Below are 57,069 nucleotides of genomic sequence, written 5' to 3'. Positions count from 1 at the left end.
CCTATGCGTTCTCAAAAGGCCAAAATGCTTCAACATAAGATTGATGTGGCGCATGAGTTGGGTACGAATCGATTGTTGTTTTGCAGTAATGTTCAGCCCTATTCGTCTGCGGATCGTGACGTTTGCGCTGCAGACTTGTTTGCCCTTGCTGAAATAGCCAAAAAAGAAGGCATTATGCTGGGTTATGAAGCCTTGGCTTGGGGTTACCATATTGCCGATTATCATGAAGCATGGGATTTGGTTAAACGAGTCGATCACCCTAATTTAGGGATTATTTTAGACACTTTCCACATGTTTTCCCGTGGGAATACCTTAGATGTGTTGCGTGATGAAATCCCACTAAACAAGATTGCCCTTGTGCAAGTGGCCGATGCGCCCAGCCTGCAAATGGATGTGTTGCAGTACAGCCGTCATTTTCGCTGTTTTCCAGGCCAAGGCGACATGCCTGTGGTCGAATTCTTACAAGTGCTAAAAGACAAAGGGTTTAATGACTATTTGTCGCATGAAATTTTCAACGACGAATTCCGTTCCTCTTCACCGCTAGAAAAAGCGGTAGATGGCATGCGTTCACTGATTTGGCTTGATGATCAAACCGTCAGCAAGCGCGAAGAAAAAATTGCACCGGTTGTTGCTCCACAAGTCCATGATGTGGAGTTTCTGGAGTTTGCGATTGAAGGGGAAAGTGGCGAAACCTTGATCAATACGTTGGCGCAATTGGGGTTCCATGAAACCCATAAACACCGCTCTAAAAACGTGAGTTTAATGCGTCAGGGCAATATTAATTTGATATTGAACCGTGAAACAAAAGCCAAGCGCATGAACACTTCAAAAACACGGAGTGTCTGTGTGCGCCATGGCGTTTGCGTCTGAGGATGTGAAAGCGACTTTGTCATTGGCAGAGCGATACAAGGTCGATCGTTTTGACAATCAAGCAGGGCCAGGTGAGTTAAATATTCCGGCACTTCGTGGCATTGGCGATAGCCTTGTTTACCTTGTTTCGGCGGACGCAGCGGTTCGATTTTTTGATGTCGATTTTGTCCCTGTGCAAGGTGTTCAAGGGGAAATCTGGCGTTGGTCTGACCCGCTTTGATCACATTGGTCAGACCGTGTCCAACACGGATTTTCTGTCGGCTTCGTTCTTTTATAAATCTTTGTTTGGTTTTGACATCGATGCCAGCCAAGACTTGCCAGATATTCACGGATTAGTTGTAAGTCGGACGGCGTTAAGCAAAGACAAACGCGTGCGTATTCCTTTGAATATGACCAATGCGCGCAGTGCATCTGCGCAACGATTTATACAAAAGTCGAAAGGGTCTGGGGTTCATCAGATTGCGTTTGCTTGTGATGATATTTTTGCTGCAGCTAAGAATATCGACAGTGAAAAACAACTGCCGATTCCACAGAACTATTATCGAGACATTGAAGCGCGCTTCGGTTTGTCTTCAGAGATGATTCGAAAATTGCAATCACACAACATTATGTATGACCAAAACGATGAAGGGGAATTCTTCCATTTCTATACGGAAGAAATTCATGGTGTCTTTTTTGAGGTGGTACAACGAGTGGGTGATTACAGCCGTTATGGTGAGGCAAATGCCTTTGTGCGTCTTGCTTCTCAGGCACGCCAAGAGAAAAAGTAAGCCATTTTCATTGCGGGGGATGGTTTATTCTATTGGGTGTATTTATGCCGGAGGAAGGCAACTTCCTCCGGTTTTTTTTACTCTAAATTACGCGGCTTGATTCATGATTACACGGGCGTTTTACCCGTGACTTGAAACTGTCCAACGAGAGAGTCGAGCTTCAAGGCTGACAACCCAACTCGAGATGAGCGTCGTTGAAGAGCCGCAATCGAACGCTGCATTTGTTCTGTCGCTGCGCCCATTTCTTGCGCTGTGTTGGCGTTTTCCTTGTTGCTTTCATTGAGCAATAAAATGGCATCAAACATGGTATCGACCAGCTCATACAAGGCGCTGTCTCCAGTATTGCTTTGCTCATTCGCCTGCAGGTTTTTATCGACGTTTTCAGCGCCCTTTTCCATAAAGGTGACGGCGCTGCGAGTCTCTTCTTGAATGCCTTCTAGCATCGTTTGTATTTCTCTCTGCAGCGGCGGCTGTTTTAGAAGCAAGACTGCGAACTTCATCCGCAACCACAGAAAAGCCGCGCCCGTGTTCGCCTGCTCTAGCGGCTTCAATGGCGGCGTTCAATGCCAGCAAATTAGTCTGGTTAGTGATGTCTGAGATTGTGGTGATAATACCGGCAACTTCATTGGTTTTTTGGTCTAAGGATTTGACCGATTCCGCCGTCGCCCGTACGACATCGCGGATTTCTTGCGTGCCTGATTTGGCTTCTTTTAAGCGTAACGCCGTTTCGGCCACCACTTGATCCATGGTGTGCTTGAGCGCTTCAGCGGTTTGTGATGCGCTTTGTACTTCGTTTACTTGTTGCTCGAACACCTGCAGCATGCTGCTGACAGTGGTTTCTAAATAGTGGGAGGCTTGGCGTGCTTCTTCGTTTGTATTGACCATGAAATCGTTGGATTTTTTTACGTTGGTGCTCGCCGAGATCACTTGCCCCATGGTGGTGTCTAGGTTGTCGATAAAGCTGTTCATCCAACGTCCCATGTCCCCTGTTTCGTCATGGCTTAGGTCGTCGTTCAGGCGTTGTTTTAGGTTGCCTTCACCTTCCGCAATGGTTTGAATCACTTCCGTCATTTGGCTCATGCTGTTGCTGATTTTTTTGGTGCTCAACGTGTTAAATAGCCATCCTGTGATGCCTAGGCTGACAAAAGCCGCGGTGGCTGTCATCGCGGCAGATAAGTTGGTGTAAGCTTGCAGTGCTGTGCTGACCATAATGGGCACGCTGGACGCAAACGCGTAGCTTTTCATCAGCTTTAAATTGATAGATCGACGACGGTAAACTTCCTCCGAGATCCCCCTCGCACATCATGCCCCATGTATCAGGGCTGCCTTTTAGCTGGAATGTCACGCCTTTACCTATCACCGGAATGTGGCGGTAATCGGAATAACCGGGGTAGGTGACAAATAAGTTTTGGCCGTTTTTGATGGTTTCTCTGACTCCGGGGTGAAGCGCTTTGGTTGCTGGGTCGGTAAAACGGATTTCAAATTCCGTATGTTGTTTTACTTTTACGGTTCCCCAGTCAGTTGTAATGCCACTTTTTAGGTTTTCCCCATGGCTGAATGTATTGTCTTCGAAGCGAGAGCGAGATAGAGCGGTACCAGGCAAAATGGTCTTGTCGAATTCTGGTTTCACCATGAACAAATAGTTGTCGCCTGATTCTTTGTAAATGTGCCCAGCCTCGCGTTGAATAATGTCACTAATGACGTCGTTAGGGATGCGGGCGCAAACGGCACCGATACTCGCCTCGCCTTTTTTGATCGGCAGATACAGCATCAAGGTGACCGCATCATGGAATTTAGAACTGGAAGCACCAATGCTGGCTGTATTAGAGTCAATATAAGGGCCATGAAGAAACGGCGCTTTGATGCCCGATTCAATGGCTTTGGTGTGGAGATCTATTTTATGTAGGCGAGACTTTGTGGTCGATCCCAGTACTTTTCCTTGCGTATCAATCACAAAATATTCTGATACATCTGGTACCATTTTCAAGCGTTCTTCTAATGCGTCTTGATCAATATGGGGAAAGCCGCCCGCAATATTTTCTAGTAGTACATCCAACTGTGACCATTGGTTGTTTACCCATGTGTTGAGTAATTTCACCCTTGTGTTTGCAATGCTCTCAAACGTTTTTTCAATATTTGGGTAAGTGTCTTTGTTTAAATAACATGACCAAAAAGTGAAAGGCGTCCAGTGTCGCCAAACCAAGGTAACCAACGACGTTCTGAGGGTGAAAGTGACATCTGGTTGCTTTTCAAATTCATATAGTGAGCTCCGTTGCATTAAGCACTACTTCGTTGCATTGCTTAGGGGGAGTCTTTAAAAAGCAATATATTTGCCATAGTTTTGTCTTTTGTTAACTTCAGTTTGATGTTCCGTTAACTTATAAAAATACATTATATTTCTCTAGATGCGCTCAAAAGCACAGAGGATCTACAAAAGCTAAAAATATTTCAGGTCGTATTTATGAGTGTGTTTGCCTCATTTTGAGACATTTTTGTTGTTAATGGGCAAAATGATGGCGCATTTAGAACAGTGGGACGTTCAGTCGTATGGTGTGTTCTTAAAAAGAAAGGGAGGCGGTCATGCCGTCCATGGCAAGACCGTTGCTGGACTAATGAGAAGGGCGGAAGATTTTGGCTCTTAGCCATTTCGTCCAAATTGGTGACTGAGTAAACAGAATCAGCACAATCACACTAAAGAGAACGGTGGAAAGTGGGCTGTGGAATAGGTTGATAAACAAATCACTTACGCTGCCACGTTCAGACAAAATAGCACGGCGCCAGTTTTCATCGGTTAGTGAGCTCAAAATAACCCCTAAAATCACAGGGCCAACAGGGAACGCGTAAAGGCGCATGAAATAGCCAAATACCCCAAATGCCAACATCCACCAAATGTCTGTGACAGCATTGTTGATCGCATAAGCGCCCACAATAGACAATAGGAAAATAAGCGGAATCAATACGCCTTTTGGACACTCCACAATTTTAGAAAATAGCTTGATGCCTGTTAGGCCAAAAATGAGTACGAAAATGTTGGCCAGTGTTAGGTTACCGACGGTAAACCAGAACATATGCGGTTGTTCAACCAGTAATAAAGGTCCAGGGTTTAGGCCGTGAATAAACAAAGCGCCAATGAAAACTGCGGTTACCGCGTCGCCGGGAATACCCAGCGTAAGCATTGGAATGTAAGCACCTCCCACCGCGGCGTTATTGGCCGCTTCTGGCGCAATTAAGCCTTCTTTTGCCCCTTCCCCAAAAGGCACTTTGGGTTTCTTGGTGACGCGTTTTGCGTGGTCATACGCCATCAGTGCGGCAATATCTCCACCTGTGCCCGGTAATGCCCCCACGATAACGCCAATAAAAGACGTTTGCAGGCTCAACGGCATGTATTTTTTCACGTCAGACCATTTGGGAATAATGCGAGAAATCTTTTGTTTCACCACGGCTTTATTCATGTGGTGTAACTGATGTAAGGCTTCCGAAATACCAAACATACCGATCATGACGGCAACGGGGTTGATACCATCCCACAGCTCAACAACGCCATAAGTAAAGCGCTCCTCGGCTGTCATAGGATCCAGACCCACCGTACCGATCAACAGACCTAATGCCCCAGCAAAAATGCCTCTTGCTAGACTGCTGCCAGACAAAGACCCTACCAGCATAATACCCAGCACGCCTAACATCATGTAATCACGTGGTTGAAAGGTAATGGCAAACTCGCTGACCGTTGGTGCAGCAAGTGCCAGCACAATAATACCAACAAAGCCGCCGACAACAGACATCACGGTAGACAATCCAATTGCTTCACCGGCTAAGCCTTTTTTCGCCAACGGATACCCATCCAATGCCGTGGCAATCGCAGAAGGTGCTCCCGGGATGTTGAGGAGAATGGCGGTACGAGACCCACCATATACACCGCCCATATAGACGCCGACCATCAAGCACAACGCGTAATTGACGTCCCAAGAAAAAGTAAACGAAATAAGAATAGACACGGCCATAGTGACCGATAAGCCGGGAATAGCGCCGACATAAATACCCAAAAAAGTACCAAGGGCAGTGAGTCCTAGTAGTTCAGGTGACAGCCAAGACATGGCGAAATAATTTAAAGCATCCATAAAATGACTATCTCCACAAAAGATTCTATAGCGGACAGGATTTCACGCTCGGGAACGATGCCTTCTGGCAAGACAACCTGAAACACGAGACGGAACACAATGTAAACGACAATCAGTGACAGCAGTGTAATGGTGAGTGTCGTGAGAACGCTACGTCGATACAAAAATTGGATAGAGATGAACAGAAAGGCAAAACTGGAAAGGATGAATCCTAAGCTGTCGAGCACAATGGAGTAGACCAATATTAAGGCCATGATGATAGCGACGACAGGAGGGAAACAGTGATAAACGAACCTAACGCCTTCTGCTGCTGGTGACTTCAAGGTATTCAAAAACGCCACACAAGATGCCAATACCATGACGGCTGCTGAAGCCAGTGGGAAAGCACCTGGAGAACTCAATGAGCTGAGGCCTGAAATATTATAGGCTTGCCAAAATAGATAGGTACTGCCCATCACAAGCAGAAAACAAAATAAGCGTTCGCCTGGCTTTCTGGTTTTTATTAAAGGGGACTGACTGGACATTCTAACTCCAGATAAAACAAAAATGTGACGCGCTCACCGTCAGGTAAGGCGCGTCTGGATAAAGCGAAGAACGGTATTCTTATGGTTTACGGATACCAAACTCTTCAGGGGAAAACTTACTAAAGCCTGCGTCGTGTACTAACCATGATGAGGTAGAGCGGTAAGCTTCTAGGAAGTAATCTGCTTCTTCACCTGAAATGTTCATGATAGTGAAACCGCGTTTTTGCATCAGATCGATGAAGTCTTTGTTGTAAGCGGCCTTTTGGAATGCTGCTTGCAATTTTTCAACGGCGTCTTCAGGCGTTCCTTTTTTGACGAATACGCCAAAGAAAGGCCCCCATGGTAGGTAAGATTTCATGCCTGGCAATGCGTCGGTGATTGGCGCAAGGTTTGGCAGTAACTTGTTAGATTCAACATCAACCAAACTGATGGCTTTCATTCGGCCAGCTTTGATTTGCTCGATTGTCGCGCCTAACACAGCAGGCATTACGTCAATAGCACCGCCTTGTAATGCTGTTAATGCTGGGCCATCGCCATTGTATGGGATGCTGATGTAATCCAGTTTCACCTGAGAATCCAACATGGCTGTCACAATAGACGTTAGACCGCCTGCACCAGTAGAACCAAATTTCACTTCGCCTGGGTGCGCTTTTGTGTATTCAATTAGCTCAGACATGGTGTTAAAAGGCGCGTCGTTGTTTGCCACTATGATTGGCGTACCACGTGCCAATACGTTGATGGCAATCATGTCGCTGTAATCGATGTCTGAAAGTCCCAGAATTTTGTACATCTGAGGGTTTTCAGCGCCCATTAGCAGTGTGTAACCGTCGGCTTTTTTGGCGTTTACGTATTTCGTTGCAATCGCACCAACACCGCCAGTTTTGTTTGTTAGGATGATGTCTGTGCCTAGCTCTTTCTCAACATGAGGAGAGATAGAACGCATAACCGTGTCAGTGGAACCACCTGCGCCCCATTGAATGATGCCTTGGACATCTTTATTTGGGTAAGCGGCAAAGCTTAAAGTGGAAGAAAGGGATAGTGCTGCTAGTAACGTAATTGTTGTTTTTTTCATCATAGGCCTCTGTGTTGTCCATCAGTTGATGGCGTTGGCTTGGTTAATGTTTTTATTATAAGCGATCAAAGATGATCGCTTTCTGAGCAAGTGTTTCACAACCAACATAACCTTAGCCGATGCTTCGGGGTTGATAAAGACTGAATCCATTCCATATTTTGCTCATTTTATTGCCCTTTAGTTATAGGTAACAAAGCGTAAACAGCGAGTCTTCATTTTTAATGCAGAATAAAAAAAACCGCCACAAAGGCCTATTATGGCACATCGTGACGGTTTTTAGTGTGTGGTAAAGGGGGCTTAATGTGAAAAGGCAGTGCGCGTTAAGTTTTCAGGAAGATCGTCTTTTACCACAACGTTATCTTCGATTCGTATACCGCCATAGGGCATGAAGTGCTGAATACGAGCCATATCACATCCATGATTCACCATTTCGGCCTGCATTTTCTCTATTAACATGGGAATAAAATACAAACCCGGTTCAATGGTCACCACCATGTTTTTTTCTAATGTTCTGGTGAGTCGCAAGAAAGGCGCGCTTTCGTCTGGTTTGCTCAAGGTACCTGCGGAATCGATTTGATGACCACCCACATCGTGAACCTGCAATCCTAATAAATGGCCCAAACCATGCGGAAAGAAAACCTGCGGGATGCGTTTGGTTAACTGTTCCTCAACGCTCAATGCACAAATTTTATGTTCATGAAGCAAGGTTGCGATACCGACTAACGTGTCTTGATGTAGGTCGCGGAAACTAACCCCCGACATGGCGCTGCGGCACAGTTTCTGTTCCATGGTGTCGAGGTCGTTGACCAGTGCGCTGAAGTCATCATCATGACGGACAAAGGTGCGAGTAATGTCGCTCGCATAGCCGTGTTCAGAGGCGCCTGCGTCAATCAGTAACGTGCGAGAATTCTCCATTTGTTCGATGGATTTGTGTTCATAATGCAAAACAGCGGCGTGTTCATTTAAGCCAACAATACCTGGATACGGTTCTTGCGCCGCCGTTTGTTGGCTGGCTTTTAGGAAAGCCAAATGAATCTCTAATTCGCTCATACCAGCCAAAAAAGCGTCTTTTGCGGCTACGTGTCCTGCTACAGCGCGTTCACTGGCACGGCGCATGGCTTGAATTTCGAAATCTGTTTTTACCGCTTTCGCAAAGTCCACATAGGCTTTTAAGCCGTCACATGCCACCGCGGCCGTTATCGGCTGTGGTCCAAGCCACGCGGTGTGTTTTGGGAGGTTGCTGAACCATGCGTCGTTTTTTTTGGCGGGAATGATAGACCAATTTTTTTGCCAGTCACCACCCGGTACCGGATTGGGGGCATGCCAAAAATCATCACGAACCGGCCATACCAAGGTGGGTTGTTTGCCCGTTTGAAGCACGACATAGGTTTCGGCGCCAAGCGTAAAAGGCAGCCACTGCTGAGCGCCAGAGTATGCGTGAAAAGGGTGTGTGTGATCGTCTTGAAAATAGTAGCTTTTTTCCCCTGAGGCCAGAACGATGGCATCGAGACCAAAATGCGCCATGGCGTCTTCGTATCGATGAATAAGAACGTCTACATGTTGTTGATAAAGTGTTGTCATAAAAAGACTCGTTTTATATCGGCAAGTGTTAGCTCGAACGCAGGCTTATGTCCTTTAAAGCTACGTTATGTATTCAGGGGGAGTGACAGTCATTAGGATACGCTAAAAATGGCGTGCTCTGGCATTACTTTTTTGCAGTGAGTTTGTTGAAGGCCAGTATCAATCCTTTGAATGTGATGAAGGCACAAAGCACAGAAAAGAAGGCCAACAATAAGTCATTCTCTACTTCAAATGCCGCTTTAAAAGCATAGAAAAAAACAATGGTTAAAATAATACGCAAGAGGCTTTCTATCAGCGACATCAGTTTGGGTGAAGCGACCATGTCATGTTTCCTTGTTGTGGTGAGGGCACAAACTGTCCCATAAAACCGACGCTATGCCAATTATTTCACGGGCAAATAGACGCTTGTCACATAGTCTTTGGTCGTGTGGGTTTGCATGGGGCCAACTTCAAAGATCTCTACGCCAAAATGACGACGATTTGGCTGTATCTGATGCAAACGCATAAAGCTGTAAAGCACATGCCACGCCAGCGATAGGTTCTGATAGCAGCCAACATAGCGCAAATGCAGGTAGTTACCCCGCAGGACAACACGTTCTGGGGTAATTGCACATGGCTCTAGGTTTTGTATTGGAATCCCCAGTTTTCCGGAAAAATAATGGTGAATCACATCGGCTTTTTTATAGAGCGCAAAGCAAGGGCCCGCAGGGGGATTGTTTGGCCCCAGCGTGGTGAGCAAATCGTGGAAGCCTTGATCCATTTTTTGTGACATGGGCTGATGATTCACCACAAAGGGACGCGTCACGGCATCCACATTGTCCAAAGTGGTTGTGTTTAGCCATTCAAAGCTTGGGGCGTTGTATTCATGGTCTGAGGTTGTGTTGTATTTATTAAGATACGCCAATAAATTGAGCAGAGACAACTCGACGTCTTTTTCCGCCCGAATGGCAAAGAGTCTTTGCTTCCAGCGCTGCAATAATGGGAGTTTTCCCGTTATTTGGATGGTGATTAAGGTGCGACCCTTTTGCTTGGTTAAGTCAACGTTGAAATGCACATCAGTGGGGTAAAACGCTGGCGCTTCTAGAAGAGTATGAAAATAATGCGCGCTGGAACGGACTGGCTCTAATGACATATAGCCATCTTTAATGAGCTTCCCCTGCCAGACCAAACAAGAAGGTGAAACAGAGTGAATGCCTGAGTGTAAGTACTCATAGTCAATGTGGGCATTGGGCTCGTAAATAAGCCAAGGCAACCAGCTTTGCCAGTGGGTTAAATCACTTAGATCCTCCGAGATCATATCAATGGGTGCATCGATAACAGCGCTTTGTCGGCTAAAAAAGCGACCTTTGCAAAAAAGCAGGTAGGCAGTCAGTGCGACCATAGATAATGTGATCAGGAATAGCGTGACAACCATGTTGGTCTCATCCTTCAAATGCGTAGACGGTGTTTGGCTAGGCTTTTATTGGCTTGTTTCCCTATTTAAATCAAGAGAATCTTGCTTTTCACAGCATAGTGTTTAATGTCACTCCTTGGCAAGGGGCGTTTTTTGAACAATGAAAGATCGATAAGAGAGATGGAAAGATGAAGTCGACATTAGTGTGGGATTGGCCTGTACGGATTAGCCATTGGCTGATTGTGTTGTTGTTTACGGGGCTGATCGTGACCGGTAAATCTGACAACGATTATATTCAATACCATTTTTACATGGGCTATGGTTTGTCTGCTGTAATTGTGGCTCGCGTACTTTATGGTTTTTATGGTTCTTACTACGCGCGATTCACGCAGTTTATTCGAGGCCCCAAAGCCGCGTTGCGCTTTGCAAAATCTTTATGGAGTGGAAAGCCAAAACAGTACTTAGGCCATAACCCCATTGGTGCTGCTATGGTGGTTGTTTTACTGTTGGCTCTTTCTGTGCAGTGGGGCACGGGATTATTCAGCAGCGATGAGGTGTTTTGGTTCGGACCCTTTTATGGGCTCGTGTCAGAGGACGTTGCCAGCCAGTTGGCCTCCATTCATCATCTGTTGCCTAATATCTTGCTCGGCTTAGTGGCGTTGCATGTGCTTGCGGTACTTTATCATGAGTTGTGCTTGAAAGAACGCTTGGTGGCCGCGATGATTCATGGCCATAAAAAGCATCACAGTGTGTCTTCTGCTGACGTGGCTTCTATTGAGGTAAGGACGCCCCGCTGGGGCGTGATTTTTTCTTTGTTAATGGGACTTTCGTGGCTGGCGGTGTTGTGGATGGCGCCTATTTAGGGATGTATAGACATCTTGCCTGTTTGTTGTGAGCTAATCACGGTATACTTTTTTCTTAAATTAATGAACCTATGGAACTCTCAGTGTCTGACTTAACGCCCCCAAATCTTGCCAATTTGTTTGATGGATTACCTGATGCCCCCATGCCGATATACGCCAAATTAAAGCAGGCTATTTCGTTGAAAATTTCCTCTGGTGAGTGGCAAACCAATCAAAGAGTGCCGTCAGAGTCGGAAGTGGTAAAAGCATTAGGGGTGAGTCGCATGACGGTAAACCGCGCACTGCGTGAGCTGACCGCGGAAGGCTTATTAGTTCGACATCAAGGATTAGGGACATTTGTGGCTGAGAAAAAAGCCCATTCGGCGTTATTTGAAGTGCACAATATTGCAGAAGAAGTGGCAGCGCGCGGCCATACGCACCGTTCTGAATTACTCGTATTGGAATCGACCAAAGCCACTATGGAAGAAGCCATGACGCTAGGCGTTCGAACCAATCATGGCATCTTTCGTTCCGTGGTACTGCACTTTGAAAATGACCTGCCTATACAAATCGAAGAACGCATCGTAAACGCAACATTGGCGCCCGAATACGATAAACAAAACTTCGCGAAACACACACCTTACGAATACCTAATGAGCGTCGCACCCATGACGGAAGGCGAGCATTTGGTTGAAGCTGTCTTACCTAACGACATCGAGTGCGAGCGCTTACAAGTTAAAACATCAGAACCTTGTCTGCAGATCAAACGCCGCACATGGGCGGGTGATGACATTGTTACTGCCGCGCGCTTATTACACCCTGGCTCGCGCTTCCAACTGTTTGGGCATTTTGGGCGCTAGTTTGACGCGAATACTTGTATAAAGACACCACTTCCTTGGCTTAATAGAACCCTTGTGTCTTTCGAGAAAATGACCGTGCTGTGTGCATCGACAGACACGATTTCACCATTTACGACTTCGCCATTGTCGATTCCAAGTGTGCATTTTTCGTTGCAATAAAAACCACTGAACAAGGTGTCGTTGTTTGAAAATGAAAACGAGCAAGGCGCTGTATATGCTTCTACTCTGGCTTGAGTGTCGGTATCTCGCACCATGATGTTCAGGTCTTCAATCTTGCCATTTTTCAAAGTGGCGTGCGTTTCATCCCCGCCTGAAAAGCGCGCCATGTCCAATGGGTTCGTTAACAGATTGGTGTGGTTTGTGTGTTTCAGCGTCATTCCTTCGCCAGACAGCAACACCAAGGTACGATGCAAGCCGCTGAAATCGGAAAACATGCCATCTTCTACCACTGACGCTTGGCTGATACGAAAACGTAGGCCTATTTCATCTTCATGACGTTGAATCTCTAGGGTTTCGCCAAGGCCGTTTTTCCATGGCATTCGTAAGTATTGTGATGGCTCGATAATAATGAAATTAGGCATGGTTCATGGCCTTTTTAATGACTTGAATAAAGGCCAAACGGCTGCTGTCTTCTTGCTGGTGGCGGAAGTTTTCAATGGTGTGATTGCCAGCGACAAAAACGTCTTTAACAAGGTTTTCATTAGTGGCGAAGAGCCAGCGATTGAGCTGGTCTTTGGCTTCGCTTGCCGCGATAAAAGGATGGGATTCGTCAAGCACCATAAAGTCAGCACGGTTACCTTCAGCTAATCCTAATGACACATCGCAGGCTTGATTACCGCCCAATAAGGCTTGCTGGTAAAGGTTATCGCCCACGCTGGTTTGGTCAGGGCGATACAAGCGGTTACGCTGTTGATCCCGCAGGCGCTGCCCGTATTCATACGTTCGTAACTCTTCGACAATCGATAAGCTCACATGACTGTCTGATCCTATACCCCAACGGCCATTTTCTTGCTCGAAGGCCACACCTGGGAAAATGCCATCACCTAAATTCGCTTCCGTGGTTGGACACAGTCCAGCGACGGCTTGGCTCTTTGCAATGGCTTGGCGCTCAGTGTCGGTTAGATGAGTAGCGTGAACCAAACACCAGCGCTCATTCAAGCCGATTTCATTGTGCAGCCATTCCACAGGGCGTTGACCACTGAAGACGAGACTGTCTTGCACTTCTTTTTGTTGCTCGGCGATGTGGATATGTATCGGAACGTCTTTTTTTAACGCAGAGAGTACGGTTTCTATTTGTGATTTGGTCACTGCGCGCAGGGAGTGAAAGCAAATGCCTAGCTTGTGCCGAGGGTGATTCGCTAGCGCGTTATCGCAGGCTTGATGCAACGCCAAATAGGAATCTGTGCTGTTGATAAAACGCGCCTGTCCGGCGTTCGGTGCTTGTCCGCCAAAGCCCGAGTGTGAATACAGCACAGGTAAGAGCGTTAATCCCATTCCCGATTCGTCCGCAGCAGCGATGATCTGATTCGACATCTCACCAAGCTGAGCATAATGCTTTCCGCCCACGCCGTGGTGCAGATAGTGAAACTCTCCGACTTGTGTGTAACCGGCTTTTAGCATGTCGATATAAAGCTGTTTGGCGATGATGTGTGCGTCGTCTGGCGTGAGTTTTTGCACGATTTTGTACATCAAATCTCGCCAACTCCAGAAACTGTCATTTGGGTTCAAGCTGACTTCGGCGGCACCGGCCATCACTCGTTGGAAAGCATGGGAATGCACATTGGCAAGGGAGGGTAAGACGGGCCCAGATAAAATATGGCTCTCTGCTGTCGGTGCGCTGCCTGCTGCAAAAGAATGAAATTGCCCGTCTTTTACCGAGAAAAGTACGTTATGCGCCCAGCCTGTAGAGAGCAAAGCGCGTTCTGCAAAATAGTATTGAACCTTGTCGCAATGAGTAGTGTGTTGGCTAGTCACAAGTCATTTCCTAATGAATGTCGATCTTTTGAGTGTAATAGAAAATATAATGTATATACAAGTTTGTTTTTGATGAGTTTATTTTTCTTGTAGGTGTGTTCTTCTGTAGTGCTTGTTTAATAAGGTTTTTTTGTTTTTCGATCGGGCTTTTTTGCCTTTTATAATTTGAATTTACTGGATTTATTTTCAAAAATGCCTTGCATCTGGAAAAATTAGATTTTATCTTTAGGTTAATTGTATATACATGTTGGTTTGATTTATTGATTTTAATAAATAATTGATTAGAAGACTTTCTTTTTAAGTTTTAGGGGATTGAAAAATGACTAAGCAAACACTCGCTCAAAAACGTTATCGCGCTGGTGTCGTAAAGGCCGCAACGGGAACGACATTGACTGCTAAATCTTGGTTCACCGAAGCGCCGATGCGTATGTTGATGAACAACCTAGATCCTGATGTTGCAGAAAACCCAGAAGAATTGGTGGTTTACGGCGGTATCGGTCGTGCTGCACGCGATTGGGAAAGTTATGACAAGATCGTTGAATCCCTAAAAGAGCTAGAAGAAGATGAAACTTTGTTGGTGCAATCGGGTAAGCCAGTAGGCGTATTCAAAACCCACAGCAACGCACCGCGTGTTCTTATTGCCAACTCAAACCTAGTGCCACATTGGGCCAACTGGGAACACTTTAACGAGTTAGATGCGAAAGGCTTGGCGATGTATGGCCAAATGACCGCAGGTTCTTGGATCTACATCGGTAGCCAAGGCATTGTGCAAGGCACCTACGAAACCTTCGTCGAAGCTGGTCGTCAGCATTACGATGGCAAGTTGGCGGGTCGTTGGGTGTTAACCGCGGGTCTTGGCGGCATGGGTGGCGCTCAGCCATTAGCAGCGACGTTGGCGGGCGCGTGTTCGTTGAACATCGAATGTCAGCAAAGTCGCATCGATTTCCGTCTTCGTACTCGTTATGTGGATGAACAAGCGACAGACCTAGACGATGCTATGGCTCGCATCAAAAAATACACAGCAGAAGGCAAAGCGGTGTCCATCGCGCTTTGTGGTAACGCGGCCGAAATCCTACCTGAAATGGTAAAACGTGGTATTCGCCCAGATATGGTGACAGATCAGACCTCAGCCCACGATCCATTAAACGGCTACTTGCCATTGGGCATGAGCTGGGAAGAGTACCGCGAAAAATCTCAAACGGAACCACAGGCCGTCGTAAAAGCCGCGAAACAGTCCATGGCGAAACACGTTCAAGCCATGTTGGACTTCCAAAAAATGGGCATTCCAACGTTTGATTACGGTAACAACATTCGTCAAATGGCGATGGAAGAAGGTGTCGAAAACGCCTTTGATTTCCCAGGTTTTGTTCCTGCTTACATCCGTCCTTTGTTCTGCCGTGGTATCGGGCCTTTCCGTTGGGCGGCCTTGTCTGGTGACCCAGAAGACATTTACAAAACCGATGCGAAAGTAAAAGAAGTGATTGCGGATGACGAGCATTTGCATCATTGGTTAGACATGGCGCGCGAGCGTATTCAGTTCCAAGGTTTACCAGCGCGTATTTGTTGGGTGGGTCTTGGTCAACGCGCGAAACTTGGCTTAGCCTTTAACGAAATGGTGCGTAGCGGTGAATTGTCTGCCCCAATCGTTATCGGTCGTGACCATTTGGATTCGGGTTCTGTATCCAGCCCGAACCGCGAAACCGAAGGCATGAAAGATGGCTCTGACGCTGTCTCGGATTGGCCTCTATTGAATGCCTTGTTGAACACAGCCTCTGGCGCAACGTGGGTATCTTTGCACCACGGCGGCGGCGTCGGTATGGGCTTCTCTCAGCATTCCGGCATGGTGATTGTGTGTGATGGCAGTGATGAAGCGGCAGAGCGTATTGCACGTGTTCTTCATAACGACCCAGCGACTGGCGTGATGCGTCATGCTGACGCGGGTTATGATATTGCCATCGATTGCGCGAAAGAGCAGGGGTTGAACCTGCCGATGATCACTGGTGCTCAAGCGAAATAATCCGCTGTTGATGGAAAATTTGTAGGCCGGATGAGGGAAGTATGACCGTTATCCGGCGTTTTGATTTGAGAATAAAAAGATTGAGGAACACCATGTTTGAATTAACCATAAAACCAGGTCAGTTGACGCTAAACGAATTGCGTCAAATCAGCCGTCGTCACGTTAAATTGACTCTAGACGAAAGCGCTTTCCCTGCGATTCACGCCAGCACACAAGTGGTGAACGATGTGATTGCACAAAACCGCACGGTGTACGGTATTAACACGGGTTTTGGTTTGTTGGCGAATACACGTATCGCGCCAGAAGATTTAGACGAGTTACAACGCAGTATCGTATTGTCTCATGCGGCGGGCATCGGTGAATTGATGGAAGACAAAACCGTCAAACTGATCATGGCGTTGAAGGTAAACAGCTTGGCACGTGGTTTCTCGGGTATTCGTCTTGAAGTGATTCAAGCCTTGCTGACGTTGATCAATAAAGAAGTCTACCCATGCATTCCGAAAAAAGGTTCGGTAGGCGCGTCGGGCGATTTAGCGCCGTTGGCACACATGAGTACGATTTTGCTAGGGGAAGGCAAAGCCCGCTACCGTGGTGAAGTAATCTCTGGCCAGGCCGCTTTGTCTATCGCTGGTTTAGAGCCAATTGCTTTAGCACCAAAAGAAGGTTTGGCGTTGTTAAACGGCACGCAAGCATCGACGGCGTTTGCCTTAGAAGGTTTGTTCGAAGCAGAGGATTTGTTCGCGTCCGCGGTCGTGTGTGGCTCCTTATCTGTGGAAGCGGCGCTTGGTAGCCGTAGTCCATTCGATGCGCGAATTCATGAAGTACGTGGTCATCAAACACAAATCGACGCGGCCGCTGCATATCGTTATCTATTAGGCGAAACGTCTGAGTTAGGCGATTCTCACCAAGGCTGTGAGAAAGTCCAAGACCCTTATTCGCTACGTTGTCAGCCGCAAGTGATGGGCGCATGCCTTGAGCAAATCCGCAGCACGGCGAAAGTCTTGTGTGTGGAAGCGAACTCGGTATCGGACAATCCATTGGTGTTTGCCGCAGAAGGCGACATCATTTCTGGTGGTAACTTCCATGCAGAACCTGTTGCTATGGCGGCAGATAATCTTGCTTTGGCGATTGCTGAAATTGGTAGTTTGTCTGAACGTCGTATGGCTTTGCTGATCGACAGTAACCTAAGTAAATTGCCGCCATTCTTGGTGGACAACGGCGGTGTAAACTCTGGTTTCATGATTGCGCAAGTAACGGCGGCGGCATTGGCGAGCGAGAATAAAACCTACGCGCACCCAGCGTCTGTTGATAGTTTGCCGACCTCGGCTAACCAAGAAGATCACGTTTCTATGGCGACCTTCGCAGCGCGTCGTTTGAAAGACATGGCGGAAAATACCCGCGGTATCTTAGCGGTGGAAATTTTGTCTGCGGTACAAGGCTTGGACTTCCGCGCGCCATTGAAATCCAGTAAGCGTTTAGAAAATGCCCGTGCGACTTTGCGCGCTCGTGTACCTTTCTATGACAAAGACCGCTACTTTGCGACTGACATCGAAAAGGCCAATGAGTTGCTGTTAGAAGCGGTTCATAACGACACCATGCCTGAAGGGCTATTGCCTAGTATTAAATAGCCAAGTTTAGTGATTTAAGAAAAGGAAAAGCGATGACAAACGATACTGCAATGAAGTTAGACAGCTTATGGCGAGGTGCTCATATCGCTACCATGAAAAATGGCTTGTATAGCGTGATTGAAAACGCCGCCATTGGTGTCGTCGGCGGGCGTATCGTTTGGATTGGCGAAGCACAAGATTTGCCTGTCTATGAAACTCAGACGGAGCATGACTTGGGCGGCGGCTGGATTACGCCAGGTTTGATCGATTGCCATACGCACCTTGTGTTTGGTGGTAATCGTGCAGGGGAATTTGAACAGCGCTTAAATGGTGTGAGTTATCAAGACATCGCCAAGCAGGGCGGCGGTATTGCGTCCTCTGTGAAGGCGACTCGCGACGCCAGCGAAGCGGAATTAGTCGCCAGTGCATCGCGTCGGCTGAAAAGTCTCATGGCCGATGGCGTGACCACTGTAGAGATCAAATCCGGTTATGGTTTGTCTCTCGACAGTGAGTTAAAAATGCTGCGAGTGGCAACAGAGCTAGAAAACCAATGCCCAGTGACCATTAAACGTACTTGTTTGGCGGCGCATGCGATGCCGCCAGAGTTTGACGATAAGGACGCTTATATTGATTATCTTTGCGAGTCGGTATTACCAAAGATCGCCACATTGGGTATGGCGGATGCTGTAGACGCCTTCTGTGAAGGCATTGCCTTTAGCACAGATCAAGTAGAGCGTTACTTTAAAATCGCGCAGTCACTGGGCTTGCCGGTGAAAATCCATGCGGAGCAGCTGACGTCGCAGGGCGGTACTCGCATGGCGGCTTCGTTCAAAGCGTTATCGGCAGATCACATTGAGTTTATTGAAGAGGCTGATGTAAAAGCCATGGCCGACTCTGGCACGGTGGCTGTGCTGTTGCCGGGTGCGTTTTTCACCCTAAAAGAAACGCAACGTCCGCCGATTGATTTACTGCGTCAATACGGCGTGCCAATGGCGATTGCCACGGATGCCAACCCCGGAACGTCGCCTGCGTTATCGCTTCGATTGATGATGAACATGGCGTGTACCTTGTTCGCACTGACGCCAGAAGAGTCTTTGGCTGGCGCGACCATTCACGCTGCTAAAGCATTGGGAATGTCTGATACTCATGGTAGCTTAGAGGTCGGTAAAGTCGCGGACTTTGTTTGCTGGGACGTAGAAAGTCCAGGTGAGCTAAGCTATTGGTTAGGTGGCAACCTAGTTAAGCATCGTGTTTACCAAGGTTACTTAAGCCAAGGTAACGAGAATCAAGGGGGAAAAGCATAATGACAACGCATGACGCATTAACTGTACCGGCCTTTGATTTTGTGCAGGGCGATTCGCCTTTGCTGGTCAGTATGCCCCATTCGGGTTTGAACCTGACCGAAGCGGTGCAAGTCGGATTAACAGAGCAAGCCAAAAAATTGCCGGATACGGATTGGTTCATTCCTGAGCTTTATGCGTTTTTAGCGTCATTGGGCGTGGGTTTTATTAAAGCGAATTACTCACGTTATGTGATCGATCTTAATCGACCCTATGACGACAAACCACTCTACGCAACGAAAACCACGGGCTTGTTCCCCGATATTTTATTTGAAGACACGCCTGTTTTTGCTGAAGGCAAAGCGCCAACTAATGAGCATAAAACCTTTTGCAAAGAACATATTTGGAAACCTTACCATGGCACGATTGAACAAGAACTCGCGCGACTAAAAGCCAAGTTCGGCTACGCAATTTTATTCGACGCACACAGTATTGCTGCCGAAGTGCCTATGTTATTTGAAGGCACGCTGCCGGACTTTAACTGGGGAACTAACGAAGGCAAAGCGTGCGACGCCGCAATCGCCAATGCCGTCACGCAAATACTGCAACCGAACTACACGCAAGTGCTCAATGGGCGTTTCAAAGGCGGCTACATCACTCGTCACTTCGGCCAACCAAGTAACGGAATTCACGCCATTCAACTGGAACTTTCCCAAGCCACTTACATTAACGATGAATTAGCCAAGCAGTCTGATTACCAACTTGATGAGAGAAAACAGCCGTATATTACGCAACAACTGAAAGACGTGATTGAGGCGTTAACAGCCATCGCTTTGTAGATTGCCTACGATTAAAAGTACAGTGATTGGAATATAACGGTTCCAAGCACTATATTTCTACTTGCTTGGTCAATTTGGAGCTAAAGTGATGTATCAAGAGGTTTTGGATTTTTGGTTTACGGAAATTGAACCTGAATTATGGTTTAAAAAAGACACCAATTTTGACAACGAAATCGTAACTCGATTTGGCAAATTACATCGCCAAGCGGTTCAAGGTGAATTGTCTGCTTGGCGCCATTCTTCAAAAGGCGCCTTGGCTGAAATAATCTTATTAGACCAATTTTCCCGTAATATTTACCGCGACCACCCAGACGCTTTTGCGGCTGACTCGATGGCTTTGGCGCTGGCTCAAGTTGCTGTTTTTCATGGATTGGACTTGGAATTGTCTCCCACCGAGAGAAGCTTTTATACATGCCTTATATGCACAGTGAATCCTCCGTAATTCACGAAGAAGCCGTTAAATTATTTAGCGACTTGGGCATAGTGAATAATTTGGATTTTGAATTAAAACACAAAAAAATTGTGGATCGTTTCGGCCGTTATCCACACAGAAATGCCATTTTAGGCAGAAAATCGTCTTATGAAGAGTTGGAGTTTTTGGCTGAACCAAATTCTAGTTTTTAATAATAGTGTATTTAGCTTATTTTGCGTGCGGTATTTTTGAATATAAAAAAGAGCAAGTCACTTACGTGGCTTGCTCTTTTTGCTTTTTTAAATAGGCTTTAAAGCACAGTCACTACATCCGACATCGCTAGGCGAGATTTTGGTAACGCGGCGTTGTAGTCTTCGTCTTTGTGGTGATAGCCGATAGCCAGCGCCACATCACATTGGTAACCTTCAAGCTCTGGGAATAATTCACGAATTAGTTCGTGATCGACCCCTTCCATTGGTGTTGAATCAATGCCTAAACGTGCTGCTACGTGCATGGTGTTTCCAAGCGCTATGTAGGTTTGGGCTTTTGTCCATGCTGAATTGTTGCCGTTTTCATCCATGTTCATTTCTGCGAAAGCAAACCCACCAAAGGCTTGTTCTCTGTTTTCTGGTTTAGTGCGGCCATCTTCAATTCCTTTATCAACAACATTAGCGTAGTCATCACGGCTATAATGCGTTTTGTGAGCAAATAGGATGATGTGCGAAGCGTCTTTCGCGTGCTTTTGGTTGAACTGGAATTTGTTTGCAAAGGTATCGTGGAAGCGTTGTTTGGCTTCATCACTTTCAATCACGATAAATTTCCAAGGTTGAGAGTTGATAGAAGATGGTGATAGGCGCATGGCTTCATAGATTACCTCTAAGTCAGCTTGAGAAATGCGCTTTGATGCATCGTATTGTTTGGTAGTGTGACGACTTTCTAGATCGGTAATAATTTGGTGTGACATGTTTGTCTCCATGAAAAGTAGTGACGCTCTGGTTCGAGCAAGTTGGCGCTATGGTAACTAGGCTTTATCGAATGAAAAACAGGGTTTTTATTGAATTATTATCAAATTATATTTGATAATAATGTCTGTGTTTTTCGCTAAAAAAGGGGTTGCCATGCAGTTAGAGGATCTTCGTGTTGTGTTAAAAGTGGCGGAGTGTCGAAGTATTACCGCGGCGGCTACACATTTAGACATGCAAATGGCAACCGCCAGCGCTGCGGTTAAACGAGTGGAGGCGGCGCTTGGTGTTGAGCTGTTTGTGCGCACCACACGGCACCTTCGATTGTCGACAGCGGGTGAGCGTTATTTACCACAATGCACGGCGGCTCTGTCGATGCTGGACCAAGCGAAGCAAACCATTCATAACGATTTGGATATCATCAGCGGGGAAATTCGTTTAGCGGTATCGTCTGATTTGGGGCGAAACATCGCGATCCCTTGGGTAGATGATTTTATGGAACAGTATCCACAAGTCACGTTAAGAGCGCACATTAGTGACAGTAATATTGATTTCTATCGAGATGCGTTGGATGTCGCTCTGCGTTATGGCGCGCCTGCGGATTCAAATTTGTACGGTTTTAAAATATGTAATGTGCCTCGATTATTGGTGGCCAGTCCCATGTATTTGGAAAAACACGGTACGCCCAAACACCCTAAAGATTTGCTCAATCACCAAGGATTGTTTTATCAGCTGCAAAATATTTTGAACGACACTTGGCACTTCTCATACAAAGAGTCAGGTAACGAGTCAGGCGCAGATAAATCTTACAAAATTAAGCCCAAAGCCTATTGTGCCGCGAACGACGGCGACTTGGTAAGACGTTGGTGTGTGGCTGGAAAAGGTGTGGCAATAAAGTCCTCATTGGATATTTCGCGTGATTTACTGGCTGGTCGAGTGGTTTCTCTTATGCCTGATTATAAAATCCCCCAAGGTGAGCTTTGGTTAATTAGCCCGAGCCGCCAATCCATTACACCAACCGTGCGTCTTTTGCGGGATATGTTTCGAGAGCGCACAAGGGCGCTTTTGACCCAATTAGTCGAGCAAGGTTTTGTGTCGGAAGACGTATTCGAAAGTGGCGATTCATAGAATAGCAATGAAACTGGCGGTATAAGGATATTCACTTACTCTTGGGGGAGGAGTAGATTGTTTTTATTGGCTAATTGGAATGGTGTAGAGGTCGGGTATGGCGGAATTTCTTGTTCTGGGTGCGGGAATGGTTGGTGTGAGCAGTGCCTTAGCGCTGCAAGCTCGTGGTCATCAGGTTACCATTGTTGATCGTAAGGGCGCAGGGTTAGAAACCAGTTACGGTAACGCGGGGATGATCCAAGTTGAGGCGGCAGAACCGTATGCTTTGCCAAGAGACTTGGTGACGCTATTTAAATATGCGCTGGAAATAAGTAACGACGTGACGTGGAAAATGCGCGGTGTAGTACAAATGGCGCCGGCTCTGTGGTCGTATTTCCGCTACTCTTCCCCTGAAAAACACGCACATATCTCTCAATTCTATTCGCGGTTAGTGGCGCGCTCTACCGAAGATCATCGATCTTTAATCCGTGATGCTAAGGCTGAATCGTTAATACGCCATCGTGGTCTGGTTATGTTGCATCGCAACGAAAAGGCGTTTGAAAAAGCCGCTAAAAAGGCTGCTTTCCTTAGGCAAGAATATGGTGTCCTGTCCGATATTTTTGATGGCAAGCGTTATCTGAAAGAAGAGCCTGCTTTGAAGAAAGCCCAGCAGGCGCTGTGCATTTTACGCAAAGCTGGAGCTGTTCTTCGCCGGGAGAGTTGACCGAAGCCTATTGTGACTTATTCGTTAAACGTGGAGGCCGATTTGTCACGGGAGAGGCAAATACGTTGCAGCACACAGTATCGGGTTGGCAGATTCTCACCAGTGAAGGGGAACTGAAAGCGGAGCAAGTGGTGGTGGCGCTAGGGCCGTGGTCACCAGAGCTGTTATCGCGTTTTGGTTATCGAATTCCTATGGTATACAAGCGTGGTTATCATGGTCATTTTAATGCGCCAAAAACACTACAACGGCCATTTTTAGACGTGGAAAATGGTGTATTGGCAGCGCCGATGATAAAAGGGTTAAGAGTGACAACGGGGGCGGCTTTGGTGCCGCGAAATGCACCGATAGACACAAGGCAGCTAAAACGTGGTGCTGTGGCATTGAGTGAAATCATCGATTTAGGGGAACAAGTAAAAGAGCCGCAATGGATGGGAACTCGTCCTTGCATGCCCGATATGCTGCCTCTTGTGGGTGAAGCGCCACATCATAAAGGCCTATGGTTTCACTTTGGGCATGGACATCAAGGCTTTACCTTGGGGCCGACCACCGCGGAATTGTTGATGCAAGTTATGGAAGGCGAAAGCAGCGAGTTGCTTGATGCGCTGTCACCGGTCGGGCGTTTATCTTAATCGTTTACAAGAGTGTGGCAAAAAAGCAGGCTTTTATGACGACAGCCTGCTGTTCGTTGTGCGCATAAAAAATAGCCGTTTGAATTAACGGCTTTTTAAGTAATTCAGCATGGTGTCGGCATCAGACACTTCAAATGGGTCGCTTGGCGCGTCGTCTTGGAAACCTGCTTCAGAGAACATTTTTTTGATTTCGCCGTTTTCAACGTACATTGCGTAACGCCAGCTGCGCATACCAAAACCTAAGTTGTCTTTTTTAACCAGCATGCCCATTTTACGAGTAAAGTCGCCGTTGCCGTCAGGCAGAAGGAAAACGTTTTTCGCGTTTTGGCTTTTGCCCCATTGGAACATCACAAATGCATCGTTCACAGAAACACAAATTACCGCGTCTACGCCTTGGGCTTTGAATTCTTCGTACAGCGCTTCATAGCGTGGTAAGTGAGACGTTGAGCACGTTGGTGTAAAGGCGCCTGGCAAAGAAAAACAACAACGTTTTTGTTGTCGAATAAATCTGCGGTTGCGACATCTTTCCATTCGAATGGGTTTGGTCCACCCAGTTCTTCATTGCGTACACGTGTTTTAAAGATAACGTTTGGGACATTAGTGATCATGTGCTTTCCTCAGTTGATAAATACAATATAGAGATTAACGCTTTAAAAAACCTTGTTGTTGCAAAAAGCTTAACATGTGTTCGCGCTTTTTCTTTTGCACTGCGGCGGCGGTTTGTTCTGACCAGTTACTGGTTTTTTGATTGTCGCCACGGCTTTGGTAATAGGCTTGCATTTGTGCGTCGTAAGCTTTTACATTTTCTGCGCAACGGCGGCTGTCGTAACTGTCTTTATGAAGGATAACATCGACAGGCAAACGCGGTTTGATGTCTGGTTGTGCATCGGGATAACCAAGGCACAGGCCAAATATAGGGTAAACGTGTTTTGGCAAATTAAGTATGTCGGCAACTTGTGCGGGGTCGTTACGAATGCCGCCAATAAACACGGCACCAAGGCCAACGGATTCCGCTCCTAACATGAGGTTTTGCGCAAAAAACGTGGCGTCGGTTGTCGCTGCGATAAAATGTTCAGTGTTGCCTTCGAGTTCGCCTAATCCTTGCTCTATGCTGCAATGTTCCACTCGGGTTAAATCCGCGCAAATTACTAGAAATTCGGCAGCTGATTCGACCCATTTTTGACCACCGGCCAACGCCGCCATCTTTTGACGGTTGTCTTTGTTGGACACTTGGATCAAAGAATATGCCTGAATAAAACTGGAAGAAGCGGCACCTTGGGCGGCTTGTATCAGCTGTTTGAGTAAGGCGTCATCAATCGGTTGTTGGGTGTATTGGCGAATGGATTTATGGTTGGTTTGAGCTTGCAGAATGGGGTTCATAGTCGACATCTTTTGAAAATGAGATGCATAGATACTAGAGGCTTAGCGCCAAAGGGTCAAAGACCCATCGCGGGGGATTGTGCATAAAAAGAAGAAGACAGGCTCGATGACGCCTGTCTTCTTCTGGGATTGGAGGAAATGGGGATTAAAAACGGTATTCTGCACCGACACTGGCTTGGTTGAAGTCGGTTTTGAACTTTGAATCAGAGCTGACGTTGTCTGCGTTTAGGTCAACGTCGTACCAGGTGTATTGTGCATTTAGCAATAAGTTTTCTGTGACGTTAAAGTTGACACCAGCACCAGCGAACAAACTGCGATCGTCTGAGTGGCCGGAAACCGAGGCAATATTGTAGTCGGTTTTGTGCCAGAGCTGGCCAGCTTTAGCGAACACTTCTACTGTCTGAGTGATCGGGATGGTGCCTTTTAGAGCCGCAGTGTAACCCGTGGTTTCTGCGTTCGCGGCGCGGCCACCATATTTACCGAAATCAATGTAACTGCCTTCCAAAGCAAGAAACGAGTTCAAGCGATAGCCGACTACGCCTTGAACCATGTCGTTGTTGTCGTCAAAGTCATCATCACTGTCTACTTTGAGATACCCATAATTACCACCAACATAAAAACCGCTGTTATTTTCTGTCATGTCTTGCGCCTTTGCGGCGGTACTTAACGAGGCGATAACCATGCTGCCCGCAAGGATTGGAATGATTTTTTTCATCGTAAAACTCCTTTTCGTTACTGAGATAGAACTCCGCGAGTTGAGTTTTTACTCTGATATAGGGAGGCTAAGATGGCTAGCTTTTCGACGTGGTTTACCTATTTGCTTCAATTTCTATGCGCAAAATCGAGGGAAAAAACGTTTTGCTGATACTTAGAAAAGTGAGAGCGCACACGAAAATACGCAGGCGTGCACTCTGCTTTGCTGTTAATGGTATTTCTTGCTGGCCACTTCGCCCCAAAGGCGCTCAAGTTTATTATCTCGACCACAACTTGCTCGGTAGTAAGCATAATGAAGCGGGTTTTTAGTGTAGTAACTTTGGTGATATTCCTCTGCTGGGTAGAAGGTTGTTGCTGGTAGGATTTCTGTCACCACGTCATTCTTAAACGGCTTGGTGTTGATCACTTTGGCTAAAGACGCGTCGAAGACGGCTTTTTGTTCGGCATTTTGGTAGAACATTGCGGTTTTGTAAGGTGAGCCTTTGTCGCAGAATTGGCCTTCTGCGTCGGTTGGGTCGATGGTTTTCCAGAAATAGTCTGCTAATGCTTTTAGTGAAACCACGTCATCATCAAAGTGAATTTCAACGGCCTCAAAGTGGCCGGTTTTTCCCGACGATACTTGTTTATAGGTTGGGTTTTCCGTGTCTCCTCCGATGTACCCAGAGACAACATCGCTGACGCCTTGTACGGCTTCAAAATCCGATTCTACACACCAAAAGCAACCGCCAGCGACGATCATGGTTTGTGGTGCGGCGTGTGATAAGCCGCTAAAAGAGACCGCTCCGCCGAGCAGCAATAAACCGAAAGTGTTACTGAGTAAATGTCGAGTTTTCATGTTGAGTGTCCTTATTATCCTGTGAGCGCACCGGATCGATAACGCGGTTAGCCATAGCGTCTTTTTCATGCTGCTGACTCTTTGACGTACAGCAGAGCACTTTTCTTACAATGAATTTTACCTTCCTATTTCTTAACGTATTTGCTGCCCATTTGGATGTCATGCTGTTTAAATCGTTATTCTATATATGCTCAGCATATTAAAGTCATTTAAATTATCGATTATATAAATATAGGGTTGTCTAATAGTATTCATGGCAATCAGCGTATTTATTAGGGGAAGGTATGAGTGCTTTTGCGACCGAACGCGTGTTGAGCGTTCACCATTGGGACGACAATTTGTTCAGCTTTAAAACCACACGTAATCCAAGCTTGCGATTCGATAATGGTCAGTTTGTCATGATTGGGTTAGAAACAGAGACGCGTCCTTTGATGCGTGCTTACAGTATAGCGAGTCCGAATTACGAAGAGCATTTGGAATTTTTCAGTATCAAGGTACCCAATGGGCCGTTGACTTCACGCTTGCAGCACTTGGAAGTCGGCGACGAAGTCTTGGTCAGTCGCAAACCCACAGGCACGTTGGTAACGCGTGATTTACACCCAGGTAAGCATCTGTATTTGTTATCAACGGGCACGGGTTTAGCGCCTTTTTTAAGCGTCATTCAAGATTTTGATGCTTATGAGCAGTACGAAAAAATTGTGCTGATTCATGGTGTTCGTCATGTAAGCGAGTTGGCGTATGCGGACTTTATAGAAAAGGAATTGCCCGACAACGAATTTTTTGGTGAGCAAGTACGTGAAAAACTGATTTATTATCCGACAGTCACTCGCGAAGCCTTTCGGAACCAAGGGCGCCTGACGGACTTGATTCGCAGTGGCAAATTAGCTGAAGATATTGGCTTGCCTCAGTTAAACCCAGAGCACGACCGAGCCATGATTTGCGGCAGTCCGAGTATGCTAAAAGACACGTCCGCTTTATTGGATGAGTTGGGGTTTCATGAGTCCCCAAAAATTGGTGTACCTGGGGATTATGTGATCGAGCGAGCGTTTGTTGAACATTAAGCGTGGAAGCTTTTCTTCTACCCAGAAAGAATTTTAGGAGATGTTATGAGTTCTGATACCAAGTTGAATCAAGACTATGTGCCACCAAAAGTATGGACGTGGGATGCTGAAAGCGGTGGCAAATTTGCCAGCATCAATCGTCCTGTTTCAGGCGCCACCCATGAAAAGGTATTACCCGTTGGAAAGCATCCACTGCAGTTGCATTCGTTGGCGACACCAAACGGCCAAAAAGTCACCATTATGCTGGAAGAGCTATTGGCGCTAGGAATCAGTGCTGCTGAATACGACGCGTATTTGATTAACATTGGCGAAGGTAATCAGTTTGGTTCTGGCTTTGTCGAGATTAACCCAAACTCTAAAATCCCTGCGTTGATGGATCACAGCACAACGCCACCGACTCGTGTGTTTGAGTCGGGTTCTATTTTGCAGTATTTGGCTGAAAAATTTGATGCCTTGATACCAAAAGACCTAGCGGCAAAAACGGAATGTCGTAATTGGCTGTTCTGGCAAATGGGTTCTGCGCCGTATTTAGGGGGCGGCTTTGGTCATTTTTATGCGTATGCGCCGACTAAAATGCAATATCCGATTGATCGCTTTACCATGGAAACCAAACGTCAGTTAGATGTCTTGGATAAGCAGTTAGCTAAGAACACTTACATGGCGGGCGACGAATACTCAATCGCGGATATCGCCATTTGGCCTTGGTACGGCAATTTAGTTTTGGGTAACTTGTACGATGCCGCAGAATTTTTGGATGTAACCAGCTATAAAAACGTGTTGCGTTGGGCAAAAGCCATTGAGCAACGTCCAGCCGTGCAGCGCGGACGCATTGTGAATAAATCTTTTGGCGACGGAGCGAAACTGGAAGAGCGTCATGATGCGTCGGATATTGATGTGCTCATGAAATAAAATTAGGCTCAGTCACCGGATATTCAAAAGAGGCAAGCCATGTAGTGGTTTGTCTCTTTTTTGTGGCAAAAAAAGTATGCTCAGAAAATAAACAGTTATTTGTGTCTATTCAGCTCTTGTCACGATTTTGTAAGACGTGTCTGTGTTAGAGTAGAGATCTACGAAACCTGTTGGCCAGCATGATGCTGCAACCTACTCTTTGTTTGTGTCCATGTACTAGGCGATGTTTGCCTTTTTTGCAGCGGATAGATAAAAGAGAACAGCTCTACGTCTTATTTAGAGAGCTTTACCATGCAAAATTTAACGCAAGATGGACAAAACCTAGTAAATTCCCTTTCCCGTCGTTACAACCTAAGCTTTGATGCCGTGATGCACATGCTGATTGCCGTAAACAACGGTAGTGGTTCGATGGCGCAGTTCAACTGTCCCGAGCTAGGTGGTGGCGGTCAGTGGATGCGTGGTGGAATGACTATGGTTGGAGACATGTTCAACTATGGTTTGAAATCAACAGTGGATAACTTGTGTAATGAATTGGCTAATGGTCTTGCCAATATGCAGGTATTCATGCCGTTAGCAAAGGGCTCTAAATCTAGCAATCAATGGTGGCCTGGCGATCTGGGTCAGCCTTTTAGCAGCGGTGCACAAAACAGCACACGTTACGCTATTTTTCCGAATCGCCTAGCGGTAGAAGTGAATGGCAACGTAACGGTTTACGATACGTTAGACAACAACATTGGTGGCATAAGCCAGCAGCAGGGCGGTAACTCATCACTGACTTTTTTCAGCCAATATGGCACGATTCCGGTTAATACCTTACCTATTGTTTCTGGTGTAGATTCGTCTGACTCAAATGTGAACAATCATGCATTACAACAGTCAGCTCAACAAAACCTAGTACCACAGAATAACTTTGTGGCTCCGTCTGCGCTAATTGCGTTTACACCAGCTTCTGCAATGCAAACACCTCAGAACTTGACGGATACGGCATCAGTCGATGAAGTTATCCAGTTGATTGAAAAATTAGCGAAGTTACGTGATATGGGGGCTATTTCAGACAACGAATACAATTTGAAAAAAACGGATTTGCTTAACCGTATTTGATGTAGAGGGCTGATTTGATCCAACATAAGTATTAAACAGCGTACAAGCATACAAAAGACAAGTCACCTTAGACTTGTCTCTTGTATGTCATGTTACGAGATTGGTAAAAACACATTATTAAGCAATAATGGCTCTATTTCCTCTACTGGCATGGGTTTAGCGAAATAGTAACCTTGCCCATACAAGCAGCCCATCTCTATCAGCAAATCGGCTTGCGCTTTGTTTTCTACGCCTTCAGCAATGGCTTTGCTGTCAAAGGTTTTCGCTAATGAGATGGCCAACGCCGCCACCGCTTGTTTTTTTACGTCCTGTTCAATGTCAATAATAAAGGATCGATCAATTTTGATGTGGTTCACGTTTAGATTACTGATGTACGAGAGCGAGCTCATCCCAGTGCCAAAATCATCAATGGCGAGCTTAATTCCCGCTTGTTTGAAGTCACTAAGACGGCAGGAAATATAGTCTATGTTGATGCTGGTGGAAGACTCTATTAGCTCGATTTCTAAGTAGCTTGAGTTGATCGCGTATTTTTCCAAAAGAGTAAATGTGTAATCCAATAATTCAGGGTCGAGAAGGTTATAAGGCGATAAATTGATGGCAATAGGCGTATAAATTCCTTGTTTTTGCCACTGCGATAATTGCTCTATGGCGTTTAAAATAATATAACGTCCAAATTCTTGTACGCGTCCACTTTGCTCTATCAGGTCAATAAAATGATAGGGCGACAACAATCCGTCGGTCGGGTGATACCATCTTGCTAAGCCTTCAACACCAATGATCTGGCCATCCGCGAGTGACACTTTTGGCTGATAATGCAGTTTGATCTGGTTGTCGGTGAGCGCGTTTTCTAGGTCGGCACGTAGACGCAGCCTTTGATGACCACGTTGCGTGTTTCGTTCGCTGAATAAACTCCAGCCGCTGCGTTTCTGTTTGGCTTCGTACATGGCGACGTCGGCCAATGTGATCAGGGACTCGGCATTGTTCGTATGGCTAGGGTAGTGAGAAATGCCAATGCTGGCGCCCGTGTTGATCGACAACTTATTGATCATTACGGGTTCATTGCACACCTCTATTAAACGTTGCGCGAGGTCTTTGGCGTCCGTTATATCCATTTCGGGCGCCCAAACGATGAATTCATCGCCCCCTAATCGCACCAAAGTCTGTGTGTTGTTCAAGGCATTTTGTAGCTTTTGGGCGACGTCGATCAGTAATGAGTCTCCTGCCGCGTGGCCAAATGTGTCGTTAACTTCTTTGAATTTGTCTAAATCAATGACAAAAAGAGAACCTTGTTTGGGCGCAGGCATGTTGTGATAGTCTGATTTTTTATCGATGGAAGTAGGGCATAAATCGATACTCTGCATCAGATTTGTTAGATACAGCCGATTTGGTAATCCTGTTAAGGCATCGTGCGTAGCCAAGCGAGCCAGCGCATCATTCTTGTTTTGCACGCGCTTGTTCATCCATGACGACAAGGTGAGCGCAAGCCACGCCGCTAACCAGAACACAATGACCGAGGTGATAATAAGGCGTTGCATGACAAACTTTAGGGTGTCGTCTAGGCTTTGAGACGTTTTAACAATGGTGATTTGGTATCGGTCATCTTGTATGACTTGCCATAGCAAGGTGACGTCGTCTACTTCTGTAACGCCATTAGGCATATCCGCTATGTGTGACGTTATAATTGGATAAACGGGCAGCTTCGAGATCAAATAGTCAATTTTTTCTTTGTCAATGTTGTGGTTCATCGACCACTTCATGTCGGAATTAGATACTTTTATATAGAGCTGAGGTACTGAAAAATGCTTGCTAAAGTACACCAAGCTTACGAGTTCTGACAGGTGTTGCTGAGAGTCGTTCTTCGACAACAAGATTTCACCATGCAAAAACATGGCTTGTCGATGAAGGGAATCTAGCTCCGTTTTAAGCCCTAAGTCCGCCGCGAGTCGATACGACACCACGACATAAATAGTGGCGACAGATAACGCGACGCTGAGACACACAAGCATCAACTTTAGACGAAAGGATTTGTCTCTTTGTAACTCTAAAATGGGTGGCATAAGCTTCCAAAAAGTAAGCGTGTCGGGTTAATCATGTTTCTTTTTGTAAGTGTTTATTCCCGCAAGGTGATAAACCGGACACCAACCGAAAAACAAAGAAATTAAATTCAAGGCGCCAAACACGCCGAGCAATACTTCCAGTATTGGCTCTTGTAAATACTCACCGTTAAACAGCGCAAACCCTGTAAATACAATGCCAACGACACCGCGGATGATCCGATCGAGTGAATTCAAATTCTTTTTCATGTTCGTTTCCTGCTTAGAGAAGAAAGGACTTTGATTTATAAATAATCAAACTTACCCTTCGAATAAACAAGGTAGAGACTGTAAGTAAATGCGTCGCAATGTAATTTGGCTGCATTCTGGTTATTTTTTGAAATTGAAATGCGCATCCGCGCGCATGGTGCGGCGAGAAATATGGATCATAAAGCCCTATACTAAGCGGACTATATTCCAGACGATCCTTTGTAAACGGTGCTGTAAGTCCTGTACTTAGGCGTACTCTGAGACCCTAATTCAAGGTTAATGCAAATGCTGATATTGCTTTTCGCTCAGGTTGGTCTTTTTTCTTTGTTTCCTTTGTTTTTCTCTTTTCTTAGCCACAGCGTGAGAAGAGGCGCATTTTATATTTACATTGCTTTGGTGCTTTTGATCGGGGGCTTTTTTGGCAATGTATACAGCATCCCCATTAACGAGCATATCAATATTCTCTGGCGGCAACCTTTGCTATGGCGCATTTATGATGGCGTCGGTTTTGTTTGTTTTTCTCGAAAGGGATGTTTTCATTCTGCGTAATTTGGTGCGCCTTGTTATTTTGGTCGATACCTTTAATGTACTTTTTTCTATGCTGGTTGGCGCAATGTTAACGACGCCCGGCATGATCAATCCACACAATATCCCGTCGGCTTTTTTTGATGTGTCGGTTCCATTCATTATTTTGGGTGGAACGCTGATTATTTCAGAATTACTTCTGCTGTTTTATTGCTTCGATGCCATTAAAAAGCGCCAATGGTCTTACGGCGCGACCAGTACCCTGTACATTTTGTTGTTTATTTTTGTGCTGTGTTTGGATGGCGTGCTATTCCCCTTTATCGCCTTTGGGGTGAATCAAATGGTGATCGATATCGTCATTGGTGGATTGAGCGGCAAAGTCATCATGGCGTGTTCTTTCAGTGTTCCTTTGTTGGGCTTTGCACTATTTAGACATAAGCACCTGTCAGCGTATTTTGCGAGTGACGCCGTAAAGTGGTCATCGTTTTTTTCGTTGAACAGTCAATTAAAGCAAGAGTTGTCAGAGAAAAATTACGGCCTAAAACAAGCCTCTACCGTTTTTAATAATGTCAAAGAAGGCTTGGCCATCGTGGACGATAAGGGGGTTATTATCAAAGCGAATCCTGCGTTTTGTTCTATGGTTGGCCTTCCTTCTATCGTGGAGCCTGGTTCTACGTCTGTTAATACGCTGTTTGCCTTTGCGGCGTCCAATGAGCTTCCAGAGGAAAAAGAAGCCCATTGGCGAGGCGAAGTGAGTTTTGGGGGCACATCACATGGTTTGCTGACCATCACGCCGGTTGGGGCCGAGTCCAGCCAGAGCGAAACCTATATTTATGCGTTGGTGAATATTGATGAGCTGAAAGAAACGCAAAACAAGCTGTTTTATTTGACGCGGCATGATCCATTAACCGGATTGGAAAACAGACGGGCTTTAGACGATTTGATCCGAGACTATTCTGATAATGACATGTGTTTGATTGTGGTCGATTTGGATCACTTTAAAGACGTTAACGACAGCTATGGTCATGGTTCTGGCGACATTGTTTTGTCCGTTATTGGTCAGCGTTTGTTGGGCGCATTGAGTCATATCCCGACATTGACCGCGCACGTTTGTCGCACCGGCGGTGATGAATTTGCAATCTTGGTTATGACCTCCGATCAGGGCGCCATTGATCGACTGAATCGCGCGGTTCAAGAAGCCTGTAAAGCACTGATTACATTGCCTCAAGGAAGTGAAATTTATGTGTCTGCGACACTGGGAGTGAGCTTTCAGGGGCTAAAAGACAACGGTGATATTCTGCAAGAAGCCGACTCTGCATTGTATGCCGCAAAACACGAACGACGTGGCAGCATTGGTTTTTACGAAGAAAAACTCACCAGTGTCAGTCAGAGGAAACTGCAGTTAAGCGTGAAACTGAAACAGGCATTAGAGACGGAACAGTTGCGCGTTTTTTACCAACCACAATATGCGAGCGAAACACTCCAGATAGTCGGGGTTGAGGCTTTGGTCCGTTGGCATGATGCCGAATGGGGTTGGATTGGTCCGGATGAATTTATTCCTGTTGCAGAAGAGATGGGCTTGATCGAAAGGCTAGGAGAATGGGTGTTGTTAACGTCCTGTACACAAGGCAAATTGTGGCTGGACAATGGCATTAAGGGCATCAAAATGTCGGTCAATGTGTCGGCCCATCAGCTCCGATTTGGACAGTTTATGGGCACAGTAAAGCAGGCGTTGATAAAAAGTCGCTTTCCTGCGGAATTATTGCAACTTGAGCTGACAGAGTCGTCGTTTATCGAACGTGAGCAAGAAGTCATCCCACAGCTTATTGCGCTAAAAAGTTTGGGTGTTCAACTGGCCATAGACGATTTTGGGACAGGGTATTCCTCTTTGTCGTACGTTGCTACTTTGCCTTGGGACACATTGAAAATAGACCGCAGCTTTATCAACCGCTTGCCGGAAGACAAAGCACAACGCCAAATGACGGATACAATTCTTCAACTGGCCAAAAATATGGATTTGTCGATTGTCGTAGAAGGGGTCGAAACGCAAGCGCAGTTCGATTACCTGCGTTCGAAAAAGTGTGAAGTCATTCAAGGGTACTATTTCTCACCTGCCGTGCCTGCTGAGAAAATTACATTCTAAGTCAATAGGTTAGTAGCAGACACTGAGAATAGAATAGTGCGACAATATCGAATGACCTTTGACATCATCTAAGAGATCACCACGTGGCACAAAAACAGACAGAGACCGAAAAAACAAGCAATACAACAGCGCGCCAGCTTGAACCGATTGATGCCGTCATTACTTGGGTGGATGGAAGCACAGCGAAACACCAACAGAAACGACAAAAATACATGGCAATGGAGTCTTTGCCACTGAATGAAAATGCTTCTAACCCACATCGATGGTTATGCAACGATGAGATTTTGTACTGCATTCAGTCGATTGAAAATCATGCGCCCTGGATAGGAAAGATTTGGATTGTGGTTGACGATGAAGGCCCCGACTTATCCAGCCTCTCGGGCAACATCAGAGCCAAGGTACATCTTGCCTATCATTCGGAACTATTTGATGGCTTCACGCAGGTGTTGCCGACCTTCAACTCGTTAACCATCGAAAGTATGCTCTGGCGGATTGAGGGGCTGAGTGAGCGCTTTATCTATTTTAATGATGATGTATTCTTGGCCGCGCCGCTAAAACCAACCGATGTTTTTGACGGGCTGACGCCTGTTTTGCGTGGCAAATGGGTGGATTATAGCGGTTTGCTCAGTGATGCTGAAATGCGCCATCACCCAGCAAAATTTCATTATTTTATGCAGATCAATGCGGCCAATATCATTGGCTTTCCGTCGACTGACGTGTTTTCTTCGGCTCACGTGGTGCATCCTTTTCGACGTTCAATCATGGCCGAGCTGTTTGCTCGATATCCCGACGAGTTTCTCCAGAACATCAAATACAGGTTTCGTAATCTGGCGCAATTTTTCCCTCAAGGTCTCCATAATCACGCCTGCCTCCGCGACCAAAAAGCCAAGGTTAGCACGACAGCCGATCATCTTCATATCATAAGCGGGCAGGGAAAAGGCCAGCCGCCAGCTGACACTCTTGCCTTGCTGAGCAAAGCGACAGAACCTGACATTAAGTTTTTGTGTGTGAACGATCTTCCGCAATTGGTCGAAATTATCCCCGATGCACGAGACTGGATTGCGCAAGCGATAGGCGGTTTTCCTGAGCCGGTTGTTGTTAAATAGTTGACATGTTTGGTCATCGTCAGATGACCTTGCAACTTAGGGTCGAATTCTGCACGCTTCTTGGTTACTCTGGATCCTATTTAGTCAGCAGCAGATGAAGAGCCGCCATGTTGGATCCGAAGAGTTCACACGCCATAGAACAACAACTTCACTTTTTACGTGAGATAGACCAACTCAAATCGGTCATCCGTAAATCGCCTTTGATTGATCAATCAAGACGAGAAAATTCCGCTGAACATTCTTGGCATTTGGCCATGTACGCTTTTATTCTAAAGGACAGTTCTTACAAAGAAATCAATATAGACCGAGTGATCAAAATGCTATTGATACATGATATTGTCGAAATTGATGCAGGCGATCACCCCATTCACGAAACAACCGATAACAGCGCACAAGAGGAAGCAGAACAACAAGCCGCAGAACGTATTTTTGGTTTATTGCCAACGTCACAAGGCGAAGAGCTCAAAGCCCTTTGGTACGAATTTGAAGCCGCAGAATCCAATGATGCCGTCTTCGCAAAATCTCTAGATCGTCTACAGCCACTGATTCATAACGTCGCCACCGAGGGTGGTACTTGGGTGGAAGGGAAGGTGACTCACGAACAAGTGGAACAGCGCTATGGTTCCGTGATCAGCGGGGGGCTCAGACGATTTGGCAGGTGGTAAAAACATTAGTAAGTAAACACTTTCAGTCGAAGTAGCTCTGTTGAAGTTAAGCGGTCGAAGTCATCATGAATTACGCGGGGAGGATTTGTTTATCTGGTCACAAAAATGACTTAACAGGCAGCTATTATGAAATAGGCAGCACTGAAGGTTACTTTTAGGTAACGTATTCAAAAAATGGCTTGAGGAGAAATAAGCTATGTCTCATCCCTATGATATTTTGCCCGTTTTGCAGGGCGCGCGGTTTATTTTTACACCGTGTCCTGGCACCAAAGAAGAGGACTTAGTTCGCTCCGTTGCGACGCTAAAAGCCGCAGGAACGGACGCCGTGATCAGTTTGTTGTCGAATACAGAACTAGGAATGCTAGGCGTGGCCGCTTTAGGTGATGAAATTCAACGCCATAACATGGCGTGGTATCAGCTGCCAATCGAAGACGATTGCGCACCGCAGGCGCCGTTCTTCGACGTGTTTGAATTAGTCAAAGACGATCTGCAAGTTCGCCTAGACAGTGGCGAGACTATTGCCATTCACTGTCGTGGCGGCACCGGACGTACCGGCCTAATGGCCGCCATCTTATTGCTGGAAGCTGGCGAGTCTTGGGAGACGGTGAAAAATCAGATCCAATCGATTCGCCCCAAAGCGCTCATCCTTGCGCCGCACCTAGCCTATATTGAACAGAACTATTTAGACTAAATGATGGTTGAAAGAGAACCTAATTCTTCTTCAACCCCAAGTAGTTCTCTATCCCTTTGATCTGGTCTTCCGCGTGGTGGTTGACGTAGAGCACTGTGGTTTCTTTCCCTTCACAAATTTTCTCGATAAGAGCGAGGACGAGTTGGCGGTTCATGTCGTCTAGTCCGAGGCAAGGTTCGTCTAGGATCAAGAGTGGCGGGTGTTTCACCATGGCGCGGGCGATGAGTAATAAACGCTGATCGCCGTAGGAGAGTTTGTTGAAGGGTTGGTCTGCACGATCTTTCATGCCGAGTAGTTCGAGCCATTGGTCGGCGATTTTCTTTTGGTTATCGGTGGCTTTGGTGTACATGCCGATGCTGTCGTAGAAGCCAGAAATGATCACATTCTTACAGCTAGTGCTGACGCGATATTCCCATTGCAGCGAAGTCGACACATAACCGATAAATTGTTTGATCTGCCAAATGCTTTCGCCGTTGCCACGTTGGAAACCAAAGACAAAAATATCGTTGGTGTAGCATTGTGGATGATCGCCGGTAATCAAAGATAAAACGCCTGTTTTGCCGCTGCCGTTGGGGCCGCTAAGTTGCCAATGTTGGCCTTGTTCAATGGTCCAATCCAACTTATCAACAATCACGGTATCGCCGTATTGGATGGTCGCCTTGTTCAGCTTGACGAGCGGTTGGCTTGGGTCGAGTGCGGGCAGTTTGTTCGCTGGATCGGCCTCTGGTACGCTGAGATCCGTGGTTTTTAAATGCAGTAATTGATAAAGCTCGTTGAAGGCGTTTTCGTCTTGTTTGTCTACGGTAATAGTCAGTTTGCCATTGTCCATGTAGGCGACGTGAGTGATGAAGTCTGGCATTTCATCAAAACGGTTTAGCACCAGGATCATCGGTGTGGTGTCTATGATGGAGGCTAGATGTGCTTGCAGCATGGCAAGCGTGTCCACGTCTAAGCCATCGAAGGGCTCGTCTAAGATAAGCAAGTCTGGTTTGCTCGACAAGGCTCGAATTAGCATGACTTTGCGAGTTTCACCTGTGGAAAGTTTACGAAAGGCGCGGTCGAGTAGTTTGCTTAAACCGAATTTTTCTACCAAGGTTTGAGCAAGCTCTGGATCTCGGCAGTTATCGAAAATCATTTCATGTACAGGTGTGCCGAGGGAAATCACATCCATGATGTCGGCGTCGTCTTTTTTCAGTTCTTTAGCGATCAATTCGGCTTGGGCTTCAAAAGACACCAATCCGACATTTTTTGGAAGGCCAGTGACGGTTCCGTTTTCAATATCGCCAACGCCTGCCAGCACGGCGGCCAAAGCAGACTTACCTGAACCGTTGGTGCCAGTGATGACCCAATGTTGGTTAGGTTCAATGGTCCAGTCAATCTCGCTTAGCGTAAAGCGATCATCAAAGTTCACTGTTACTTTATCAAATAGAATATTGTCTAAGCGGAGGCTGTCCATGGTATTTCCTAATGTTTTGTTGATAACAAGTAGAGACAAAAAAGCCGAGTTTTGAAGCTCGGCTTTTTATGGGTAACTTACGATGTTATGAGTTCGCCAACACTTGGTGTAACAAAGTATTGGCGAGCACAGTAGTCGTACAATCGTATTAAACGATCTTCTTCATATCCGCCATGTGACCGCGCAATACCGCACCAACTGCTTCTACTGGGTGAGAGCGAAGCGCTGCGTTTACTTCGATCAAGCGCTTGTTGTCTACGCCATTGTCTTCTACAGAAAGACCTTTACCGATCACGTCAGTTTTGATGTCTTTCATGAAGTCAGCCAATAGTGGTACACAAGCGTGGTTGTATAGGTAGCAACCGTATTCCGCAGTATCAGAGATTGTCGCGTTCATTTCGTACAATTTCTTACGAGCGATTGTGTTCGCGATTAATGGTGTTTCGTGTAGAGACTCGTAGTATGCAGATTCAGCGATGATGCCTGCAGCTGTCATGGTTTCGAAAGCTAGCTCAACGCCCGCTTTAACCATAGCCACCATCAAGATACCGTTGTCGAAGAATTCTTGTTCAGAAATTTCTACATCGCCAGCAGGAGTTTTCTCGAAGTTCGTTTCCGCTGTGTCTGCACGCCATTGAAGCAAGTTTTTGTCATCGTTGGCCCAATCTTCCATCATAGTTTGAGAGAAGTGACCGCTGATGATGTCGTCTTGGTGCTTGTTGTATAGCGGGCGCATGATCACTTTCAACTCTTCAGAAAGATCGAATGCTTTGATCTTAGCTGGGTTAGAAAGACGATCTAGCATGTTGGTCACGCCGCCGTATTTCAATGCTTCAGTGATGGTTTCCCAACCGAACTGGATCAAACGAGATGCGTAGCCAGGGTCGATGCCTTCTTCAACCATTTTGTCGAAGCAAAGGATAGAGCCAGTCTGCAACATACCACAAAGGATAGTTTGCTCACCCATAAGGTCGGATTTAACTTCCGCGATGAAAGAAGACATCAAAACGCCTGCTTTGTGACCGCCAGTACCAACTGCGTACGCTTTTGCTAGTGCAAGACCTTCGCCTTTAGGATCGTTGTCTTCGTGTACTGCGATCAGTGTTGGAACACCGAAACCACGAACGTATTCTGCGCGAACTTCAGAACCAGGGCACTTAGGTGCCACCATGATTACTGTTAGATCTTCGCGGATTTTCATGCCTTCTTCTACGATGTTGAAACCGTGAGAGTAAGACAAGCAAGCGCCTTGCTTCATAAGAGGCATAACCGCTTGAACAACAGGTGTGTGCTGCTTATCAGGTGTTAGGTTCAAAACAACGTCAGCTGTTGGGATCAAGTCTTCGTAAGTGCCAACAACAAAACCGTTTTCAGTCGCGTTTTTCCAAGACTGACGTTTTTGTGCAATTGCTTCAGGACGCAAAGCGTAAGAAACGTCTAGACCAGAATCACGTAGGTTCAAGCCTTGGTTAAGACCTTGTGCGCCACAACCGATAACAACCATTTTTTTGCCTTTAAGCGCTTCTACACCGTCTGAAAATTCAGAGCTGTTCATGAAACGACATTTTGCTAGTTCTGCTAGTTGCTCGCGTAGCGGCAAAGTATTGAAGTAATTAGCCATGGTAAACACACCTTTTGAATTAATGTATCAGCGATAAAAACACGCCGATATTAAAAATGGATGACACAGTCGCCAAGCAATGCTTTTACTGACGTCCTGCGAGTAAGGCTAATGTATCTCAGTGGAGTGTTTTCGTAAATTGATATATTTGCAAAGTAGTGTCCCATTTTCTGCAAACATGTTTTATGATGTTTGAACAGTCATCGTACGAAGGCCTCATCATGAATATTAAGACACTTAAACAGTTCCTCGCTTTGGCGGAAACCTTGAATTTTGGGCGCGCCAGCGACGAATGCCACATCAGTATTTCTGCTATGTCACGCAATATTCGACAGTTAGAAGAGGAGCTTGGCGTGGCGTTGTTCAACCGCGATAACCGTACGGTGGTATTAACCCAAGAAGGACAAAAGTTTCTTAAATACGCGCGTGATACCAGCCGACAATGGAATTTGATTCGTCATGAATTGACGGACAATTCCGATCAGCTCAGTGGTGAAATTAGTTTATATGGCTCGGTCACAGCCAGTTACAGTTTTTTGTATGAGTTGCTGCGCCGCTTTCGCGTGGCCTATCCTGGGATAGAGATCAAACTGCGTACGGGCGATCCAGAACACGCGATTGCCCATATTTTGGATGATAAAGAAGACATCAGCATTGCCGCACGCCCTGCGAATTTACCACGCGGGTTAGATTTCAAACCGATTGCCATCTCACCGTTGTTGTTTATTGCTCCTCTTGAGCAGCAAGTACCCAACGTACCCACCACCGCCCCAAACACAAAAGCAGAGTGGGCGCACATCCCCATGATTCTGTCAGAAAGTGGGGTGTCCCGAACACGCATTGACGAATGGTTTCGTCAACTCGACATCGCGCCAAAAATTTACGCCCAAGTAACGGGTAACGAAGCGATTGTAAGTATGGTGAGTTTGGGCTTTGGCATCGGCGTGGTGCCAAAAATTGTATTGGACAACAGTCCGTTAAGAGATCGTATTCAAGTATTGGATGTGAAGCCTGAATTGGAACCCTATGACATAGGTCTGTTCACATTGAAGAAAAGTTTGAAAAATCCGCTGGTAGAGGCGTTTTGGAGTTTAATGGAAGAGGAGGCTTTATAGCCTCCTCTTGTTTTTGCTGTTGGTTCAGTGGCGGTTTATTTCCAGCCACCTTGGTCCATCAGTGTCACCGCTTGGCGGTTGTTTTCACCCAGCACACTCAAAGACACTGTATCGGCTTTAAAGTCACCAAACGTCGCTAAGCTTTTTGGTGGTGCTACGCCGTCAATAACAGGGTATTCATTATTCACCTTGGCGTACCATTCTTGGCTTTGTTTATTCGTTAAAAAGTCGATTAATTGTTTGGCGTTGTTGGTGTTTTTAGACGATTTCGTTATGCCAATACCACTGACATTGACGTGAGCGCCACGTTCGTTGTCGGCTTGGTTCGGCCAGAACATTTTTAGCTTATTAAAGACCGCGCGGTCTTCCGGCTTGTCACTTAACCCTAAACGACCAAAGTAGTAAGTGTTTGCAACCGCGATATCACAAACACCCGCTGCTGCCGCTTTGATTTGATCCGTATCGCCACCCGCTGGCGGACGTGCAAAGTTTGCAACCAAACCTTTAATCCATTCCAGTGTTTGTTTTTCACCGTTGGCATCGATCATGGACGCAACCAAAGATTGGTTATAGATGTTGCTTGACGAACGAATGCAGATTTTGCCTTTCCATTTTGGGTCAGCAAGGTCTTCGTAAGTTGACAAGTCAGCGGCAGAGACAGTCTCTGGATTATAAAGAATGACGCGAGCGCGCTGAGACAAACCGTACCAATAGCCTTCACGGTCTTTTAGATATTCGGGTACAACGTTGTTTAGGTGGTCTGTGTCAAACGATTGCAATACACCAGCGTCTTTTGCTCGATACAGACGTCCAGCATCCACTGTGATAAATACATCGGCTGGGCTAGCATCGCCTTCTGACTTTAGACGGCTTAATAAGGCGTCTGCATTGCCAGTGATTAGGTTGACTTTGACGTTATTTTCTTTTGAAAAAGTGTCTAGAAGTGGAGCGATAAGCGCCTCACTGCGTGCTGAATACACATTCACTTCACCGCTAGCGTGAGCGGAAGCTGAACTGAAAGCGAGTATTGATGTTGCGCCAGCTAAAGTGAGAAGTGACGTTTTTGTTATTGGATGCTTCATTACAATTACCTATCTATAGTGGAAAGTTCAATGTATTGCGTTCGCTATAGACAGACAGTAATGGAAATCGTTCCCGTTAAGTTTTAAATTTATAAAAAAGCTGGGCAAACGCAATTTCTGCCATTGGATTTTGCTTCATAAAGCGCTTTGTCGACCATTTCGAGCGCATTTTCCAGCGCTGAACTGGGGTCTAGTTCTATCACTCCCGCAGACAAGGTAATTCGTACTTCTTGCTGGTTGATCGTAAAAGAATGTGTCGACATGCCTTTGCAGAGGCTTTCTGCCATTTTTAATGCGGCTTCCATGTCTGTGTTGCGCATCAGCACATAAAACTCCTCACCGCCCACACGAAAAACATTGTCACTGCCTCTTAGTTGGTTTTGGAGCCAATTCGCAATCAGTTGCAATGCTTGATCGCCGCCGCCGTGGCCAAATTTGTCGTTGATTTTTTTGAAAAAATCGACATCAAGGGTCATCAGGCTGAGTTTTTGTTTTGACTTTTCATGATTGTCGAATTCTTCATGAATAACGATGTTAAATTCTCTGCGATTGCCAATACCCGTTAAAGGGTCAGTTCGCGTGGCTTTTTCCAACTTGTGCATCAGTTGGTTGCGCTCGGTTATGTCGAGCATCACACCGACTTGCCCAGCGATTTGTCCGTTGGCTTTGGTGAAAACTGCTTTGTTGAACTCAATTTCACGTAAGCCAGCGTTGCAAAATTGTACGGGCGCTTCATAGCGCTGGGTGCCACCTTGAGCCAAGAGTTTGCAGTCTGCTTCGTAGTATTTATCAGCCAAATGCTTTGGAGCAATATCATAAACAGAATGGCCAATAATCTGGTTACGAGAGCGCCCAATAGACTCGCAAAATGCGGCGTTGCAGCCTCGATAAATATGCAGTTGATCTTTGAAAAATATCGGCGCAGGGATCGCGTCAATAATGACTTGGAGTATGTCGTCTTCGGTTCTGTTAGAACGGGTTAAGGCGAATTTAGACAGTTCAGAAATGAGCCAACTGATCAGATGGTTGTCGTTATAAGCGAAGCAATTAGTTGCTCCTTTTTTGATCCACTCAATGCTGCGGTCTAAGTTCCACTCTTCCAGAATAATAATGGTTCTTCTGGACGACAGCATTGGCCAATCTTGCGCGCTGATATCGCTTTCAGCAAGCAAAACAAGTGATGTGACTGGGGATTGATCAATACCCTGTATCGCTTGCCATTCCACTGTCTGTCCATAAGACAAAAGTTGTGTTTCTACTAATTGCGCCTTCCATGATGCTAATTGTGGTGAAAAATATAGTATCGAAGGGGTCATACTGCTCTTTTTTTATATTGATTACGTTAATTATTTTGTCACAGTTGTTTAATACAATGTGTAATTAAGTGTTGGTTTTTTATGGTAAGTCAGTATATCGGTTTTTTATCGATTGTTCTTTATTTGTGCAACGCTAAGCGCAAACTCTTCCCCTGTACTAAAATGTCAATAAACATCCATATTTGCCTATTTCGTTGTTAATTAAAAAGTGGACAATAATGCACTTTCAAACAGCTCTCCTTTCTGCAGGTTATCATGACATCACTTTTTACTCCTGAGGATACGGTTTCTCGCCGTGTTCAATACTTGCGTGTTTTCGTGCTGGGTTTCAGTGCGTTTATTTTCAACACAACGGAGTTTGTACCGGTAGGTCTGTTGTCTGATATTGCGCAAAGTTTCTCCATACCACCAGCGCAAGTCGGTTGGATGCTGACCATTTACGCGTGGATAGTCGCCTTGATGTCATTGCCTATGATGTTGCTGACTCGGAAAATGGAGCGCAAGTCGCTGCTGCTAGGTTTGTTCGCCTTGTTCATTGCTAGCCATATTTTGTCGGTTGTGGCGTGGAACTTTACAATGTTATTGATTAGCCGGATTGGTATTGCTTTTGCGCATGCTGTGTTTTGGTCCATTACGGCTTCCATTGCGATTAGGGTGGCACCCCCTGGCAAACATACCTTTGCCTTGAGTGTGCTCGCAACGGGGACGGGATTGGCCATGGTGCTTGGCGTTCCCGCTGGTCGCATTGTTGGGCAACTGATGGGCTGGCGTACCACATTTGCCTTAATTGCGGTGATTGCGGTGATCATCATGCTCGTCATGTTTCGGCTATTGCCAAATTTGCCTAGCTTGTTTTCGGGCTCTTTAAGTAAGGTGCCTGAAGTGCTGCGCAATCGTGCCTTGTTGAGCATGTATTTATTCATTTTTGTGGTGTTTTCCGCTCATTACACGGCTTACAGTTATATTGAGCCGTTTTTGAAAGATATCGGGACGGCAAGCGGACAATTCACCACCGTCATTTTATTGCTATTTGGGATGGCTGGGATTCTAGGCAGTGTGTTGTTCAGCTATTTCGGTGACAGGGCAAATACTCTGATGTTGGTTTCTAGCGTTGTTATTATGACCTTGTGCATGAGCATGTTGTACTTGGTGACGCCATATGATTATTGGTTAATTGGTTGTGTTTTGTTATGGGGCGCGGCTTTGATGATCATTGGATTAAGCATGCAAATTCGTGTGTTAAACGTCGATGACAGTGCGGCGGACATCATCATGTCGTTGTATTCCGGCATTATTAATTTGGGCATCGGCGCTGGAGCGCTAATTGGTGGCCAAGTGATTCAGCTGATTGGCTTGGGCAGTGTAGGGTTTAGCGGTGGTTTATTGGGAATTTGCGCGTTCGTTATTATCATGATGATATTAAAACGCACTAACAGGGTGGCGGAATAACGGAAGATGTTTAGACGCCTTGTTTCGTATTGGTGGCGAAGAATTTGCCGTTTAACAAACCCAATATCCCCAGTTTTACCATCAGTCTAGGCGTAACCGATTATCAAAAATCTGATGATCAAAGCCGAATGGTAAAACGAGCCGACATCTTACTTTATGAAGCCAAAGGGGCTGGGCGTAATAGAGTGATGATAGGTTAGGCTTCCGAATGGAAGCCTAACCAGTCGCACAGCTAAATCCGAAAACGGTCAACTAATTTGTTGAGTGCTTGGACGTCGTTGATTAGGCGATTTTTGATATCAACGGCTTTTTGCGTGTATTCCACATTGGATGACGCGGTTTTGGTGACATCATTCACCTGTTCCGCTATTTCAACGGCTTGATGGTTTTGTTCTTGAATGGACGCGGAGATTTGTTGGTTGGTATGGCTTAGGGTGTTGATTGAATCGATGATGGTTGTGAACATGTCGATTGTGGCTTTTGCTTGCGCAGAGACGCTCTCGGTCAATTTTTGTGAGGCTCGCATGACGTGAGCGGCATCGGCAGAGCCTTTTTGTATGCGTTCAACCACGGTTTCAATTTCCAATGTGGATTCGTGCGTGCGGTTCGCAAGGCTACGTACTTCGTCGGCCACCACCGCAAAGCCTCGGCCTGTTTCACCAGCACGAGCAGCTTCAATGGCGGCATTTAGCGCCAATAAGTTGGTTTGCTCAGCTATGCCTCGTATCACATCTAGTACATTACCAATGTTTTGACCGTCATTTTCAAGTGTGGATACCACGGAGGAGGCTTTATCCATTTCCTCTACGACGTTGTGCAGGGATTGCAGTGTTTGCGATAAATTGTTTTGGCCTTTTTTGGAGTTGTCGTTGGCCTCTACTGCCATCTCGCCGCATTTATTGGCGTCGGTGGACACCTCGCTTAATGAGCTTGTCATGGCGTTGACGGCGTTAGCGATTTCATTTGTGCCTTGTTGCTGATGTTTAGAAAGTTGATCTACCTTTTGCAGCGCATCGTCAATTTGGGTGGCAAAGCCTTGGGTAGTGGACACGGTTTTAGACACTTGTTTGATAATAGAATGGACGAGCTCAATAAAACCATTTAGGTTCTTGGCCACTTCGGCCATCTCGTCTTTGCCTGAGCTATCAAGACGAGTGGTAAGGTTACCGTCTTCGCTGTTTAAGCTTTCTAGCACGGTTATCATATGGTGAAGAGGGCGAATCACTAAGCGATTTGCTGCCACAGCAATAAAGCCTGATATGATAAGCACGATGAGTAAGCTGACGTAGTTATTTAGTTCTACTTTGGTAATGACATTGCTCATGTTGGCCGCACCGATTTCGACCTGGCTATCGCCTTCTTCTTCGAGTTTTTCTATGAAGGCTAATAACGTAACAACATGTTTATCGAATTCTGGAATGGCGTTGGTAGAGATTGCCGTGTTGTCGGAAAGTATCTTTCCTTTTAGCGTTTCCAGTGTGGCGAGATAGTCATCCAGCGTGGTTAGTCCCTTGGAGCTCATTAGGCCAGAGGCTTTCATTCTGCCTAATGCTTCTTGAGTGAATTGATTAGTTGCTAGTATTTTTGCTTTTGCGTCCTTCAGCGTTATTTCATTGTTTATAAAAGCATCCAAGGTAATGATTTGCGATTGGATGCCAATAGTTCCTTCCATTGCGCCATCGGCGGCATCCCATGCATTGCCCGTGATAAAGGTGATTTCTGAGTTGAGTTTTTTTATCGACATAATGCCTAACACGGCATTTCCTAGAACAATGACTACGAATAAAAGTATTCCTAGGTAAATTTTTGTTTTTATCGTCATGAAGCTTCTCCACAAAAAATAGGAAGTGATGACGTTTAACTTTAGTTGATAAATAGACTCTCAGGTGCTTTTTTAAGTGAGAATTTGAGTGGGGGAACCATCGCTTTTTAAAACGCCAGAGGTGCGTTGTCTTTCACTTCTTTCATTTCAAAAAGATGAAGCGTTTGTGTTTAGTCTTGGTGCAAAGGGTGTCTATAAAAAGAGCGTTCTAGTAAACGTAGTGATCGCTATAATGTACGTTGTTCTGAAGTTTAATCTTGTTAGATGGTTGTAGATGTGTTCTACGCATTGATTTTAAAGGATAAAGCGTAAGCGCATTGTTGGATTCTTTTGTTTGGCATTATCTTTGCTAAATAATATATAGGCTCATGTATGTATTGCATGCAGGGGCTTCATAAGTGGCCAATGTCGGTCATCTTAGTCAATGGCATCGTCGCCCGCTACTCATTCTTGTGGTAGCACTCAGTCAGAACTCCTTGATAACGGAAGTTGCTGATTAGGGGGAGGCGTGTCTCTATTTTCTCTCTTTTCTTCTTTCTTAATTAAAGTCGTTTGATGTTGCTGTGTGGATGGCGTCATTGGCAAAACGTGTTTGCTCATGGGTCAGTCATGGGATTCAAGAGGGGCATTTGTTGGCTTTTATCTCGGTCTAATTTTTAGGAGTAGAGAATGAAAAAGATTGATGTAACAGAAGCAATTTTCGCAATTAAGAAAGAGAAAAACCTCACTTGGGAAGCCATTGCTGAGGCTGTCGGTATGACGGACGTTTGGATTACCTCTGCGTGTTTGGGAATGAACAGCTGCACAGAAGAGGTGGCTGAAAAGCTGGTGGCATTTTTGGAATTACCAGCAGAGGCAAAAGCCGTTCTTATGGAATACCCAACTAAAACATGGGACCAAGCCATTCCCCAAGATCCACTGATTTATCGACTGTACGAAGTGGTGGGAGTGTATGGGCCAACATTAAAGGAAGTCATTCAAGAAAAATTTGGCGACGGCATCATGAGCGCAATTGATTTTTCGATGCAGGTCGACAAGGAAGAAAATCCCAAAGGCGATCGCGTTATTTTGACGCTAAATGGGAAATTTTTGCCATACAAGTCGTGGTAACAGCGACGGCTTGAGTGAGAGTGTTTTGATGCAATGTGTTTTCTTTTTTTGTAAAGACGAGAGGGTGAAGAAATGGCTTATATAGAACCAAGTGAATTTGTCACAAAAATGGTCGATGCAGGCGAGCAAAAAGTCTACATGTCGACCAAAGACACCATTATCCGTGCGTTCATGGCGGGGGCGATTTTGGGCTTGGCGGCGATCTTTGCGATCACTGTTGCGACCAAAACAGGCAGTCCATTGATTGGTGCGATTTTGTTTCCTGTTGGTTTCATCATGCTGTATTTGATGAAATTCGATTTGTTAACGGGCGTGTTTACGTTAGTGCCATTGGCGTTATTTGATAAGCGTCCAGGGGTGACTCCTGCACAAGTACTGAGAAACTGGGGCTTGGTGTTTATCGGGAATTTTGGTGGTGCGCTGACCACCGCCTTCTTTATGTCATTCATTTTGACCTATGGCTACTCCACCGACGGCGGTGAACTGGCTGCGAAAGTGAGCACCATTGGTGAATCTCGTACTTTGGGTTATCAGTCTCATGGCGCAGGCGGTTGGTTTACGATTTTTATCCGCGGAATGTTGTGTAACTGGATGGTGTCGATGGGCGTGGTTGGTGCAATGATCTCGACCTCGGCCGGAGCCAAAATGGCTGCTATGTGGATGCCTGTCATGCTGTTCTTTTTCATGGGCTTTGAGCACTCCATTGTAAACATGTTCTTGTTTCCATTCTCTATGATCATGGGCGGTGAATTCACGTTTATGGATTACTTGATTTGGAATGAAATCCCAACGGTATTAGGGAATTTGGCCGGTGGTTTGTTATTGGTTGGTCTGCCGCTTTACCTAACGCATGTGAAAACATCCGTATCTCGAAAATTGGCGTAATTCGCTTTAGGGAAGCTCTGTAGACGTAAAAGGTTTGCAGGGCTTTTTTGATGTCAGGAAGGGAACATGAACACACTGAAAGTCAGCGTTGGTTACGCCACAGACAAGGGCAAAAATCCTCGAATCAAGATTTTGTTGGTGCTCATAACCCTGATGAACCTATGTTGACCAGCAGAGGCGTAGCATGTGTGATGGCCGATGGCATCAGCTCCAGCCAAGTCAGTCAAGCCGCCAGTGAGTTTTCGGTGACGCGATTTTTAGACGACTACTACCGGACATCTGAAGCTTGGTCGGTCAAATCCTCTGGTGATAAAGTGGTGAAATCCATTAATGCTGCTTTGTATGCTCAGTCGCAACATGGCCCGAATCGATTTGATAAAGACAAAGGCTATGTTTGTACCTTTAGTGCGCTTGTGATTTGTTCTAATACAGCTCATCTTTTTCATTTGGGTGACAGCCGAATCTATCGATGGGCCGACGGCAAACTGGAGCAACTGACTCAGGACCATCGCCGAGCGGTCTCTGCAGGTGAGAGTTATCTCACTCGCGCTTTGGGCATTGAACCTGTTCTGGAATTGGACTACCACACTGTACCGATCAACAAAGACGACACGTTTATCATGGCAACGGATGGTGTGTATGAGTTTGTGGATACAGAGTACATATCAGCAGTAATTACCGACGCAGACAGTTTGGAAGGTGCGGCTGATGCCATTGTGGCGCAGGCACTTGAGAACGGCAGCGATGATAATCTCAGTATTCAAATCGCTCGAGTAGAGCAGGTTCCAAGTTATCAATTGGAAGACGTACCGCAGAACGTCAGTCTCTTGCCTTTACCTCCCCCATTAAGAGAGCGTATCGAGTTCGATGGCTATGAAATAGTGCGTTCACTTTATGTGAGTAGTCGCAGTCATGTTTATTTGGCGCGCGATATGGACCTCAATGCGCTGGTTGTTATCAAAACACCGTCGGAAGAACTCAGTAACGACATTACATATTTAGAAAACTTTATGTTAGAAGATTGGATTGCCAAACGTTTGGATAATCCATACGTTGTCAAAGCCATTGAATCGCCGCGTCCGCGCCAGTATTTGTATTTAGTGACGGAATACGTCGAAGGTCAGTCTCTCAGTCAGTGGATGATTGACAATCCCAAACCCGCTTTAGAGCAAGTGCGCACCATCATTTCGCATATTGCCAATGGTCTCCAAGCTTTTCATCGAAAAAGCATGATTCATCAAGACCTTAGACCTGCGAACATCATGATCGACAAACACAATACAGTGAAAATTATCGACTTCGGTTCCACTCACATTGCAGGCGTGAGCAACACACAGGACAAAGAAGTACTGCGCGGTACGATGCGCTATTCAGCGCCGGAATACTTTCTTGGTCATGCTGGGTCTCAGCGTTCCGATATTTATGCCTTGGGTGTTATCGCCTATCAAATGTTGTCTGGGAATCAGTTCCCTTACACTCCTAAAATAGCTCAAGCTAGAAGCATAAAGGCTCAGCAACGTTTACGGTACCGCAGTGTGATTACCGAAGAATCGGAATTGCCAGTGTGGATAGACGACGCACTGCATAAAGCATTGAGCATTAATCCACTGAAACGATACGAAGAAGTCTCTGAATTTGTCTACGATCTGCACCATCCAAATCAAATTTTTCTAGAGCGAACTCGTCTTCCCTTGATACGTCGTAATCCGGTTATGTTTTGGCAAGGTGTGTCTTTTACCTTATTTCTTGTTATCGTTTTTCTTGTGGCTCAAATGCAATAATGTCCTAGGAATGGCAAACAATAATCATAAGGCACCTCTTCATGATCGAACTGACAACCCCTAAAGACGCAGTACGTCTGCGCCGTCTTGCTTTGTCATCACAAGGTTTGACACAGTCACATTCATTTGGCCGTGGTGTCGCTGGGGCACGTAAAGCCATTGCGCATTTAGGGTATGTGCAGATCGATACCATTTCTGTGGTGGAGCGGGCGCATCTTCATGTTCTGCATTCAAGGGTGCCGACGTTTGAGCCTGCGATGTTAGATCAGCTCTTGGTTGGGGGCGATGTGTTTGAATATTGGTCGCACGCAGCGGCTTTTTACCCATCGAAGATTATCGTTTTTCTTTGCCTTACAAGCAGGCCATTAAAAGTGGCCAAACCCACTGGAATAAAAATCCAGACCGCACATTGATGGCTGAGTTGTTAGATCGAATCCGCAAGGAAGGGCCGTTGCGCTCGCGGGATGTTGAAGCGACAACGACCAATCGCGCCGGTTGGTGGGACTGGAAGCCGGCTAAAAAAGCCCTTGAGCAATTGTTCATGGAAGGCGATTTGATGGTGAAAGATCGAGTTGGTTTTCAGAAAAATTACGATCTCACCGAACGCGTTTTACCGAATAACGTCAGTACCGTAATGCCTAGTGTAGAAGAGTTCGCAGCGCACATGTTGGATCAGCAACTTCGATGTCATGGTGTCGTGTCATTAAAAGGAATCACCTATTTACGCCGTCAGACTGGCTTACGACAGACAATGAAGGAATTGTTAAAAGAGCGAATGGCGCAAGGCAGTTTAGAGCAAGTTCAGTTGAGCAACGGCGAGGTGTTTTTCATAGAAACAGGCGCTTTAGAACGTAGACTACCCATTGTCAGTAAGCGTTTACTTATACTTTCACCCTTTGATAATAGTGTGATTCAGCGTGATCGACTCAAAAACCTGTTTCAATATGACTATCAAATAGAATGTTATGTACCTGAGCCAAAGCGTCAGTATGGCTACTTTTCATTGCCCCTGTTGTACCAAGACCGATTTATTGGCCGCATGGATTGCAAAGCCCATCGAAAAGAACGTCGCCTCGAAATCAAGTTTCTGCATATAGAGTCTTTATTTGAAGAAAATGCCCTGACGGATGAGTTTCTGCAGGCTTTCGTAAGCGGTATCAAGTTATTCAACTCATTCCAACAATGTGATTCTGTGACGCTGACATCAGTTGAACCTAAGCGTTTTGCTCAGCCTCTACGTAACCTATTCGTTCAAATGTATCTCGGTTGAGGATTTTACAGTTCGAAGTGATACCGAGGTTTGGAATTTTCGGATGTTGGCTTCTGTGTGTAGTACCCGATCAACAAAGCTTTCATAAGCCTGAATGTCTGGCACAGTGACGACCATCATAAAATCATATCCGCCTGTGATTTGGTAGCAGTGTCTCACTTCTGGCGCTTTGCTGATGACGCGTTTAAAGTCGTCATACACATCTTTTCGATCCCGCTCCATTTCTACCGACACCAGAAGCGTCAATTTATTGCCGCTCAGTTCGGGGTTCACAATAGCAACGTCACCGATGATGATGTTGTCATCTCTCAGGCGTTTTACTCTTTTGTGGCAAGCTGGTGGCGACAGACCTACTTCTTCAGCCAGCTCAACATTTGCGATGCGATTATTACGCTGCAAGATGACTAGGATTTTTCGGTCTATTTTGTCTAGTTCCATAAATTTCTCAAAATAACAGTTATACGGCTGAAAATTTCTTAATGGGTTTTATATTAAAAATATTTAGCGTTATCAATGATAAAATTGATCAACATATTTCTTCTTATCTCAATAGACTTCATCCATACATTGTTTGGAGCAAGAAAAGTGAATAAACGCATATCCCATTGGGTTGGATTTTTGTGGAGTGGTCTCTGGAAAGAGATTATTGAAGTCACGTGGACGCTTTATAAGATCATGATTCCGATGATTATCCTGATCAAGGTGATTGAAGAGTTTGGTGGTATAGAGCTGTTAAGTAACTGGTTGAGCCCTGTTATGTCATTGGTTGGCTTGCCCAGTGAAATGGGGTTGGTGTGGGCAACAACACTGGTTACCAATATGTACGCTGGGCTTGTGGTATTTATGAGTATGGATGCCGACTTAACCGTCGCTCAAGTCTCTATTTTAGGAACGTTATTGCTGCTCGCACATTCATTGCCAGTAGAGGTGGCGGTGGCTAAAAAAGCTGGAGTAGGTATTGTTGCGACACTATTGATTCGTCTGGGTGGTGGTTTATTAATGGGTTGGATACTTCATCACATTTATCAAAGTGGAGATCTATTAAACACAACTGCGCACACTGTGTGGAAACATACACCAACCAGTGATCCTAGCTATATGGTCTGGGCGCTTGACCAACTCCAAAGCCTTGCGATGATTTTTATGGTAATCGCTGCGTTAATGACACTGTTACGTTTGCTGAAATTACTTGGCATCGAAAAACTCATGGCAATATTGCTTAAGCCGATTTTGTCTGTGCTGGGCATCAGCCGAGAAGCAACAAACTTAACGATTGTTGGTATCACGCTAGGCGTTTCATTTGGTGGCGGTTTGCTTATTAACGAAGCAAAACGAGGGCACATTTCCCCTCGGGATATTTTTGTCGCCATGATGTTGTTGAATTTATTGCACAGCTTGATTGAAGATACTTTGCTGGTTCTTTTAATTGGTGCAGATTTTATGACGGTTTTTTGGGGGCGAATTGTTTTTTCAGTGGCCGTGATTAGTGCATTGGTCTTTGTGCTTAAGAGAATGGATGAGAGAACATGTCGAAAATACTTGTACAAGAAAATAAGTACTTAGAATCAGTAATGGTGGGTTTTAAAGTGTGGTCGATTAGGCGGATAAAATCCGCCTAATCCGTTTTCTAGTTATGTTCACAAGCTATTTTTTGTAGCCTAGCTTCTGAGAAATGCTGCTTGCTGCGTCTTGTAGCAAGCTAACGTACTGATCGAATTTTTCACTAGAGTGGCGCAATGTCGGAAAGGATACGCTGAGCCCAGCGATAACATTGCCCAGTCGGTCGTATATAGGAGCCGCGATGCAACGAAGTCCTTCTTCTTGTTCTTCATTATCGACACCATAGCCTTGGCTTTTCACGTCTTTTAGCTCTTCCAATAGCGAATCAACGGAGACATGAGTCTTTGCTGTAGAAGGAATAAAGTCCACTTTTTCAAAGATTTGTCTGATATCGCTTTCAGAACGTTCTGCTAAAAGCACTTTACCAATCGCTGTTGAGTATAATGGGTTACGCCCGCCAATGCGTGACTGCATTCGTAAGTTATATTGCGCATCGACTTTGTAGATATAGATAATACTATCCCCATCACGTACGCCTAAATGCAGAGCTTCTTTTGTTTTCTCGCCAATACTTGACATGTAAGGCTCGGTCAGAGACACCAGATCAACGTATTCCAATGCTTTTGAACTGACTTCAAATAATTTTAGCGTTAGCCAATAACGGTCATCGTCGCCTTCTTGGGAAACAAATCCCAGCATTTTCATGGTTTGTAGGAAACGATAGACAGTGCTCTTTGAGCTCATGACTATTTGAGATAATTCTGTAATACCAAGCGACTTGTGTTCAGCTAAAGCCGTGATAATGGCGAATATCTTCATCACAGATGAAACAGGTTCAATTTGCAGGGCGTTTTCTTCGTTCTTCATAAATTTCATTTTTTTTGAAATGGGATTTTGTCTATTTACTATATGACATTTTTTTATTCAACAACACCCCATCCCATATAAATGAACGTTAACGTGCAAGCCAACCACCATCGACGGCAATAGTATAGCCGTGAACATAACGAGAGGCTTCTGATGCCAAAAAAACGATAGGGCCTGCCATGTCTTTTGGTGTTCCCCAACGGGCGGCAGGGATTCTACCTAGAATTTCTTCAGACCGGTTCTCGTCGGCTCTTAATGCTTCAGTATTGTTGGTTGCCATGTAGCCTGGCGCGATGGCATTGACATTGATGCCATGTTTTGCCCATTCGTTAGCGAGTGACTTTGTTATGCCCATGACGGCACTTTTCGAGGCCGTATATGAAGGCACTCGAATTCCGCCTTGGTAAGAGAGCATAGAAGCGATGTTAATAATATTGCCTGACGTACCTTGAGCAATAATGTGTTTAGCAAAGCCTTGGGACATAAAGAAGAGTGCTTTGATATTGAGGTTCATCACCTCATCCCAGTCTTGTTCGGTAAAATCTAATGCATCATTACGACGAATTATGCCGGCATTGTTGACAAGTATGTCGACTTTTCCAAAGGCTGTAATCGCCTCTTTCAGAATACGGTCAACACTGTCCATTTTGCTCATATCTGCATTTACGTTGTGAAATTTTCGGCCTGTTTTTTGTACCAAATCAGCTGTTTCTGCAGGGTTACTTCTGTTCACGCCGACGATGTCTGCGCCTGCGTTTGCTAGTGCTAGCGCCATGCCTTGTCCCAGACCTGTATTGCATCCAGTGACAATGGCGACTTTACCCGTCAGATCGAACATAGTACTTCCTCTTTATTATATTGATAGCAGCATACATCGCGGCTGCTCTTAATCTTGTAGAGCAATACTAGAAGAACAATCTGGAAATAACAATCTTAAATTTATTTTAATAAAACAATGTTTTGATTTTATTTTTGTGTTTTTTGAAAAATATTGAATATTGTTTTTCTATTGGTATAGTGGAGAGAGTATGACTTATTAATTCAGGGCTGCGACACCGTAGTCTCTACAACAATAATCACTGAGAATTATTCAGACAGAATTAGGAGAAAATGATGAAAATTGCATTAATGATGGAGAACAGCCAAGCAGGCAAAAATGCGACTATCTTGGAGCAGCTCAATACTGCGGTTGAGCCATTTGATCATGATGTATTTAATGTCGGAATGGATGGCGAGAACGATCATCATCTGACTTATATCCACTTAGGCATCATGGCAAGTCTGTTGTTGAATTCAAAAGCGGTGGACTTTGTTGTTTCTGGCTGTGGCACAGGGCAGGGCGCCATGATGTCATTAAACGCTCATCCAGGCGTGGTATGTGGTTATTGCTTGGAACCATCTGACGCGTTTCTGTTTAATCAAATCAACAATGGTAATGCTATTGCTATGGCGTTCGCTAAAGGATTTGGTTGGGCGGCAGAATTGAATGCTCGCTACATTTTTGAAAAAGCATTCTCAGGTCCTCGTGGGCAGGGCTATCCAGTAGAGAGAAGAGAGCCACAAGTGAAGAATGCGGGTATCCTTCATCAAGTGAAAGCGGCGACAATGAAAGACAGCTATTTGGATGGGTTAAAAGCGATGGATCAAGAATTGGTTCGCACTGCCGTGGCAGGAAGTCGCTTCCAGCAATGCTTCTTTGGCAATAACCAAAATCCAGAGATCGAAGCTTACGTACGCTCACTGATTTAATCCAAGCAGTACTCACCAGCTTTCAAAAATAAAGGCGCTTCAGTAATGAAGCGCCTTTATTGTTTCCCATTCTTTTGTTTCAAACGATTTTTAATCGAGTTGTTAGTTTTATGTCCTCATAGACCGAAGAACTTCGGTAAGAATAGCGTGATGACAGGCACGTAGGAGATCAGCGCGAGTAAGCTAAATAGAACGAAGTAGAAAGGCGCGAGCGCGACGATGACTTTTTCGACTTTAACTTTGGCAACGGTTGCGCCGACGAATAGTCCTGTGCCGACTGGCGGTGTGATGGTGCCGATGGCTAGGTTGAATACCATGACAACACCGAAGTGCACAGGGTCGTAGCCAACTTTCATGGCAATCGGCAGCAAAATCGGCGTGAAGATCAAGATTGCCGGTCCAATGTCCATAAAGCAGCCAATAACCAGTAATAAAATATTAATGATCAGCATGACCATGATTGGGTCGTTAGAAATCCCTAGGATCAAAGCCGATATCGCTGCCGGAATACCTGTGAATGCCATGGCAAAGGACAAGGTAGCAGATGCCGCTAAGAGCAACATGATGGTGCCAGTAATGTGCGATGTTTCGATTAGGAACTTAGGCAAAGCGCGAAGCGGGGTGGTTTTATGGATGAAGAATGCCAAAATCATGGTGTAAATGACTGCAATACCTGATGCTTCTACTGGCGTCACTACACCCATAACAATCCCACCAATAATAAACACGATGAGAAACAAACTAGGAATGGCATCAAGAGTTATCTTAATGGCTTCTTTAAAGGGGACTCGATCTGACAATGGGTACTTGTGTTTTTTGGCAATAATAACCGTGACGAGCACTAACCCTAGTGCCCAAATAACACCTGCTACAGCGCCGCCTAAAAACAAGGCTGCGACAGACGTACCACCGGAAATTAATGAGTAAATGATAAAGGCTGTGGTGGGTGGCACCAACATGCCTGTTGGGGCA

At 45.6% G+C, this 57,069-nt stretch carries 55 protein-coding genes and 2 pseudogenes (1 of these 57 only partly in view); 29 read left to right on the top strand and 28 right to left on the bottom strand.

The window, feature by feature from the left end; all coding sequences use genetic code 11:
* Together N5P32_RS00960 and N5P32_RS00950 are read left to right on the top strand one after the other, a co-directional pair.
* Positions 1-1,090: pseudogene (locus N5P32_RS00960) on the top strand (TIM barrel protein); it begins 213 nt to the left of the window's first position.
* On the top strand, positions 1,026-1,640 hold the full coding sequence (locus N5P32_RS00950) for a VOC family protein (protein ID WP_265727340.1): 615 nt from the start codon (positions 1,026-1,028) through the stop codon (positions 1,638-1,640). Before N5P32_RS00960 ends, N5P32_RS00950 begins: the two are co-directional and overlap by 65 nt.
* A gap of 107 nt (positions 1,641-1,747) precedes the next feature.
* On the opposite strand, the gene N5P32_RS00945 is transcribed toward N5P32_RS00950, so the two are convergent.
* The 10 genes from N5P32_RS00945 to N5P32_RS00900 all read right to left on the bottom strand — a co-directional run bounded on the left by N5P32_RS00945 (position 1,748) and on the right by N5P32_RS00900 (position 10,349).
* A complete protein-coding gene (locus tag N5P32_RS00945) occupies positions 1,748-2,083 on the bottom strand; it encodes a hypothetical protein (RefSeq protein ID WP_265727339.1) in 336 nt (111 codons plus the stop codon).
* Positions 2,022-2,849 (bottom strand): methyl-accepting chemotaxis protein, encoded by an 828-nt coding sequence (locus tag N5P32_RS00940; RefSeq protein ID WP_265727338.1) that lies wholly within the window; start codon positions 2,847-2,849, stop codon positions 2,022-2,024. Before N5P32_RS00940 ends, N5P32_RS00945 begins: the two co-directional genes overlap by 62 nt.
* Entirely contained in the window at positions 2,752-3,918 is a 1,167-nt protein-coding gene (locus N5P32_RS00935) for a hypothetical protein (protein ID WP_265727337.1), read from the bottom strand. Before N5P32_RS00935 ends, N5P32_RS00940 begins: the two co-directional genes overlap by 98 nt.
* Before the next feature lie 331 nt (positions 3,919-4,249).
* The gene (locus tag N5P32_RS00930) at positions 4,250-5,758 is read right to left on the bottom strand and encodes a tripartite tricarboxylate transporter permease (RefSeq protein WP_265727336.1); all 1,509 of its coding nucleotides are present in this window, start codon (positions 5,756-5,758) and stop codon (positions 4,250-4,252) included.
* Positions 5,746-6,282: a tripartite tricarboxylate transporter TctB family protein gene (locus N5P32_RS00925; RefSeq protein ID WP_265727335.1), complete on the bottom strand. Its 537-nt coding sequence runs from the start codon at positions 6,280-6,282 to the stop codon at positions 5,746-5,748. The genes N5P32_RS00930 and N5P32_RS00925 overlap by 13 nt, the downstream gene beginning before the upstream one ends.
* A 79-nt stretch (positions 6,283-6,361) precedes the next feature.
* The gene (locus N5P32_RS00920; protein WP_265727334.1) at positions 6,362-7,354 is read right to left on the bottom strand and encodes a tripartite tricarboxylate transporter substrate binding protein; all 993 of its coding nucleotides are present in this window, start codon (positions 7,352-7,354) and stop codon (positions 6,362-6,364) included.
* Positions 7,355-7,375: 21 nt separating this feature from the next.
* A complete protein-coding gene (locus tag N5P32_RS00915; protein WP_265727333.1) occupies positions 7,376-7,504 on the bottom strand; it encodes a hypothetical protein in 129 nt (42 codons plus the stop codon).
* 147 nt (positions 7,505-7,651) lie between these two features.
* Entirely contained in the window at positions 7,652-8,935 is a 1,284-nt protein-coding gene (gene pepQ, locus N5P32_RS00910) for a Xaa-Pro dipeptidase (RefSeq protein ID WP_265727332.1), read from the bottom strand.
* Positions 8,936-9,059: 124 nt separating this feature from the next.
* Positions 9,060-9,257: a hypothetical protein gene (locus tag N5P32_RS00905; RefSeq protein WP_265727331.1), complete on the bottom strand. Its 198-nt coding sequence runs from the start codon at positions 9,255-9,257 to the stop codon at positions 9,060-9,062.
* A gap of 60 nt (positions 9,258-9,317) precedes the next feature.
* Positions 9,318-10,349, bottom strand: a complete 1,032-nt coding sequence (locus N5P32_RS00900) for an SRPBCC family protein (protein ID WP_265727330.1) — start codon at positions 10,347-10,349, stop codon at positions 9,318-9,320.
* Between the two features lie 167 nt (positions 10,350-10,516).
* On the opposite strand from N5P32_RS00900, the gene N5P32_RS00895 reads away from it, so the two are divergent.
* The gene (locus N5P32_RS00895; RefSeq protein ID WP_265727329.1) at positions 10,517-11,191 is read left to right on the top strand and encodes a cytochrome b/b6 domain-containing protein; all 675 of its coding nucleotides are present in this window, start codon (positions 10,517-10,519) and stop codon (positions 11,189-11,191) included.
* An 83-nt stretch (positions 11,192-11,274) separates the two neighbouring features.
* Positions 11,275-12,030 carry a histidine utilization repressor gene (gene hutC / locus N5P32_RS00890; protein ID WP_265727328.1) on the top strand — a complete coding sequence of 252 codons (756 nt, stop codon included), beginning with the start codon at positions 11,275-11,277 and terminating at the stop codon, positions 12,028-12,030.
* Here the strand turns inward: hutC and N5P32_RS00885 are convergent.
* Together N5P32_RS00885 and N5P32_RS00880 are read right to left on the bottom strand one after the other, a co-directional pair.
* The gene (locus N5P32_RS00885) at positions 12,027-12,611 is read right to left on the bottom strand and encodes a HutD/Ves family protein (RefSeq protein WP_265727327.1); all 585 of its coding nucleotides are present in this window, start codon (positions 12,609-12,611) and stop codon (positions 12,027-12,029) included. The genes hutC and N5P32_RS00885 overlap by 4 nt on opposite strands.
* On the bottom strand, positions 12,604-14,004 hold the full coding sequence (locus tag N5P32_RS00880; RefSeq protein ID WP_265727326.1) for a formimidoylglutamate deiminase: 1,401 nt from the start codon (positions 14,002-14,004) through the stop codon (positions 12,604-12,606). Before N5P32_RS00880 ends, N5P32_RS00885 begins: the two co-directional genes overlap by 8 nt.
* Positions 14,005-14,323: 319 nt before the next feature.
* Between N5P32_RS00880 and hutU the strand changes: the two genes are divergently transcribed.
* From hutU to N5P32_RS00855, 5 genes and pseudogenes are all read left to right on the top strand, one after another.
* Complete coding sequence (hutU, locus tag N5P32_RS00875; RefSeq protein WP_265727325.1) at positions 14,324-16,021, top strand: urocanate hydratase; 1,698 nt, start codon at positions 14,324-14,326, stop codon at positions 16,019-16,021.
* Positions 16,022-16,113: 92 nt separating this feature from the next.
* Positions 16,114-17,649 carry a histidine ammonia-lyase gene (gene hutH / locus N5P32_RS00870; RefSeq protein ID WP_265727324.1) on the top strand — a complete coding sequence of 512 codons (1,536 nt, stop codon included), beginning with the start codon at positions 16,114-16,116 and terminating at the stop codon, positions 17,647-17,649.
* A 32-nt stretch (positions 17,650-17,681) separates the two neighbouring features.
* Complete coding sequence (gene hutI, locus N5P32_RS00865) at positions 17,682-18,932, top strand: imidazolonepropionase (RefSeq protein ID WP_265727323.1); 1,251 nt, start codon at positions 17,682-17,684, stop codon at positions 18,930-18,932.
* Complete coding sequence (gene hutG, locus N5P32_RS00860) at positions 18,932-19,747, top strand: N-formylglutamate deformylase (protein WP_265727322.1); 816 nt, start codon at positions 18,932-18,934, stop codon at positions 19,745-19,747. The genes hutI and hutG overlap by 1 nt, the downstream gene beginning before the upstream one ends.
* Before the next feature lie 88 nt (positions 19,748-19,835).
* A pseudogene (locus tag N5P32_RS00855) lies at positions 19,836-20,371 on the top strand (DUF924 family protein).
* Positions 20,372-20,469: 98 nt separating this feature from the next.
* Here the strand turns inward: N5P32_RS00855 and N5P32_RS00850 are convergent.
* Complete coding sequence (locus N5P32_RS00850) at positions 20,470-21,123, bottom strand: NAD(P)H-dependent oxidoreductase (RefSeq protein ID WP_265727321.1); 654 nt, start codon at positions 21,121-21,123, stop codon at positions 20,470-20,472.
* A 154-nt stretch (positions 21,124-21,277) separates the two neighbouring features.
* Between N5P32_RS00850 and N5P32_RS00845 the strand changes: the two genes are divergently transcribed.
* The 3 genes from N5P32_RS00845 (at position 21,278) to N5P32_RS00835 (ending at position 23,581) form a co-directional block, all read left to right on the top strand.
* The gene (locus N5P32_RS00845) at positions 21,278-22,249 is read left to right on the top strand and encodes a LysR family transcriptional regulator (protein ID WP_265727320.1); all 972 of its coding nucleotides are present in this window, start codon (positions 21,278-21,280) and stop codon (positions 22,247-22,249) included.
* Positions 22,250-22,346: 97 nt separating this feature from the next.
* Positions 22,347-22,952, top strand: a complete 606-nt coding sequence (locus N5P32_RS00840; RefSeq protein ID WP_265727319.1) for an FAD-dependent oxidoreductase — start codon at positions 22,347-22,349, stop codon at positions 22,950-22,952.
* A complete protein-coding gene (locus N5P32_RS00835) occupies positions 22,907-23,581 on the top strand; it encodes an NAD(P)/FAD-dependent oxidoreductase (protein ID WP_265727318.1) in 675 nt (224 codons plus the stop codon). The genes N5P32_RS00840 and N5P32_RS00835 overlap by 46 nt, the downstream gene beginning before the upstream one ends.
* Positions 23,582-23,665: 84 nt before the next feature.
* On the opposite strand, the gene N5P32_RS00830 is transcribed toward N5P32_RS00835, so the two are convergent.
* From N5P32_RS00830 to msrA, 4 genes are all read right to left on the bottom strand, one after another.
* Positions 23,666-24,055 (bottom strand): peroxiredoxin, encoded by a 390-nt coding sequence (locus N5P32_RS00830; RefSeq protein WP_322783795.1) that lies wholly within the window; start codon positions 24,053-24,055, stop codon positions 23,666-23,668.
* A 168-nt stretch (positions 24,056-24,223) separates the two neighbouring features.
* On the bottom strand, positions 24,224-24,961 hold the full coding sequence (gene nfsA / locus N5P32_RS00825; RefSeq protein ID WP_265727317.1) for an oxygen-insensitive NADPH nitroreductase: 738 nt from the start codon (positions 24,959-24,961) through the stop codon (positions 24,224-24,226).
* 145 nt (positions 24,962-25,106) lie between these two features.
* Complete coding sequence (locus N5P32_RS00820) at positions 25,107-25,676, bottom strand: porin family protein (RefSeq protein WP_265727316.1); 570 nt, start codon at positions 25,674-25,676, stop codon at positions 25,107-25,109.
* Positions 25,677-25,883: 207 nt separating this feature from the next.
* Entirely contained in the window at positions 25,884-26,510 is a 627-nt protein-coding gene (gene msrA, locus N5P32_RS00815) for a peptide-methionine (S)-S-oxide reductase MsrA (protein WP_265727315.1), read from the bottom strand.
* Positions 26,511-26,794: 284 nt separating this feature from the next.
* Here msrA and N5P32_RS00810 point away from each other — a divergent pair, with 284 nt between their 5' ends.
* The 3 genes from N5P32_RS00810 (at position 26,795) to N5P32_RS00800 (ending at position 29,581) form a co-directional block, all read left to right on the top strand.
* Entirely contained in the window at positions 26,795-27,571 is a 777-nt protein-coding gene (locus N5P32_RS00810) for a ferredoxin--NADP reductase (protein ID WP_265727314.1), read from the top strand.
* Positions 27,572-27,616: 45 nt separating this feature from the next.
* On the top strand, positions 27,617-28,480 hold the full coding sequence (yghU, locus tag N5P32_RS00805) for a glutathione-dependent disulfide-bond oxidoreductase (protein WP_265727313.1): 864 nt from the start codon (positions 27,617-27,619) through the stop codon (positions 28,478-28,480).
* Between the two features lie 291 nt (positions 28,481-28,771).
* Positions 28,772-29,581, top strand: a complete 810-nt coding sequence (locus N5P32_RS00800; RefSeq protein ID WP_265727312.1) for an SHOCT domain-containing protein — start codon at positions 28,772-28,774, stop codon at positions 29,579-29,581.
* Positions 29,582-29,673: 92 nt separating this feature from the next.
* Here the strand turns inward: N5P32_RS00800 and N5P32_RS00795 are convergent, their stop codons facing one another.
* Complete coding sequence (locus tag N5P32_RS00795; RefSeq protein WP_265727311.1) at positions 29,674-31,638, bottom strand: putative bifunctional diguanylate cyclase/phosphodiesterase; 1,965 nt, start codon at positions 31,636-31,638, stop codon at positions 29,674-29,676.
* 27 nt (positions 31,639-31,665) lie between these two features.
* Entirely contained in the window at positions 31,666-31,884 is a 219-nt protein-coding gene (locus N5P32_RS00790) for a YgaP family membrane protein (protein WP_265727310.1), read from the bottom strand.
* A 424-nt stretch (positions 31,885-32,308) separates the two neighbouring features.
* Here N5P32_RS00790 and N5P32_RS00785 point away from each other — a divergent pair, with 424 nt between their 5' ends.
* The 4 genes from N5P32_RS00785 (at position 32,309) to N5P32_RS00770 (ending at position 37,014) form a co-directional block, all read left to right on the top strand.
* Positions 32,309-34,552 carry an EAL domain-containing protein gene (locus N5P32_RS00785; protein ID WP_409371067.1) on the top strand — a complete coding sequence of 748 codons (2,244 nt, stop codon included), beginning with the start codon at positions 32,309-32,311 and terminating at the stop codon, positions 34,550-34,552.
* Positions 34,553-34,635: 83 nt separating this feature from the next.
* Positions 34,636-35,658: a Stealth CR1 domain-containing protein gene (locus N5P32_RS00780; protein WP_265727308.1), complete on the top strand. Its 1,023-nt coding sequence runs from the start codon at positions 34,636-34,638 to the stop codon at positions 35,656-35,658.
* Between the two features lie 107 nt (positions 35,659-35,765).
* Complete coding sequence (locus N5P32_RS00775) at positions 35,766-36,323, top strand: HD domain-containing protein (protein WP_265727307.1); 558 nt, start codon at positions 35,766-35,768, stop codon at positions 36,321-36,323.
* Positions 36,324-36,519: 196 nt separating this feature from the next.
* Positions 36,520-37,014, top strand: a complete 495-nt coding sequence (locus N5P32_RS00770) for a phosphatase domain-containing protein (protein ID WP_265727306.1) — start codon at positions 36,520-36,522, stop codon at positions 37,012-37,014.
* A gap of 19 nt (positions 37,015-37,033) precedes the next feature.
* Here the strand turns inward: N5P32_RS00770 and modF are convergent, their stop codons facing one another.
* Together modF and ilvC are read right to left on the bottom strand one after the other, a co-directional pair.
* On the bottom strand, positions 37,034-38,470 hold the full coding sequence (modF, locus tag N5P32_RS00765) for a molybdate ABC transporter ATP-binding protein ModF (protein WP_265727305.1): 1,437 nt from the start codon (positions 38,468-38,470) through the stop codon (positions 37,034-37,036).
* Between the two features lie 148 nt (positions 38,471-38,618).
* Complete coding sequence (gene ilvC / locus N5P32_RS00760; protein ID WP_265727304.1) at positions 38,619-40,091, bottom strand: ketol-acid reductoisomerase; 1,473 nt, start codon at positions 40,089-40,091, stop codon at positions 38,619-38,621.
* A 221-nt stretch (positions 40,092-40,312) separates the two neighbouring features.
* Between ilvC and ilvY the strand changes: the two genes are divergently transcribed.
* Entirely contained in the window at positions 40,313-41,206 is an 894-nt protein-coding gene (ilvY, locus tag N5P32_RS00755; protein WP_265727303.1) for an HTH-type transcriptional activator IlvY, read from the top strand.
* Positions 41,207-41,241: 35 nt separating this feature from the next.
* Here the strand turns inward: ilvY and N5P32_RS00750 are convergent, their stop codons facing one another.
* Complete coding sequence (locus N5P32_RS00750; protein ID WP_265727302.1) at positions 41,242-42,288, bottom strand: Fe(3+) ABC transporter substrate-binding protein; 1,047 nt, start codon at positions 42,286-42,288, stop codon at positions 41,242-41,244.
* A gap of 89 nt (positions 42,289-42,377) precedes the next feature.
* On the bottom strand, positions 42,378-43,604 hold the full coding sequence (locus N5P32_RS00745) for a sensor domain-containing diguanylate cyclase (RefSeq protein WP_265727301.1): 1,227 nt from the start codon (positions 43,602-43,604) through the stop codon (positions 42,378-42,380).
* Positions 43,605-43,859: 255 nt separating this feature from the next.
* Here N5P32_RS00745 and N5P32_RS00740 point away from each other — a divergent pair, with 255 nt between their 5' ends.
* Both N5P32_RS00740 and N5P32_RS00735 read left to right on the top strand, forming a co-directional pair.
* On the top strand, positions 43,860-45,053 hold the full coding sequence (locus N5P32_RS00740; protein WP_265727300.1) for a sugar transporter: 1,194 nt from the start codon (positions 43,860-43,862) through the stop codon (positions 45,051-45,053).
* A gap of 44 nt (positions 45,054-45,097) precedes the next feature.
* A complete protein-coding gene (locus tag N5P32_RS00735; protein ID WP_265727299.1) occupies positions 45,098-45,253 on the top strand; it encodes a GGDEF domain-containing protein in 156 nt (51 codons plus the stop codon).
* Positions 45,254-45,285: 32 nt separating this feature from the next.
* Here the strand turns inward: N5P32_RS00735 and N5P32_RS00730 are convergent, their stop codons facing one another.
* On the bottom strand, positions 45,286-46,875 hold the full coding sequence (locus tag N5P32_RS00730; protein WP_265727298.1) for a methyl-accepting chemotaxis protein: 1,590 nt from the start codon (positions 46,873-46,875) through the stop codon (positions 45,286-45,288).
* A gap of 669 nt (positions 46,876-47,544) precedes the next feature.
* Here N5P32_RS00730 and cynS point away from each other — a divergent pair.
* From cynS to N5P32_RS00705, 5 genes are all read left to right on the top strand, one after another.
* Entirely contained in the window at positions 47,545-47,985 is a 441-nt protein-coding gene (gene cynS, locus N5P32_RS00725) for a cyanase (protein ID WP_265727297.1), read from the top strand.
* A 72-nt stretch (positions 47,986-48,057) separates the two neighbouring features.
* Entirely contained in the window at positions 48,058-48,870 is an 813-nt protein-coding gene (locus tag N5P32_RS00720; RefSeq protein WP_265727296.1) for a formate/nitrite transporter family protein, read from the top strand.
* 50 nt (positions 48,871-48,920) lie between these two features.
* Positions 48,921-50,651: a bifunctional protein-serine/threonine kinase/phosphatase gene (locus N5P32_RS00715; RefSeq protein WP_322783794.1), complete on the top strand. Its 1,731-nt coding sequence runs from the start codon at positions 48,921-48,923 to the stop codon at positions 50,649-50,651.
* 41 nt (positions 50,652-50,692) lie between these two features.
* Complete coding sequence (locus N5P32_RS00710) at positions 50,693-51,064, top strand: DNA glycosylase AlkZ-like family protein (protein WP_265727295.1); 372 nt, start codon at positions 50,693-50,695, stop codon at positions 51,062-51,064.
* Positions 51,064-51,921: a winged helix-turn-helix domain-containing protein gene (locus tag N5P32_RS00705; protein WP_409371066.1), complete on the top strand. Its 858-nt coding sequence runs from the start codon at positions 51,064-51,066 to the stop codon at positions 51,919-51,921. The genes N5P32_RS00710 and N5P32_RS00705 overlap by 1 nt, the downstream gene beginning before the upstream one ends.
* Here N5P32_RS00705 and N5P32_RS00700 read toward each other — a convergent pair.
* Complete coding sequence (locus tag N5P32_RS00700) at positions 51,895-52,359, bottom strand: Lrp/AsnC family transcriptional regulator (protein WP_265727293.1); 465 nt, start codon at positions 52,357-52,359, stop codon at positions 51,895-51,897. The genes N5P32_RS00705 and N5P32_RS00700 overlap by 27 nt on opposite strands.
* Before the next feature lie 147 nt (positions 52,360-52,506).
* Here N5P32_RS00700 and N5P32_RS00695 point away from each other — a divergent pair, with 147 nt between their 5' ends.
* Entirely contained in the window at positions 52,507-53,484 is a 978-nt protein-coding gene (locus N5P32_RS00695; protein ID WP_265727292.1) for a nucleoside recognition domain-containing protein, read from the top strand.
* A gap of 81 nt (positions 53,485-53,565) precedes the next feature.
* Here the strand turns inward: N5P32_RS00695 and kdgR are convergent, their stop codons facing one another.
* Both kdgR and kduD read right to left on the bottom strand, forming a co-directional pair.
* Positions 53,566-54,348, bottom strand: a complete 783-nt coding sequence (kdgR, locus tag N5P32_RS00690) for a DNA-binding transcriptional regulator KdgR (protein ID WP_265727291.1) — start codon at positions 54,346-54,348, stop codon at positions 53,566-53,568.
* A gap of 88 nt (positions 54,349-54,436) precedes the next feature.
* The gene (gene kduD / locus N5P32_RS00685) at positions 54,437-55,186 is read right to left on the bottom strand and encodes a 2-dehydro-3-deoxy-D-gluconate 5-dehydrogenase KduD (protein WP_265727290.1); all 750 of its coding nucleotides are present in this window, start codon (positions 55,184-55,186) and stop codon (positions 54,437-54,439) included.
* A 275-nt stretch (positions 55,187-55,461) separates the two neighbouring features.
* Here kduD and N5P32_RS00680 point away from each other — a divergent pair, with 275 nt between their 5' ends.
* Positions 55,462-56,097 carry an RpiB/LacA/LacB family sugar-phosphate isomerase gene (locus tag N5P32_RS00680; protein ID WP_265727289.1) on the top strand — a complete coding sequence of 212 codons (636 nt, stop codon included), beginning with the start codon at positions 55,462-55,464 and terminating at the stop codon, positions 56,095-56,097.
* A gap of 116 nt (positions 56,098-56,213) precedes the next feature.
* Here N5P32_RS00680 and N5P32_RS00675 read toward each other — a convergent pair.
* The coding region (locus N5P32_RS00675; RefSeq protein ID WP_265727288.1) for a TRAP transporter large permease at positions 56,214-57,069 on the bottom strand (856 nt) is incomplete at its 5' end.

This window comes from Marinomonas pontica (assembly GCF_026191375.1).
Classification (GTDB): domain Bacteria; phylum Pseudomonadota; class Gammaproteobacteria; order Pseudomonadales; family Marinomonadaceae; genus Marinomonas; species Marinomonas pontica.
Note: the sequence above shows the minus strand (reverse complement) of the source record. Positions and strands in the feature narration are given on the sequence as shown.

Excerpts from the sequence above, each read along its gene's own strand:
- N5P32_RS00950 (WP_265727340.1), top strand. The coding sequence starts at position 1,026 with ATGTCGATTTTGTCCCTGTGCAAGGTGTTCAAGGGGAAATCTGGCGTT.
- N5P32_RS00945 (WP_265727339.1), bottom strand. The coding sequence starts at position 2,083 with ATGCTAGAAGGCATTCAAGAAGAGACTCGCAGCGCCGTCACCTTTATG.
- N5P32_RS00940 (WP_265727338.1), bottom strand. The coding sequence starts at position 2,849 with ATGGTCAGCACAGCACTGCAAGCTTACACCAACTTATCTGCCGCGATG.
- N5P32_RS00935 (WP_265727337.1), bottom strand. The coding sequence starts at position 3,918 with ATGCAACGGAGCTCACTATATGAATTTGAAAAGCAACCAGATGTCACT.
- N5P32_RS00930 (WP_265727336.1), bottom strand. The coding sequence starts at position 5,758 with ATGGATGCTTTAAATTATTTCGCCATGTCTTGGCTGTCACCTGAACTA.
- N5P32_RS00925 (WP_265727335.1), bottom strand. The coding sequence starts at position 6,282 with ATGTCCAGTCAGTCCCCTTTAATAAAAACCAGAAAGCCAGGCGAACGC.
- N5P32_RS00920 (WP_265727334.1), bottom strand. The coding sequence starts at position 7,354 with ATGAAAAAAACAACAATTACGTTACTAGCAGCACTATCCCTTTCTTCC.
- N5P32_RS00915 (WP_265727333.1), bottom strand. The coding sequence starts at position 7,504 with ATGGATTCAGTCTTTATCAACCCCGAAGCATCGGCTAAGGTTATGTTG.
- pepQ (WP_265727332.1), bottom strand. The coding sequence starts at position 8,935 with ATGACAACACTTTATCAACAACATGTAGACGTTCTTATTCATCGATAC.
- N5P32_RS00905 (WP_265727331.1), bottom strand. The coding sequence starts at position 9,257 with ATGGTCGCTTCACCCAAACTGATGTCGCTGATAGAAAGCCTCTTGCGT.
- N5P32_RS00900 (WP_265727330.1), bottom strand. The coding sequence starts at position 10,349 with ATGGTTGTCACGCTATTCCTGATCACATTATCTATGGTCGCACTGACT.
- N5P32_RS00895 (WP_265727329.1), top strand. The coding sequence starts at position 10,517 with ATGAAGTCGACATTAGTGTGGGATTGGCCTGTACGGATTAGCCATTGG.
- N5P32_RS00885 (WP_265727327.1), bottom strand. The coding sequence starts at position 12,611 with ATGCCTAATTTCATTATTATCGAGCCATCACAATACTTACGAATGCCA.
- hutU (WP_265727325.1), top strand. The coding sequence starts at position 14,324 with ATGACTAAGCAAACACTCGCTCAAAAACGTTATCGCGCTGGTGTCGTA.
- hutH (WP_265727324.1), top strand. The coding sequence starts at position 16,114 with ATGTTTGAATTAACCATAAAACCAGGTCAGTTGACGCTAAACGAATTG.
- hutI (WP_265727323.1), top strand. The coding sequence starts at position 17,682 with ATGACAAACGATACTGCAATGAAGTTAGACAGCTTATGGCGAGGTGCT.
- hutG (WP_265727322.1), top strand. The coding sequence starts at position 18,932 with ATGACAACGCATGACGCATTAACTGTACCGGCCTTTGATTTTGTGCAG.
- N5P32_RS00850 (WP_265727321.1), bottom strand. The coding sequence starts at position 21,123 with ATGTCACACCAAATTATTACCGATCTAGAAAGTCGTCACACTACCAAA.
- N5P32_RS00845 (WP_265727320.1), top strand. The coding sequence starts at position 21,278 with ATGCAGTTAGAGGATCTTCGTGTTGTGTTAAAAGTGGCGGAGTGTCGA.
- N5P32_RS00840 (WP_265727319.1), top strand. The coding sequence starts at position 22,347 with ATGGCGGAATTTCTTGTTCTGGGTGCGGGAATGGTTGGTGTGAGCAGT.
- nfsA (WP_265727317.1), bottom strand. The coding sequence starts at position 24,961 with ATGAACCCCATTCTGCAAGCTCAAACCAACCATAAATCCATTCGCCAA.
- N5P32_RS00820 (WP_265727316.1), bottom strand. The coding sequence starts at position 25,676 with ATGAAAAAAATCATTCCAATCCTTGCGGGCAGCATGGTTATCGCCTCG.
- msrA (WP_265727315.1), bottom strand. The coding sequence starts at position 26,510 with ATGAAAACTCGACATTTACTCAGTAACACTTTCGGTTTATTGCTGCTC.
- N5P32_RS00810 (WP_265727314.1), top strand. The coding sequence starts at position 26,795 with ATGAGTGCTTTTGCGACCGAACGCGTGTTGAGCGTTCACCATTGGGAC.
- yghU (WP_265727313.1), top strand. The coding sequence starts at position 27,617 with ATGAGTTCTGATACCAAGTTGAATCAAGACTATGTGCCACCAAAAGTA.
- N5P32_RS00800 (WP_265727312.1), top strand. The coding sequence starts at position 28,772 with ATGCAAAATTTAACGCAAGATGGACAAAACCTAGTAAATTCCCTTTCC.
- N5P32_RS00795 (WP_265727311.1), bottom strand. The coding sequence starts at position 31,638 with ATGCCACCCATTTTAGAGTTACAAAGAGACAAATCCTTTCGTCTAAAG.
- N5P32_RS00790 (WP_265727310.1), bottom strand. The coding sequence starts at position 31,884 with ATGAAAAAGAATTTGAATTCACTCGATCGGATCATCCGCGGTGTCGTT.
- N5P32_RS00785 (WP_409371067.1), top strand. The coding sequence starts at position 32,309 with ATGTATACAGCATCCCCATTAACGAGCATATCAATATTCTCTGGCGGC.
- N5P32_RS00775 (WP_265727307.1), top strand. The coding sequence starts at position 35,766 with ATGTTGGATCCGAAGAGTTCACACGCCATAGAACAACAACTTCACTTT.
- N5P32_RS00770 (WP_265727306.1), top strand. The coding sequence starts at position 36,520 with ATGTCTCATCCCTATGATATTTTGCCCGTTTTGCAGGGCGCGCGGTTT.
- modF (WP_265727305.1), bottom strand. The coding sequence starts at position 38,470 with ATGGACAGCCTCCGCTTAGACAATATTCTATTTGATAAAGTAACAGTG.
- ilvC (WP_265727304.1), bottom strand. The coding sequence starts at position 40,091 with ATGGCTAATTACTTCAATACTTTGCCGCTACGCGAGCAACTAGCAGAA.
- ilvY (WP_265727303.1), top strand. The coding sequence starts at position 40,313 with ATGAATATTAAGACACTTAAACAGTTCCTCGCTTTGGCGGAAACCTTG.
- N5P32_RS00750 (WP_265727302.1), bottom strand. The coding sequence starts at position 42,288 with ATGAAGCATCCAATAACAAAAACGTCACTTCTCACTTTAGCTGGCGCA.
- N5P32_RS00745 (WP_265727301.1), bottom strand. The coding sequence starts at position 43,604 with ATGACCCCTTCGATACTATATTTTTCACCACAATTAGCATCATGGAAG.
- N5P32_RS00740 (WP_265727300.1), top strand. The coding sequence starts at position 43,860 with ATGACATCACTTTTTACTCCTGAGGATACGGTTTCTCGCCGTGTTCAA.
- N5P32_RS00730 (WP_265727298.1), bottom strand. The coding sequence starts at position 46,875 with ATGACGATAAAAACAAAAATTTACCTAGGAATACTTTTATTCGTAGTC.
- cynS (WP_265727297.1), top strand. The coding sequence starts at position 47,545 with ATGAAAAAGATTGATGTAACAGAAGCAATTTTCGCAATTAAGAAAGAG.
- N5P32_RS00720 (WP_265727296.1), top strand. The coding sequence starts at position 48,058 with ATGGCTTATATAGAACCAAGTGAATTTGTCACAAAAATGGTCGATGCA.
- N5P32_RS00715 (WP_322783794.1), top strand. The coding sequence starts at position 48,921 with ATGTCAGGAAGGGAACATGAACACACTGAAAGTCAGCGTTGGTTACGC.
- N5P32_RS00710 (WP_265727295.1), top strand. The coding sequence starts at position 50,693 with ATGATCGAACTGACAACCCCTAAAGACGCAGTACGTCTGCGCCGTCTT.
- N5P32_RS00705 (WP_409371066.1), top strand. The coding sequence starts at position 51,064 with ATGGCTGAGTTGTTAGATCGAATCCGCAAGGAAGGGCCGTTGCGCTCG.
- N5P32_RS00700 (WP_265727293.1), bottom strand. The coding sequence starts at position 52,359 with ATGGAACTAGACAAAATAGACCGAAAAATCCTAGTCATCTTGCAGCGT.
- kdgR (WP_265727291.1), bottom strand. The coding sequence starts at position 54,348 with ATGAAGAACGAAGAAAACGCCCTGCAAATTGAACCTGTTTCATCTGTG.
- kduD (WP_265727290.1), bottom strand. The coding sequence starts at position 55,186 with ATGTTCGATCTGACGGGTAAAGTCGCCATTGTCACTGGATGCAATACA.
- N5P32_RS00680 (WP_265727289.1), top strand. The coding sequence starts at position 55,462 with ATGAAAATTGCATTAATGATGGAGAACAGCCAAGCAGGCAAAAATGCG.